At 52.7% G+C, this 57671-nt stretch carries 49 protein-coding genes (2 of these 49 cut by a window edge); 41 read left to right on the top strand and 8 right to left on the bottom strand.

The features are described from left to right. From Pla144_RS12290 to Pla144_RS12350, 13 genes are all read left to right on the top strand, one after another. On the top strand, positions 1-891 hold the 3' portion of the coding sequence (locus Pla144_RS12290) for a flagellar hook-length control protein FliK (RefSeq protein ID WP_146450961.1). 510 nt of this gene lie to the left of the window's left edge; 891 of the gene's 1401 nt are visible here — the last part of the coding sequence; its start codon lies off the left edge, out of view; it ends in the stop codon at positions 889-891. 41 nt (positions 892-932) lie between these two features. Then, a complete protein-coding gene (locus Pla144_RS12295) occupies positions 933-1691 on the top strand; it encodes a flagellar hook assembly protein FlgD (protein WP_146450962.1) in 759 nt (252 codons plus the stop codon). 81 nt (positions 1692-1772) lie between these two features. Next, positions 1773-4211: a flagellar hook-basal body complex protein gene (locus Pla144_RS12300; protein ID WP_146450963.1), complete on the top strand. Its 2439-nt coding sequence runs from the start codon at positions 1773-1775 to the stop codon at positions 4209-4211. A gap of 155 nt (positions 4212-4366) precedes the next feature. Then, on the top strand, positions 4367-4570 hold the full coding sequence (locus Pla144_RS12305; protein ID WP_146450964.1) for a flagellar FlbD family protein: 204 nt from the start codon (positions 4367-4369) through the stop codon (positions 4568-4570). Between the two features lie 178 nt (positions 4571-4748). Further along, positions 4749-5522 (top strand): motility protein A, encoded by a 774-nt coding sequence (locus Pla144_RS12310; RefSeq protein WP_146450965.1) that lies wholly within the window; start codon positions 4749-4751, stop codon positions 5520-5522. Positions 5523-5538: 16 nt separating this feature from the next. Next, entirely contained in the window at positions 5539-6294 is a 756-nt protein-coding gene (locus Pla144_RS24600) for an OmpA/MotB family protein (RefSeq protein WP_197530631.1), read from the top strand. Positions 6295-6351: 57 nt separating this feature from the next. After that, positions 6352-6936, top strand: a complete 585-nt coding sequence (locus tag Pla144_RS12320) for a hypothetical protein (protein ID WP_146450966.1) — start codon at positions 6352-6354, stop codon at positions 6934-6936. A gap of 65 nt (positions 6937-7001) precedes the next feature. After that, positions 7002-7523 carry a flagellar motor switch protein FliN gene (gene fliN, locus Pla144_RS12325; protein ID WP_146450967.1) on the top strand — a complete coding sequence of 174 codons (522 nt, stop codon included), beginning with the start codon at positions 7002-7004 and terminating at the stop codon, positions 7521-7523. Between the two features lie 144 nt (positions 7524-7667). Further along, the gene (locus Pla144_RS12330) at positions 7668-8456 is read left to right on the top strand and encodes a FliO/MopB family protein (protein ID WP_146450968.1); all 789 of its coding nucleotides are present in this window, start codon (positions 7668-7670) and stop codon (positions 8454-8456) included. 3 nt (positions 8457-8459) lie between these two features. Further along, a complete protein-coding gene (gene fliP / locus Pla144_RS12335) occupies positions 8460-9308 on the top strand; it encodes a flagellar type III secretion system pore protein FliP (RefSeq protein WP_146450969.1) in 849 nt (282 codons plus the stop codon). Positions 9309-9330: 22 nt separating this feature from the next. Next, on the top strand, positions 9331-9597 hold the full coding sequence (gene fliQ, locus Pla144_RS12340) for a flagellar biosynthesis protein FliQ (RefSeq protein WP_146450970.1): 267 nt from the start codon (positions 9331-9333) through the stop codon (positions 9595-9597). 20 nt (positions 9598-9617) lie between these two features. Continuing rightward, the gene (fliR, locus tag Pla144_RS12345; protein WP_146450971.1) at positions 9618-10421 is read left to right on the top strand and encodes a flagellar biosynthetic protein FliR; all 804 of its coding nucleotides are present in this window, start codon (positions 9618-9620) and stop codon (positions 10419-10421) included. A gap of 61 nt (positions 10422-10482) precedes the next feature. Beyond that, positions 10483-11568: an EscU/YscU/HrcU family type III secretion system export apparatus switch protein gene (locus Pla144_RS12350; RefSeq protein WP_146450972.1), complete on the top strand. Its 1086-nt coding sequence runs from the start codon at positions 10483-10485 to the stop codon at positions 11566-11568. Here Pla144_RS12350 and Pla144_RS12355 read toward each other — a convergent pair whose 3' ends face one another. Then, positions 11569-12717 carry a sulfotransferase family protein gene (locus tag Pla144_RS12355; RefSeq protein ID WP_146450973.1) on the bottom strand — a complete coding sequence of 383 codons (1149 nt, stop codon included), beginning with the start codon at positions 12715-12717 and terminating at the stop codon, positions 11569-11571. It lies immediately after the preceding gene. A gap of 53 nt (positions 12718-12770) precedes the next feature. After that, complete coding sequence (locus tag Pla144_RS12360; protein ID WP_146450974.1) at positions 12771-14885, bottom strand: hypothetical protein; 2115 nt, start codon at positions 14883-14885, stop codon at positions 12771-12773. Positions 14886-15063: 178 nt separating this feature from the next. Here Pla144_RS12360 and Pla144_RS12365 point away from each other — a divergent pair, with 178 nt between their 5' ends. The 15 genes from Pla144_RS12365 to Pla144_RS12435 all read left to right on the top strand — a co-directional run bounded on the left by Pla144_RS12365 (position 15064) and on the right by Pla144_RS12435 (position 31927). Further along, the gene (locus Pla144_RS12365) at positions 15064-18105 is read left to right on the top strand and encodes a tetratricopeptide repeat protein (RefSeq protein ID WP_146450975.1); all 3042 of its coding nucleotides are present in this window, start codon (positions 15064-15066) and stop codon (positions 18103-18105) included. After that, positions 18102-19151 carry a tetratricopeptide repeat protein gene (locus tag Pla144_RS12370; RefSeq protein WP_146450976.1) on the top strand — a complete coding sequence of 350 codons (1050 nt, stop codon included), beginning with the start codon at positions 18102-18104 and terminating at the stop codon, positions 19149-19151. The genes Pla144_RS12365 and Pla144_RS12370 overlap by 4 nt, the downstream gene beginning before the upstream one ends. Positions 19152-19363: 212 nt before the next feature. Next, positions 19364-20101, top strand: a complete 738-nt coding sequence (locus tag Pla144_RS12375) for a MotA/TolQ/ExbB proton channel family protein (protein ID WP_391580968.1) — start codon at positions 19364-19366, stop codon at positions 20099-20101. 22 nt (positions 20102-20123) lie between these two features. Continuing rightward, positions 20124-20606, top strand: coding sequence for an ExbD/TolR family protein (locus Pla144_RS12380; protein ID WP_146450978.1), 483 nt, complete (start codon positions 20124-20126; stop codon positions 20604-20606). A 44-nt stretch (positions 20607-20650) separates the two neighbouring features. After that, complete coding sequence (locus Pla144_RS12385) at positions 20651-21133, top strand: ExbD/TolR family protein (protein ID WP_146450979.1); 483 nt, start codon at positions 20651-20653, stop codon at positions 21131-21133. A gap of 21 nt (positions 21134-21154) precedes the next feature. Then, a complete protein-coding gene (locus tag Pla144_RS12390; protein ID WP_146450980.1) occupies positions 21155-22195 on the top strand; it encodes a 3'-5' exoribonuclease YhaM family protein in 1041 nt (346 codons plus the stop codon). A gap of 266 nt (positions 22196-22461) precedes the next feature. Continuing rightward, on the top strand, positions 22462-23595 hold the full coding sequence (locus Pla144_RS12395; RefSeq protein ID WP_146450981.1) for a redoxin domain-containing protein: 1134 nt from the start codon (positions 22462-22464) through the stop codon (positions 23593-23595). A gap of 130 nt (positions 23596-23725) precedes the next feature. Next, complete coding sequence (locus tag Pla144_RS12400) at positions 23726-24325, top strand: hypothetical protein (protein ID WP_146450982.1); 600 nt, start codon at positions 23726-23728, stop codon at positions 24323-24325. Between the two features lie 433 nt (positions 24326-24758). Then, positions 24759-26009, top strand: coding sequence for a reverse transcriptase family protein (locus Pla144_RS12405; RefSeq protein WP_197530632.1), 1251 nt, complete (start codon positions 24759-24761; stop codon positions 26007-26009). A gap of 147 nt (positions 26010-26156) precedes the next feature. Beyond that, positions 26157-26741 carry a hypothetical protein gene (locus tag Pla144_RS12410; RefSeq protein ID WP_146450984.1) on the top strand — a complete coding sequence of 195 codons (585 nt, stop codon included), beginning with the start codon at positions 26157-26159 and terminating at the stop codon, positions 26739-26741. Positions 26742-27386: 645 nt separating this feature from the next. Then, positions 27387-28244 carry a hypothetical protein gene (locus Pla144_RS12415; protein WP_146450985.1) on the top strand — a complete coding sequence of 286 codons (858 nt, stop codon included), beginning with the start codon at positions 27387-27389 and terminating at the stop codon, positions 28242-28244. 29 nt (positions 28245-28273) lie between these two features. Further along, positions 28274-29320, top strand: a complete 1047-nt coding sequence (locus Pla144_RS12420; protein WP_146450986.1) for a CpsD/CapB family tyrosine-protein kinase — start codon at positions 28274-28276, stop codon at positions 29318-29320. 9 nt (positions 29321-29329) lie between these two features. Then, positions 29330-30151, top strand: a complete 822-nt coding sequence (locus Pla144_RS12425) for an ExeA family protein (RefSeq protein WP_146450987.1) — start codon at positions 29330-29332, stop codon at positions 30149-30151. Positions 30152-30285: 134 nt separating this feature from the next. Next, positions 30286-31041: a nickel pincer cofactor biosynthesis protein LarB gene (gene larB / locus Pla144_RS12430; RefSeq protein WP_146450988.1), complete on the top strand. Its 756-nt coding sequence runs from the start codon at positions 30286-30288 to the stop codon at positions 31039-31041. A 1-nt stretch (position 31042) separates the two neighbouring features. After that, positions 31043-31927, top strand: coding sequence for an NAD(P)H-hydrate dehydratase (locus Pla144_RS12435; RefSeq protein WP_146450989.1), 885 nt, complete (start codon positions 31043-31045; stop codon positions 31925-31927). Between the two features lie 12 nt (positions 31928-31939). Here the strand turns inward: Pla144_RS12435 and Pla144_RS12440 are convergent, their stop codons facing one another. Then, complete coding sequence (locus Pla144_RS12440; protein ID WP_146450990.1) at positions 31940-33520, bottom strand: Ppx/GppA phosphatase family protein; 1581 nt, start codon at positions 33518-33520, stop codon at positions 31940-31942. Between the two features lie 272 nt (positions 33521-33792). Between Pla144_RS12440 and Pla144_RS12445 the strand changes: the two genes are divergently transcribed. From Pla144_RS12445 to Pla144_RS12455, 3 genes are all read left to right on the top strand, one after another. After that, positions 33793-34713, top strand: a complete 921-nt coding sequence (locus Pla144_RS12445; RefSeq protein ID WP_146450991.1) for a bifunctional riboflavin kinase/FAD synthetase — start codon at positions 33793-33795, stop codon at positions 34711-34713. A gap of 149 nt (positions 34714-34862) precedes the next feature. Next, positions 34863-36122, top strand: a complete 1260-nt coding sequence (locus Pla144_RS12450; protein ID WP_146450992.1) for an efflux RND transporter periplasmic adaptor subunit — start codon at positions 34863-34865, stop codon at positions 36120-36122. 23 nt (positions 36123-36145) lie between these two features. Then, complete coding sequence (locus Pla144_RS12455) at positions 36146-37390, top strand: ABC transporter permease (RefSeq protein ID WP_146450993.1); 1245 nt, start codon at positions 36146-36148, stop codon at positions 37388-37390. A gap of 3186 nt (positions 37391-40576) precedes the next feature. Here Pla144_RS12455 and Pla144_RS12460 read toward each other — a convergent pair. Then, entirely contained in the window at positions 40577-41953 is a 1377-nt protein-coding gene (locus Pla144_RS12460) for an IS607 family transposase (protein ID WP_146450994.1), read from the bottom strand. 281 nt (positions 41954-42234) lie between these two features. Between Pla144_RS12460 and Pla144_RS12465 the strand changes: the two genes are divergently transcribed. Beyond that, positions 42235-42924 (top strand): transposase, encoded by a 690-nt coding sequence (locus Pla144_RS12465; protein WP_197530633.1) that lies wholly within the window; start codon positions 42235-42237, stop codon positions 42922-42924. Between the two features lie 311 nt (positions 42925-43235). On the opposite strand, the gene Pla144_RS12470 is transcribed toward Pla144_RS12465, so the two are convergent. Together Pla144_RS12470 and Pla144_RS12475 are read right to left on the bottom strand one after the other, a co-directional pair. Beyond that, positions 43236-45143: a TolC family protein gene (locus tag Pla144_RS12470; protein ID WP_146450995.1), complete on the bottom strand. Its 1908-nt coding sequence runs from the start codon at positions 45141-45143 to the stop codon at positions 43236-43238. Between the two features lie 62 nt (positions 45144-45205). After that, positions 45206-45958 (bottom strand): ABC transporter ATP-binding protein, encoded by a 753-nt coding sequence (locus Pla144_RS12475; RefSeq protein WP_146450996.1) that lies wholly within the window; start codon positions 45956-45958, stop codon positions 45206-45208. A gap of 266 nt (positions 45959-46224) precedes the next feature. Here Pla144_RS12475 and Pla144_RS12480 point away from each other — a divergent pair, with 266 nt between their 5' ends. From Pla144_RS12480 to Pla144_RS12495, 4 genes are all read left to right on the top strand, one after another. Then, positions 46225-47205: a DHH family phosphoesterase gene (locus Pla144_RS12480; RefSeq protein WP_146450997.1), complete on the top strand. Its 981-nt coding sequence runs from the start codon at positions 46225-46227 to the stop codon at positions 47203-47205. Next, the gene (locus tag Pla144_RS12485) at positions 47202-47795 is read left to right on the top strand and encodes a QcrA and Rieske domain-containing protein (protein WP_146450998.1); all 594 of its coding nucleotides are present in this window, start codon (positions 47202-47204) and stop codon (positions 47793-47795) included. The genes Pla144_RS12480 and Pla144_RS12485 overlap by 4 nt, the downstream gene beginning before the upstream one ends. Continuing rightward, complete coding sequence (locus Pla144_RS12490; protein WP_146450999.1) at positions 47792-49639, top strand: cytochrome b; 1848 nt, start codon at positions 47792-47794, stop codon at positions 49637-49639. Before Pla144_RS12485 ends, Pla144_RS12490 begins: the two co-directional genes overlap by 4 nt. 173 nt (positions 49640-49812) lie before the next feature. Continuing rightward, positions 49813-50601, top strand: coding sequence for a hypothetical protein (locus Pla144_RS12495; protein ID WP_146451000.1), 789 nt, complete (start codon positions 49813-49815; stop codon positions 50599-50601). Between the two features lie 11 nt (positions 50602-50612). Here the strand turns inward: Pla144_RS12495 and Pla144_RS12500 are convergent, their stop codons facing one another. Both Pla144_RS12500 and Pla144_RS12505 read right to left on the bottom strand, forming a co-directional pair. Continuing rightward, positions 50613-52283 (bottom strand): glycine--tRNA ligase, encoded by a 1671-nt coding sequence (locus Pla144_RS12500; RefSeq protein ID WP_146451082.1) that lies wholly within the window; start codon positions 52281-52283, stop codon positions 50613-50615. 83 nt (positions 52284-52366) lie between these two features. Next, complete coding sequence (locus tag Pla144_RS12505) at positions 52367-53128, bottom strand: 2-phosphosulfolactate phosphatase (RefSeq protein ID WP_197530634.1); 762 nt, start codon at positions 53126-53128, stop codon at positions 52367-52369. Positions 53129-53309: 181 nt separating this feature from the next. Between Pla144_RS12505 and ubiE the strand changes: the two genes are divergently transcribed. The 5 genes from ubiE to Pla144_RS12530 all read left to right on the top strand — a co-directional run. Then, positions 53310-54035 carry a bifunctional demethylmenaquinone methyltransferase/2-methoxy-6-polyprenyl-1,4-benzoquinol methylase UbiE gene (gene ubiE / locus Pla144_RS12510; RefSeq protein ID WP_231936326.1) on the top strand — a complete coding sequence of 242 codons (726 nt, stop codon included), beginning with the start codon at positions 53310-53312 and terminating at the stop codon, positions 54033-54035. 23 nt (positions 54036-54058) lie between these two features. Beyond that, the gene (locus tag Pla144_RS12515; protein ID WP_146451003.1) at positions 54059-54757 is read left to right on the top strand and encodes a UbiX family flavin prenyltransferase; all 699 of its coding nucleotides are present in this window, start codon (positions 54059-54061) and stop codon (positions 54755-54757) included. Between the two features lie 37 nt (positions 54758-54794). Continuing rightward, a complete protein-coding gene (locus tag Pla144_RS12520) occupies positions 54795-55709 on the top strand; it encodes a UbiA-like polyprenyltransferase (protein ID WP_146451004.1) in 915 nt (304 codons plus the stop codon). A 77-nt stretch (positions 55710-55786) separates the two neighbouring features. After that, the gene (gene mqnE / locus Pla144_RS12525) at positions 55787-56920 is read left to right on the top strand and encodes an aminofutalosine synthase MqnE (RefSeq protein ID WP_146451083.1); all 1134 of its coding nucleotides are present in this window, start codon (positions 55787-55789) and stop codon (positions 56918-56920) included. A 158-nt stretch (positions 56921-57078) separates the two neighbouring features. Continuing rightward, positions 57079-57671 carry the 5' portion of a zinc metallopeptidase gene (locus Pla144_RS12530; RefSeq protein WP_146451005.1) on the top strand. Its footprint extends 85 nt past the window's final position, so only the first 593 of its 678 coding nucleotides appear in the window; its start codon is at positions 57079-57081; its stop codon lies off the right edge, out of view.

Here is a 57671-nt window from a genome sequence, read left to right on the forward strand (position 1 = left end):
TCTGAAGACCAACAGGCCGAGGCAGGATCTGCCTTGGCCGACGCGGAGGTCGAAACACATGAGAACGAGGGACTAGCCTCCACTGCAAAGCTTCCCAATCAAGCATCGCAATCGGCGGTGAAATCACAAGCAGAAAACCCACAACCGGCTGCAAAGCAGGAAACTCGCCTGCGGAGTGAATCCAATGATACGTCTTCGAATCAGCTAGAGGCTAATCCATCTAGCGAGACGGGCGAGCCAAAGGTCAGCACCGCGGCTCAACGACCGACGCCCGTTGTTGATGCAGCGACGGACCTCGGACAACTGGCGACGGACAACTCGTCTCCAGGTCCAGCTTCCAGCGGCGGACCGAGTTCCTCCAGCGCGACCGCCGTACAAATCACAAGCTCGGCAACACAAGCTCGCACCGAGGCTTCACAGTCACATTCTCGTACTGAACCGGCTGTAACTACAGTCGATCGGGGCCGGTTCGTCCAGCGTGTGGCGAATGCCTTTCGAACGGCGCAGCAAGACAATGGCGAAATCCAGTTGAGGTTGAGTCCTCCAGAATTAGGCTCACTGAAAATTGAAATCGCAGTCCGGAGCGGTGTCCTTACGGCCAAATTGGAGGCGGAAACCGCTGATGCCCGACGCGTGTTGCTGGACAACTTGCCTGCCCTACGACAGCGCCTGGCAGAACAGGAAATCCGCATCGAGAAGTTTGAAGTGGATATCCGCCGCGATGGGGGGCAGGGTCAGTCGGGCACGGAAGACCGTCAATCGCGCGATGAATCAAGCCGCGGCAATACAGCACAACGCAACCGCATGTCCGCTCAGCCAGAAGTAACGACCTCGCGAGTTTCGCGATCCCTATTGAATCCCTCCCCAGATAGCCTCGACGTAAGAATCTAAAACCAACCAGGGGTCCCCTTCCCTACACAGAGACCAAAGTCATGTCCCAAGTAACCAATCTCAGCAATTTGACCAACCCGAGCAAAGCCTCGACAGCTAACGCGATCAACGATGTTGATCTCGATGATTTCTTGAAACTCATGATTTCTGAGTTGCAGAACCAGGATCCACTCAACCCGCTCGAAAACGACCAATTGCTGGCTCAGATCAGTCAGATTCGTGAAGTTGGTGCAACTGAGAAACTCACATCAACACTCGATGCTGTTCTGCTGGGCCAAAACATCACGAGCGCCACGAGTTTGATCGGTGCCGAGATCGAAGCCATCTCTGACGACAATCAGCGTGTCTCAGGACTCGTGAATCGTATCACGATTTCCAATGGCCAGCCGAAACTTCATTTGGAAGAAGGCTCAAAAGTGGCTATCTCTGATGAGCCAGGCGACCTCGAATCGGGCCAGTATAGCTATCGCATTGTGTGGGAAAACGAGGATGGAATACTGTTTGGCGTGGAGACCGACGCGCCTGTCGACGTCACTGAAGACGAACAATCGATTCAGATTAGCAATTTGCCTGTCACGGACCGCGCAAAACAAGTCTACCGCACGAAGTCCGGTGGCAATGGTCCGTATTACTTCGTCGGCTCGCTCGCCGATGGCAAGACTTCAAGCTATCTGGATACCACAAAGGATGATGCCCTCTCTGGAACAACTCTGACTCGAACCCCACAGCTTATCGATCAGCCGAATCGCAGCTTTGAGGTAAGCCTAAATAATGTGGGAGAGATACGACCACCACGTTAGGGTCGAGAGTCAAAAGTTCAAATGACCACGGACAACGAACAACTAATAAATCACCGAACTCCATAACTGGGAGACAATAAAATGGGCCTTCAATCCGCACTCAGTACAGCATTAACAGGTCTGACCGCCGCCGAGACTTCCATCGACGTGGTAGGCAACAATGTGGCCAACTCACAGACGGTCGGCTTCAAGGAATCGAGCGTCAACTTTGCAACGCAATTCTTACAGACACAAAGCATCGGCTCGGCACCCACTACCGGCCGGGGTGGTACGAATCCCCGTCAGATTGGTCTGGGTGTGAAGGTCGCCGAGATTACTCCTAAATTTACTCAGGGTACGGTAGAAATCAGTTCCAGTCCGCTTGACCTGGCGATCCAGGGAGATGGTTTCTATATCGTCGAAGGGTCTGGTGGATCGCAACTTTACACGCGCAACGGTCAGTTCAAGACTAATGCCAACAATGAGATCGTCACCAGCACGGGACAACGCGTGCTAGGCTTTGGCGTCGATTCCAACTTTGAGATTCAGCCAACCGTTCTCAAGCCGATCAGCATACCGCTGGGTGCGGCGGCAGTCGCCCAGCCAACGGAAAATGTATTCCTAGAAGGCTCGCTCGATCCAAGCAGTGAAGTCGGCTCGGTGCCTGGCATCATCCAGTCGGATGTCCTCAGCGACGGCACCAAGGAGGTGCCTGCGAATACATCGTCGGCTGGTGCATTGTCGAAGCCCAATGAAACGACCACGCTTTCGGCTACTCTCGGTGGGAGCATTGGCAATGGAAACTACCGCTATCGTGTGACGTTTGTCGATGGAGACGGAAATGAGGGCCCGCCTTCGAATGTCACCAGCACGATCAATCTCTCCGCAGGAGGAACGGGACAAATCGACCTCAGCTCAATCCCTCAGCCAGCAGGAACGAGTGAATTCACTGACATTCGGATCTATCGTGATCTCAACGGTGACGACGATTTTAGGTTTGTAGATTCGGTTTCCGCAGGCACGACTTCATACAGTGACATAACAGACACCGGTTCCCTGGGGGCTTCGCTCGTCTCGGGGGGACTGAACAATGGCAGCTACAGCTACTATGTGACCTACTACAACTCCACAAGCGGGACCGAAACGCGTCCCTCTGCTCGCTTTGGGCCTGTGTCGGCGGATGCCACCACAAGTCCTTATATTCGCTTGGATAACATTCCCTCTCCTACCAACGATCCGAACTCAGGCAGTTTCGACGGGGTACGTATTTATCGAAATCAGGCAAACAGTCAAAACGAGTTCCGTCTGGTAGGAGAAATCAATCCTACGCAAGTGGCGACGTTTGCACCGGACAACATTTCGTTCATGGATAGTTCGCCCGATTCTGCGATCGCTTCTGCGCCTCAGATTAATTTGGATGGCCCAGAGATTTCTTTCGCATTGCCTTTGATTGAGGTAATTTCTCGCGATGGATCAAACTATACGAATCTCTTTAAGGAAGGAGTGTTGGATTTTACCGGGGCCAAGGGTGGTCGTGATCTTGCCACGAAGCAATTTACAATCACGAGTACCACTACCGTGGGCGACCTGATTACCTTTATGGAACAATCGATGGGCGTGCTTAAGACTGCCAATGAGGACTCCTTCGATGGATCGATCAACTACGGGGGAACCATCCAAGATAGTCGCCTTCAGTTCACCTCAAATCTGGGTATTCAGAATGCCCTCGACATCAATCTGTCGGCTTTTCAGTTGACCGATCTAACTGGATCGAAATCATCGCTGCCTCTAGATTTTACATCTACCAATTCTGATTCGACCCCCGTTAATGGCGAGGGAGGTTCCGCAGAGTTCATCGTTTATGACAGCCTGGGAATTCCCCTGAGTGTTCGGGTAACAACTGTTCTCGAACGAAAAACGAGTAATGGGGCGGAATTCCGCTACATTGCCACCTCACCCGACAACGAACCAGAAACCGGCAATAGCACGGTTGTCGGTACCGGGGTTATCAAGACGGATGGCAACGGAAACATTGTTTCTGTAACGGAGGACTCGGTCGCGATTGATCGCCGGCAATCTCCCTCGGCATCCCCCCTGCTCTTCCAGCTTGATTTCTCCCAGGTGACCGGCTTGAGTACGGGCGCCAATGAACTTAGCGCTAGTCGGCAGGATGGCTTTGCCGCCGGCACGTTGTCCAGTTTTATCATCACCGAAACGGGGTTGATCCAAGGCGTGTTCAGCAACGGTAGCGCACGTGATTTGGGTCAACTGCGAATGGCTCGGTTTGCCAATAATGGTGGTCTTGAACAAGTGGGCGACAACATGTTTGCCGCAGGGGTGAACTCGGGGCTGCCCATCCAAGGCGACCCGGGTGCCAATGGCCTGGGCAATATTACTGCCGGAGCCGTGGAGCTTTCCAATACTGACATTGGTCAGAACTTGATCGAATTGATCTTGGCCTCCACCCAATATCGAGGGGGAGCCCGCGTGATCACGGCCGTCCAGCAACTGCTCGACGAACTGCTGGCCCTGCGCAGGTAGTAGGGTTCAGACGGATTAGTAGGGCCTGAAGGTTTTTAAGTCGCCTTTCGCTCCGCGAAAGTAGCGTTACTTTCGCGGAGCGAAAGGCGACTATGTTGGGAATTCGCAACCTAGAATTGGGCAGAAAATGGTTTTCCTAACCCGAGGCATGATCCATGATCAAACTCACTCGACTCGATGGAGAGGCTTTCATCCTCAACGCCGAGTTAATTAAGTATATCGAACAGCGCCCTGACACATTTATCACACTCATGTCCAACGATCGCATTGTGGTCGCTGAGACACCCGAGGAAGTGATGCGCCGAACCCTTGAGTACCATCGCAACAAGCGAGTACTTCCGGTCGATTGTGTCGGATAAGCGGATTAAGACAGGGAGTTCCTGTACGATTCGCGCAGGTGCTGCTAGCCAATATCAGTAAATCGAGCGACTTCCAACCGCTCCCGCCAGTAACGAAAAGCTATGTTTTCCCAGGCTCTAAGCCGGGACTGCCCACCCCCCAGGACAAATTAAAGACCCTTTCTAGCCGCTCCAACCTATGGACATCGCCACAGTATTTGGAATTATCATCGCCTTCACATTGATCCTGGGATCAATTGTGGTCGGTGGCGGTTCGTTTGAAGCGTTTTACGATCTCCCCTCGGTTTGTGTCGTGGTCGGGGGATCGATCGCCGCGGCGCTGATTTCCTTTCCCCTCAAAAACTTCTTCGGCGTATTCAAAGTTTCTCTTAAAACGGTTTTTTATAAGCTCGATTCGATTCCCAACTTGATCGAAGAGCTCGTGAGTCTGGCAGAAACGGCACGCCGCGATGGACTGCTGGCTCTCGAAAGTCGTCTGGCTGATATCAGTAATCCTTTCGTCGTACTCGGTATCCAGATGGCCGTTGATGGCACAAGACCAGAGGTGATGGAAGACATCATGCGAACCGAATTGGATGCGGTAGCCACTCGGCATCGCGATGGCAAATCGGTGCTGGATTGTATGGGGCGTTTTGCTCCGGCGTTTGGCATGATAGGCACATTGATGGGGCTGGTCATTATGCTGGGTGACATGAGCGATCCCTCGAAAATCGGTGCGGGTATGGCAGTAGCATTGCTAACGACACTTTACGGGGCAATCATGTCGAATGTAGTGTTTCTTCCCCTCGCAGAAAAACTTGGGTTTACCAACAAGCAAGAACTCCTTGCGATGGAGATCATCGTGCGCGGCATCATGGCGATCCAATCCGGTGAAAATCCTCGCGTAATCGAGCAAAAACTCAATACATTTATTCCTCCGAAGTTGAGAGCCAAGGAAAGCCAAGCGGCTTAGTCGATTCGAGTAAAACATGGCAGTTGAAGAAGAACCAGCACCGGGGATCCCAGAATGGGTAGTCACCTTTGGCGACATGATGTCGCTGTTGCTGACGTTCTTTATCATGCTCGTCTCGATGAGCGAGATGAAGGAGGACGAGAAGTTTCAGGCCATGGTCGAGTCGTTTCGGCAACAATTCGGAGCCCATGAATTTGGCAAAGAAATGGTGCCCGGCGAGAGCCGATCTCGCGGTGCCCAGATGCCCAATCCGATTTACTCGATGGGTCGTTCACAGAAAAAAGACATCAAGAATGGTGGGCAAGAAGTGAAGGCCGTCGTCGGAGACCATGAGAAAGTGCAGATCGTCCGACCTGGCGACGATTCTTCGATCGGCGGCGTGATCTACTTCGACGAAAACGCAACAGATCTCACCGAAGACAATAAGCGCGATTTGATACGGATTATCGAACAATTAGCCGGCAAACCACAAAAAATCGAAATTCGTGGACACACCTCGCGAAAGCCAGTAGATCCGAAAAGCGGGATCCAAGACCTCTGGGATCTGGCAGATCGACGCGTGCATAGCACGATGAAATTCCTGATTGAACAGGGAATCGAGCCAAATCGAATTCGCCTTGGAAACGCCGAAGCGCATGAACCCTTGTACAACGGAGTCGATCCCGATCGACTGAAAAAGAACTCGCGAGTCCAAATCCTGATGTGGGACGAACGTGTGTCCGATCTGGATGGCTCGCTGAGACCGGCCGTTATGAACTCACCTACACTCTGAAGTTTGTTTGGCTCCCATCGGAAAACATTAATCCTACCAACACCTCAAAGTCTAATCATGGCCGCACCAATCCCAACGGAAGAAGCTCCCAGCACGGAAGCAGCTAAGATCAAGAAATCAGGGATCATGACCCTGGTCAAGGCTCTCGCTCTGCTGTCAGTCTTGGTAATACTGCAGGTAGTTGGTGTATCCATGTTGATGCCCACTTCCGCAGAGACGTCCAAGATAGCGGAGAAATTGGTCACCGCTGAAAGCACTGCCGACACAGATGATGGCTCTTCGGCTGCACCTGCTAAAGAGTCTGCCGAGATTGCTATTTACAACATGCGTGAGGTGAGTCTGGGAACTTTCCATGTGGTAACCTACGATGCTGACACCGGTAGCAGTCTCAATGTCGATTTCGATCTATTTGGCACCGTGCTAGCAAGCGAAGAGGGGGAATTCCTGCAACTCTACACCGAAAACGAGCGCAGACTTCGGGAGCAAATCCTCGTAACTGTGCGTGGAGCCGACATCTCCGACCTCAGCGATCCTGACTTGGACTTGATCAAACGTAAGATATTGGAGAAAGTCAATCGTACGCTCGGCAAGGCACTCGTTCATGAAGCGATTTTCAGTAAGTTCTCGTTCATTGAACGCTAGGGATGCCGATACGGATAAAGGCGACCAACTTGGGTGCTAGCAAACCGCATTCGAAAGGGATTTTCATGGCGGACGAATCAGGACCAATTGCACAGGACAAGGCAGACGAGCTTACCCCTCCAGCTGGCAGTGGTGTTCAGCCAGATTCCTCCGCCGGGCAACATCCTGCCACGGCAGCAGGCGTCGATTCACCGGCCAACGACATCGAGCTCTTGCTCAACAAAGCAGAGCAGGCATTAGCCTCGATCGACGGCGCCCCGAGTGATCCACTGCAAGCACTCCCTGCCGGCATCAGGTCCTTCGAGTTCGAAAAATTCCGAGGATCGGTGGCCAATGCCGAGGTTGCCACGCTCGAACTCATGCGGGATGTGCAGCTCGATATGACGATCGAGCTAGGTCGTACCCACATGCATCTGGAAGATGTGCTCCAGCTTCGCAAAGGAGCCGTCGTGCCCCTGGATAAGCTCGCCGGGGATCCGGCCGACATCTTCGTCAATGGCCGACTCGTCGCCCGAGGCGAAGTGCTAGTCCTCAACGACAATTTCTGTATTCGCGTAGCAGAACTGATCGTCGGCGAAGCGGCTTAAGGGACTGCTAGCTAAGCTAGTCCCCTGGCATGCAACAATTGATCTGGCCTCAATACCGGGCGAAATCTATAAGCGCCCCTGCGCCGGAAAGCAGGAACTCCCCTGCCAGACATTGCCGGTGCTCTCCCAGCTCGAGGCCGGTCGATGGTTCTACGACATTCTACTTTTCTGCAACTTGCCGCGGCACTAGTCTCATGCTTTGTGGCCGCGGAACTTGCCTCTGCACAACAGACGCTTCCGCCGGAAGCTGGGTCTCAAGTCTTGTTTTCCTACGATCGGGAGAACGTGGCAGAGTCACCTGCCCCTGCGATCTATACAGCCGCGGCGACTCCGGAACCTGTCTACCAAATTGCTCCTCAAACTCTCCCCCCAGCACCTCTGCCTGGCCCAGAGGTACACTATGATCCTGCAATTGCTCCGACGTCCCATGTAGAGGTCGAAGAAGTAACTGCAAGGCCGGACAAACGTCGATTGGCTCCCCCCTCAAAGTATGTGGATGTCCCCACTGAAGGTGGAAATCCAGAGACTCGTCCTGGCACATTGCCTTTCAAAGTGCCGAACTTGGAATCACTTGGAACGGCGGGAACTGGACTCGCATTGGTTGTGGGGCTGTTTCTGCTATGTGTCGCCCTGGTTCGCAAAGGCAAGCCGAACGCTTCGACTCCCCTCCCCTCCAATGCTGTGGCCGTGTTGGGCCGAGTCCCTCTGGCCGGACGTCACTTTGCAAATCTGATCCAGGTCGGATCCAAGCTGGTGCTCGTCGCTGTTACTCCGGATAGCATCCAGACCATCACCGAAGTCACCGAGCAAGCGGAAGTGGAGCGGCTCACGGCGCTCTGCATGAAATCAAACTCTCGAAGCTCATCGGCTGAATTCCAGAAAATTCTCCAACAGATGTCCAAGGAGCCAGCGCACGGCTTCCTTGGCAAGTAATCTATGAACTTGCGATCGCCAATTCGACTGCTGCTTTTCACCGGAGCCCTCTTGGGGGTTTTCGCGGTCGGAGAGACTGTAGCGCAGACGACTGCAGGACCGGCTGGCTTGCTCCCCAGTGTTCTTGGGGGTGGCCCCCAGGAATGGACCAGCCCCGAGGGACTCACATCATCGATTCAGATCATGCTGCTGCTGACGGTAGTCAGCCTGGCACCTGCGCTGTTGCTGATGACCACCAGCTTCGTGCGGATCCTCGTGGTTCTGGGACTGTTGCGGCAGGCCATTGGCACCCAGCAATTGCCTCCCAGCCAAGTGATCACATCGATCGCGCTCTTCATGACCATGCTGTTGATGACACCCGTGTGGACTGCGGTCTACGACGAAGGGATCAAACCATACACAGAAAAAGAGATTGGCCTTGAAACCGCTTGGGAGCGGGGCACTGAACCCGTGCGGCGATTCATGGCTGCCCAAATCGAAAGAACCGAAAACGATGATGATGTCTATCTCTTCCTGAAGTATATGCCGGGGGAGATCGATCCGACGACGGGCGAGTATCCCGACTACGTCTACTACGGCGCGACTAGCGGGGAGAAAAACGTTCCCCTGCAAGCACTCTTGCCGGCCTACATGCTGAGTGAACTGAAGACGGCATTTTTGATCGGCTTTCAGGTGTACCTTCCTTTTGTGATTCTCGACATTGTGGTGGCCAGTATCACGATCTCGATGGGGATGTTGATGTTGCCGCCCGTGTTGATATCTCTGCCGTTCAAATTGCTGCTGTTTGTCCTGGTAGACGGCTGGACGCTGGTCGTTCAGATGCTGCTCGAAAGCTTTTATATTCCCATCTAGTTAAGTGTGGAAGAAACGCACCGTGGATCCGCAAGAAGCAATCGATCTAGCTCGCCAAGCACTCTTGATAGCCTCCTTGGTCGCTGCGCCGATTCTCCTCGCCGGCATGGTGGTGGGTTTGCTTATCGGCCTACTGCAAGCATTGACTCAGATCCAGGAGCAAACCGTTGCATTCGTGCCCAAGCTTGTCGCGATGGTCGTCGCTCTGGCGCTGGCGTTACCCTGGATTCTCAATCAACTGTTAAGCTACTCGACCGAGTTGATCTCGAACATTCCCAACACTCTGTAGCAATAAGAAACGGCAACTGAATGACCGTGATAGAAAATCTGCTACTCGTGCATCTGGGGACCTTTACGCTGGTGCTGGGCCGCGTGGGAGCCCTCGTGATGACGGCTCCGATCTTCGGCAGCAAAGCAATTCCCGTTGTCGGCCGCGCGCTGATTACGGTGATGATCTCGCTGTTGGTGACACCGCTGCTGGCAAGACACGCGCCTGTCGATATTACGAAACTCTTGGTCTTCTCCAAGCTCCTGTTGAGCGAAGTGCTGATCGGCTTGCTACTGGGCTTCGGCATCACAATCCTCTTGAGTGGGATTCAACTGACCGGACAGATCATCAGCCAACTGGGAGGTACCGCGCTGGCCGACGTATTCGATCCCAACGTGGACGAGAATGTCTCTGTATTCTCTCAGTTCTTTTACTTTCTCACACTCGCCATGTTTGTCTTGCTTGATGGACACCGAGTGACAATGGACGCCCTCCTTGATACGTTCTCGCATCTCCCGCCGGGAGAGGCTTCGCTGGGGGTTAGCTACGTCGAAACATTGACCACCCTTTTAGGGCAAAGCTTCGTGTTGGGAATTCGCGCCGCAGCTCCGGCCATGACGGCGCTCTTGCTGGCGACGTTGGTATTGGGACTTATAGGGCGAACCCTGCCCCAAATCAACATCCTGGCGGTCGGTTTTAGCGTGAATGCACTCTTGTCTCTGGGATGTCTGTTTACCTCGATCGGAGTAGTCGCCTGGGCTTTTCCGCAACAAACCTCCACGGCACTCGATCTCTTAACCAATACGCTGCAATCAACGAATGAAGCATCAGCCGCGTCTCGTTAGCGGTTAGGATCAAGTCATTCACCACTCACCAGTCCCCCGTCCCCTCAACTAACACAATCAAATGGCTGAACAAGCGGGCGAAAAAACACAAGACGCGACTCAGCATCGCCGCGACGAAGCCCGTAAACAGGGACAAGTGGCATACAGCCAGGATTTGGGAAGCGCAGCACTGTTGATAGTCGGGGTGCTCCTGATCCGCTACTGGGGAGTTGGCTTGGCTGAAATGGCCGGCAACTTCATGCGTCACCAGCTAGGAACCGTCGGCCCACTCGCGATGCAGCCGGCGGATTCCATCGCCCATTCTCAACAAGTCGTCGACTCCTGGGGAGAAAGCCTCTTGCCAATCCTGGGTCTGCTAGCTGCCGCCGGGGTCCTCTCGAGCATCTTTCAAACAGGATTATTGTTTGTGCCCGACCGTTTGGCTCCGGACATTGGCCGACTCAATCCACTTAGCGGGCTCAAGCGGATCCTTTCGCTCACCGGAGCCGTGAAACTTGGATTTGGCATGTTCAAGATTACGATCGTCTCGATCGTCGCCGCAACCGTTGTCTATCAACGTCATGCCCAGGTACTTTTCAGCAGCGGGTTTGACACGGGAGAATTGGCCTTCTTCTTAATTGACATCTTGCTATCCACCGCTTTGTGGGTTGGTGTGGCTCTGTTCGTGCTGGCCATGTTTGATTATGCCTACCAGAAATGGAAACACGAACAAGATTTGAAGATGACCCACCGTGAAGTCCTCGACGAAATGAAAAACCTGCAGGGGGACCCTCAAATCATCGCCCGCCGCCGCGCCGTCCAAAGACAAATGGCATTGAACCGCATCGGCGACAAGGTCCCCAAGGCCGACGTCGTGGTGACTAACCCTACGGAGTTAGCTGTAGCGATTCAATACGATCCCGCAGAAATGCGTGCCCCGATCGTGGTGGCCAAAGGTGCCGGCGTGATCGCCCAGCGGATTCGCCGTCTGGCTCTGGAGAATAATGTCCCCGTGGTCGAACGCAAACCACTGGCCCAGTTGCTTTACAAAGAAGTAGACATCAACCACCCGATCCCCGATCAGAGCTACGCAGCCGTGGCCGAAGTGCTGGCGTATGTCTACCAACTCAAAGGCAAGAAAATGCCGACCATGCCGCAAGCGGCGTAATCAATAACCATACTTCTCAAAATAACCTGCCCAACGTTCACGAACCATGGCACGTTTCTCATCGGCTATCTCGTAGTGGTTCGGATGATAATTCTTGACCGCTGCCAGGTGCTCATTCAACGCGGGCTCAACACTGGCGAATTCTCCCAGCTCAAGTTCTGCATATAGTTTGCGGACACAAGTGTGCGGATCCTGGACCAGATCTTCGTAGCGTAGTTCGACGATCTGGTTCTCAGCTAAGCGCTGGCGATCTTCCTCGTAGGCAGCGTACATGCGTTCCAAGGAGCCCAGCACATACTCTTCCACCCACTCTTGGTCTCCCAAGACTTGGATGCGTTGCACTTCGTTTAGCGACTTCCACAGTCCCATCGTCGACACAAAAAGATCATAGGGATCGCGGACAATGTGAACGAACTTCGCGTCGGGATAGAGTTCCAAGAGCGTGCGTACCCGGGCCGTGTGGGGGGGCGATTTGACGATGATCCGGCGGGAATCACGGAACGTCACCCGCTTGAAAAATTCATGCAGGGCGGTGCCCCACAACTGTCGCTGCGCGGGTTCCAGCGCGCGCAGGTCCAGATACTCTGGATAGGCCTCACCTCGCCGGGGAAACAACATCGACAGATAAGGAGTCGGCACACCTAGATTGCTCAGCGCAAACTCATCTTCCTGAGGACGTCGCCAACCTGCTGCCATGTTGTCCATCGGTCGGCGGCTTGGGATAAGTTTGCTTGTCAGCGGCGCGAGCCATGTTTCAGTCAGCACGAAGTGATGCGGCACAAAGCATTGATAGGTGTTGGGATAGGTGTGCTCCGGATCGCAAATCAATAGCTCATGCAAGAACGTGGTTCCAGCCCGCCAATGCCCCAGGATGAAGAGCGGAGAGTGTGGGATCTCAACTTCTTCAACTTTCCGAGAATAAACGAGTCGGTCAAGCAAAGCGAGAAAGCTATTGAGCCCAGAAACGAGCGTGATGCTGGCAGCCGTGTGTGACTTCGTGAAGGACACGTCGAAATGATTGTGAGCCAGTGTGCCGATCCATGTGGAGAACCGCATACCATGCCAGAAGCGCGGCGTGTACCATGGAACCGGATTTTTCACGACCCGCTTTCGGTGTGGGGCAGCCAGTCGTTCGTCGAGAACACTCATAGGGAAATCGTCAGTGGTCCGTAGCCCGTTGTCAATTGCCACTGGAAAGTAGGTTAAAGATTCGGTAAATCGATTAGATCGTCTTTCGCCCTTGGGCTTCGGTCATTTCGCCAATGAGCGAAAAAACTTGCCCAAGCAACAGCCAAGATTATGAGAAACCCTATGCCCGCGATGGGTCCCCACCAACTTGACCGGTCAGAGACGGACTGAATCCATGTCACATTTCCTGCCAGCACTACAGGAGTATAGCGTTGCTGCTGGCGACTTGTCTCCCCGTTGCTATCGACGAGCTTTCGCGACCGATATCGCCAGCTCTTGAAGAATACCCCCTCGAGGCGGACTTGCTCCCGGATTTCGTCCCCCAGAGGAAAACCGGCTGGCAATTGCGTGACACAACCTATCACGGGCAAGTTCTGCGAGTCGCGCGTGAATAGCTCCAATTCATAGTAGTCGAATCTTTCATTAAGATTGCCATCTTCCAATTCGGCCTGCTCCACAATCCGCACTGCTCGACGGGCGATTCCTTCCAGACGGACCAATTCGCCAACTTGCCCCTCCGGAGCGAGAAACAGTGGTACGACAGACGACAACCCATGCTGGGCCTGCTCGGCAATCGTGGCGGCGATTTTTTTCTCGGTTATTTCATCCGCAACCGGTGGCGTTTTCGCCAGGCAATCGAAATGTGCCGAGACTTGTGCTGACAGCTGGTCAGCAGCAACAGCGTCCAATGCGGCTAGGGCCGAGAAGAAGGCTTCTGCTTCGCGACTGGACTCGGGGGAAGCAAACTCTCCGCGTTGCGCGACGGCATCCCACAGCGAGGCGTCCATCCCGTGTTGCGAGAGGAGCAGCTTTCCGCTGCCAACACCACTCTCCGGGAACCAACTCAGGCGGTTAGTGGCCATGATTTTGGATTGATCGATGTCTCGCAACAAAACCGCTCGACATACTACCGGTTCCAACATCTTGGATTTCCCCAGCCAACTCTTGGGGATTTCTGGAGTAAACAAAGTTACGCTTTGCGAATTTTTCGCTTGCAATCGACAGCGATAAATTTCGGAAACGCCGAGCAATGGCGCAAACTCAACGGGAATCGGGATAGATTCGCACTCAAGCGCCGTTCCGGAAACCTTAAACAGGTCGCCGACGGATGCGGAAGCCAAGTCTGCCGCCGGCAAAGTCCAGCGGGCAAGGTCTGCTGCCTTGTGCTGTGTCAAGCGGGCAAAGAGTGGTGCCAGAATGTGCCAATCGGCATCAGTCAAATCCGCTTTCGCTGAAATCGTTTGTAGCACTGCGGGTCCTAAGCCGATCAGTTCCAGGACATCACGAAAACTACCTTTTTCTTCGACGACAGTTTTACTTGGCCTCTGAACGGTAGACTCGCGCGAATCATAACCAGCCTTTTTGTCTGAAGAACCAGGAGCAGTGTCAACCGTTTTAGCCAGCAGCACAGGTGCCAATCCTAAGCCTTCCTCCCACGCGTACGACCAATTTTTGAAGAACACTCCTTGCACCAACACTTCAACGTTGAGGCTGTCGCCGCGGGGAAAACTTTCAGGCAGTTCGAGACTGTAAACAATAATCGGCCAAACTCCGCCGCCAGCAGGACGGATCACCAAGCGATGGTAAGAATTGATATCGAAGTCGTTTGCGGGAGCATCCAATGTTTCTTCACGAAGCACCCTCCCCGCCATAGTCACGACCTTGCCACGGTAGACATTCGGCTGGGAAATCAACTGGGCATAGGTCAACTCTCCCACAGATTGAGAGCGAATTTGCTGCGAACTTTTCTTGCACAGTCCATCCAGGATCGCAAACCAGGCCTCATTCTCTTCGGAACGAAAATACGTATTGTCTTCGATGTCTGAGAAATCAACGGAAGACTCAGTGGACTTACTTTTAACTGATGGTGCATTCCGAGGCGCCGATTCTTGTGGCGAATCGCCGGCAGCTATCGCCAAGATAGGCCCAGTGGGCATTGTGGGCCGATCATCACTACTCGCAACGGGCCGGAAGAGGGAGTCGATTCGTTCGACCGTCGTCGGTTGTTCGAGGGCCTGCATCGAAACGATCACGATCCCCAGCAGACCCACTAGTAGCCAAACTCGCCAACCTGCTTTGCTCAGCAGGCGGGAACGGTTGGTTGATGGGACAGAAGTGAATCGCAGCATAGGAGTAGTTCAATCTTAATGTCTATTAGGCTTCAGTGTCCCACACGACGGAGATCAGGGTGAAAACCCACGCTATCCCCTACAGTTTATCATATTTCATCGAGACCTTTCCCTGCTGGTTTAACCATAGAGATTGTGTAAAATAAAGCTGGCTTCAGGAACAGATGAATATTCTCACATGAACAATAGACACATGGCATGTCGATCTCTGGACGCTGCGATGTTCTGGCTGTTACTTTTCGCCGCCGGTCTATGTGGCACGACTCTGGCAGACGATCGATCGGGTGATTTTCTCGACAAATTGCGCGAGAAGGGTTGGCATGACGTCGCCCTGGAATATCTAGAGCAGGCCAGTGACGATCCCCTGGCCACGCCCGAGTTTCTCGGTCGCGTGGAATTCGAAATGGCTGTCACTCGCAGTGATCTCGCCCGCAGGACAGTCAACGCCAATCAACGGCAAGCCATGCTCTCCGAGGCAGCAGAAGGTTTGCGCAACTTTGCCGCCAAAAATCCGAATTCACCTTATTCTCTTACGGCGCTGGGCAAACTCGGCAATCTACTCGCTGACCAGGGACTTTCGGTGCTGAAAAAGGCAGAGCAGTTATCTCCGCAGGGTGCTTCGGATCAACTTCGCGAGCAGGCCCGAACTATGCTTGTAGAGGCTGCTACGACCTTAGAACAAGTCGATCGATCGATTGCCGAGCAATTGGGCACCCTCTCTCAAGTCCAACCGGGGCAATCGAATAAAGAGGTACTCAAACAGCGGCAAGAGCTGGAAGACAAGCAAGCGGAAGTGCGATTCTTGCTGGCCAACTTGAACTATGAAAAAGCGCGGACCTATGCCCCCGACTCTGCTGAGCGCCACGAAGTCTTGGAAGATGCTGCCGATGGTTTTGCGAGACTTCAAAAAGAATATGAGAACAAACTGGTAGGATTCTACGCCCAGCTCTATGAGGGGCGCTGCTATCAGGACATGGGTAATTGCAAGAAGGCTTTGAAAATTTACGAATCACTTGTGGGTCATCCAGTTGGCCATGCTGATTTTCGCAAGCTACTTGCACGGGCCGTACGCTATCGGGCCGAATGCCATCTTGCTTCTAATGAGCCCGACAAAGCCATCGAAGAGTGCAGCGAGTGGCTCGATCGCTCACGCGGTGAAGAACTCGAACAGCCAGAGTGGCTTGCCGTTACTTTTCGCTTGGCGAATGCCTACAACCACAAGATCGATAGCGATGAAGTAAGTGGAAACGTAAGCCGCATGCGAACCGAGGTCCGCAAACTTCTCCGTGAGGTCGCGCGCCAGTCGGGCGAGTTTCAAAATGAAGCCCGGGCTGCCCTAGCTCTCTCTGGGGAAAATGGCTCTAAACCCGTAGAGGTGAAAGGCTTTAAAGACGCTTTTGAAGCTGGCAAGGCGGCGATAGAACAAATGGGATCCTCGCAGCTTGCCGCGAAATTGGCAGTCAAGAACAATCCCGATGCAGTTTCCGATCTTCAACAGCAAGCCCGCGAAAACCGTGAGGCCGCAATTCGATATTTCGAATCGGCTCTCAAATTGGGCGGTTCAGAGGTTTCCAAGGACCAATTGGTGGAAGCCCGCTATTTTCTCAGTCGCCTTTATTGGGAACAAGGTCGCACCAGTGAAGCCGCTGCACTGGGCCTTGAGATTGCCCAAGAACATCCCGATAGCCCCTTCGCTTCCACAGCCGCCCAAGTCACCCTGGCTGTTTACGAAGGACTCTTCCTCGAAGCGCAAGCAGCCAACAAAAAAGACGCTCTTGTTGAGGCTAGCCAGAAACTCCGCGAGATTGCCGAACTGATCGTGGCAAACTGGAATGATTCCCCCGCCGCAGTGACGGCCACCAATTTGTTGATCTCGATCGCGATGCGTGAAAATAATCTCGACGAAGCAGACCAATTGCTGGCCAAGTTGCCTGCCGAGTCTCGTAGCTCGGCAAGTCTGAGTTTGGGAGGTTCGTTGTGGGCTCGATATTTGCAACTCGCTGCGGAGAGTAACCCAGCTTCTGACCCAACCTCGAAGGAATTCAAGTCTCGAGCCGCGAAAAATTTGGCCGAGGGTTATCAGTCGCTTTCAAACGATGCGAAGCTCAACCTCGCTCAAGCCGCGAGTGTGCTGTATTACGTGCAGTATCTGCTCGGCGAAGGAGATGCCAAACAGGCGCTTGCGGTCTTGGAAAATCCCACGGTTGGGCCACTCGCACAACTCGATCACCCAGAGTTTGGTGGCAATTCGGCCTTCGCCCTCGAAACATTCAAGGCTGCTTTACAGGTGTATTTGTCAGTCGATCCCCCGCAAGAGAAGAAGGCCATCGCCATGATGGAACGATTGGATCGAGTTACCGGCTCCTCTCCCCAGGCCCAGAAACAACTCACCAGCATTTATGTCAATCTTGGCCTGCAATTGCAGAAAGAGATCAAGGCTCTCACCGCCAGTGGCAACCAAGCCAAGGCTCGCAGTGTGGCCGCCGCCTTTGCCGGTCTTTTACGAAGAGTAGCCGAGCGAGGCGATTCCCAGAGTTGGTCGGTACAAACTTGGCTCGCCGAGACAAGTATGCAACTAGGGGGAAGCCTTCGCGGATCCGACGCTGAACGCTACCTCGAACAAGCTGAAAAAGCATATCGCGATCTCATTGCTGCCGCCGAAAAAGATCCCTCAACTGCCCCGAGTGAACTGGCAGTGCTGGCGGTCCGCAAGAAACTGGGCGAAAGCCTGCTCGCTCAGGGGAAATTTGAGCCAGCCATCGAGCAATTCACAGCAGTCTTGACTGACAAGCCGAATATTTTGGAACTCCAGCAAGCCGCTGCCGAGGCTTTGCAGCAATGGGGAGCCACCCAGTCCGATCCTGAAAAGATCGAAGCATCAATCCAAGGCGCTCAACCACAGGTGAATGGTAAGAACCTGATATGGGGTTGGCTGAAGATGGCAAAGTTCGCTGACTTGGCCAAGCGAAATGCCGCTCTCAAGACCGATCCTGCTTCGGTTGCATTAGCAGCCAAATACTACGACCTGTTTTTCAATGCCCGCTATCATGCCGCCGAGGCAAGGTTGGCAGCCGCAAACATGGCCAATGGCACGCAACGCACCGAGCAAAAGGCGACCGTTCGTCAGAGCATCGAAACACTTAAGCAACTTTATCCCGATCTGGGGGGACCAAACTGGCAACAGAAGTTCGACTCGTTGTTGAAGGAGTCACAAAAATGAATCAATTTCGTTGTCTTCTCAATCTTGCTTGCGTTGCTTGGCTTGCAATTTTATTTATTTGCTTGCCAGCCCAAGCTCAAACGGGGATCGACCGTGTGCAGCGACGCAATGGCTCCGATTCGGGGCAAGTTACTGAGACCACTCCCCTCGGTGTGACCATCTCCAAGAGTGGTGTCACCAGCCAGATACCCGCCGAAGAAATCCGCAGCATCACGTTTGATGGGGAACCGCCTCAATTCAATTCCATTCGCAGGGCGCTCAACCGAAGCCGATTTGACTCCGCGCAGGAAGCATTAGGGAATCTGGATCCAACCGAGATGGATCGCCCCGAAGTCCGGCAAGAGTTCGAATTCCTTTCGGCCACCGTTCAGGGAGATCTGGCATTGGCCGGCAAAGGAGACATGAAGGAAGCCATTGCCGCCGCGGGAGGTTTTCTCTCAACGAATCGCACCAGCTACCATGTCCCGGAAGTGATCGAACTTCAAGGTAATTTGTATCTTGCTGCGGGAGACGCTGCTTCTGCTCGCAAGAAATACGAAACTCTGGCGAAAGCTCCCGCCGCTTATTACAAGGCTCGTTCGGCGCTGTTAGTTGGCCAATTGCTGCAACGTGAAGGAATCCCCAACGGGGCTATCGAACAGTTTGACGCTGCAATCAAACTGGCCAGTGGCAACACCGGTGCAGAAGAGATGCTTACGACGGCCAAACTGCAGCGGGCCGTCAGCATGTCGGCTGCCGGTAAAAGCGAAGAAGGAATCGAAGCGATTAAACTAATGATCGTCGCCGCCCCCAGCGATGAGGAGCAGCTATTGGCACAAGGATACAACGCTCTGGGGGATAGTTATTTGGCGGCAGGCAATCTCAAGTCAGCCAGAAATGCCTACCTGCACGTTGACTTGCTCTTTGCCACCGCGCCTGATGAGCATGCCGAAGCATTGTATAAGCTGGCTCGGATCTGGGAGGACTTGAAACAGCCCACCCGTGCAAAGGATGCCCAGCAGCGCCTCAGCGAGCAATACCCATTGAGTCCCTGGTCAGGGCGTTAAGATGAAGCGATTGGGCGAAAAATGGGGGACGATTTGATCGTGGCAAGAAATGAGTTAGTACGTTAGATTAGAACATCTGAATAGTAACCTCGCGTCAGCCAATTTGAGGTTCGCGAAATTCCTCTGCACTTGGAGCATTCTAAACCATGCAACTGGCCACACCACTTTTTCCTAATACACAGCGCGTCTGGCGGTTGACAGTTTATGTCCTAATGTCATTGCCGCTGTTGGTCTGTTGTTTTCAACTTCAACTAGTTTCTGCACAGGACCCGACTGCCTCGGGAGATGTAGCTGCTACTGAATCCGCTGTCGAACAGGTGAGCTATTTGCAGTGGGCTGCCGGCTCTTTGGGGTGGTTTTACGGCCTCGTGTTTCTCGGCCTCTCTTTTTCGCTGGTGGCGCTGTTTGTGATGAACCTCCTCACAGCGCGCAGGGAGAATGTCATCCCCAGCACGCTTGTCGAAGGTTTTGAGAAACAACTCGATGCCAAGCAATATCAGCAGGCCTACGATCTGGCCAAGAGTGATGAATCCTTCTTGGGCCATGTCTTGTCGGCGGGCTTGTCAAAAGTTTCTGCCGGCTACAACCAGGCCATCGAAGCGATGCAAGAAGTGGGCGAAGAAGAAAATATGCGATTGGAACATCGGCTTAGCTATCTGGCCTTGATCGGATCGCTGAGTCCCATGATTGGTCTGTTGGGTACGGTGAGTGGTATGATCAGCTCTTTCAAAACGATCGCCAACACAGCCACGGGTGCTCCCGATCCCCAGTCGCTCGCTCAGGGTATTTCGACGGCCCTCTTCACTACTCTCGTGGGTCTAGCGCTCGCAATCCCCGCTCTGGCGGCCTATAACCTGCTTCGCAATCGCGTGGCACGACTGGTGCTGGAGGTCGGCATCGTCAGCGAAGGCCTGATGAACCGTTTCCAGAAACAACCCACGCAGCCGTAACGAGAGTCGGAGTTTTTCAGCCATGCGTATTCGGCCACGGGGACCACAGGGAATTGTCGAAGGGGATTTGACCCCCATGATCGATATGGCGTTCCAGTTGATCGCCTTTTTCATGTTCGTGATCAATTTCTCGGAAGTCGAACAGGACCAACGTGTTACGCTGCCCGCCAGCGAATTGGCCCGACCTCCCGAGGCCCCTTACGAACAGCCGCTGACAATTCATCTGACTGATGATGACCATTTCATCTACGGCGGCAAGGAACTCACCTCCATTGGAGCTTTGCGGTCGGATCTCTTGCAAGAGACACAGATAATCAAGCGATTGACGAATAAGGATATTGCCGACGTCACGGTGATCATTCGTGGTGACGAGGATGCCAAGACGGGCATGGTGCAGCGAGTGATCCAGATCGCTCAGGAACTAGGCTTCGAAGCCTTTGCCCTGCGCGGCAAACAAAGCGACATCCCCACCCTCGGCGGCGAACGACAAATGCAACCTGAATAGTATTACAACTCGCGCCTCGTAACTCACAACTCGCGACTTCCAAAATGAAATTTCGCAATACCGATCACCGCGAACACATCGTCTTGCAGATGACGCCGATGATTGACATCGTATTTCAATTGATGGTGTTTTTTGTGTTCACGTTTAAGATTGTGTTGCCCGAGGGGGATTTTAATATCCGCATGCCCTCGGCCCAGACAAGTACGGCCAGCGCGATGAGCGAGTCCCCCTTGCTGAGGGTCCGGTTGAGGGCAACTCCTCAGGGGGAATTGGCCCGCGTGCAATTTGGTGATGTGGTCCTCGATGGGGATGCTCCATTCTACCACCTGCAAACAAGAATTCGTGATCTCATCGGCGATGAAGCAGGTCCCGGTTCCTCGGACCAGGAAGTGGAGATCGATGCCGACTATAATCTCAAATATCGATTTGCGATGAACGCGATCACAGCAATCACAGGTTATGTTGACGATAATGGAGAGCAACACAAGCTCGTGGATCGGGTGCGGTTCGCACCACTGAACGAGTAACTGCTTAAGAAGGGTACGATCATGTCCAAAGCCCAAACTTCTCTCTTTGATGGTGGTGACGTATCGTCTTCGCTCACAACCCTGTCAGCACTCACCAACGGCCAGGAGGCAGATTTCTTTGCCCTGCTCTCTGCCAAGGAAGAACTTACCACCAAGAATGGCAAGCCCTACCATAAAGTGACTTTTCGTGATGCCCAGCGCGAGGTGAGCTTTCCCATCTGGAACGACACGAGTTGGTCGACCGTCTGTCGGGACCAATGGACGGTGGGCGAGTTCTATAAGTTGCGAGCCCTTTACCGAGAGACCGACTACGGCCCGCAACTGGAAATCCGCAAGATTCGACCCGTCGTCGAAGCGGATACCGCCGAGGGCTTTCGCCCAGAGATGTGCTTGCCTAGTTCGCGATTCGATCCGCATGAGATGTACGAAGAACTGATTTCGCTCACCAAGGATTTCATCGAAGACACGGAGATTTCGACCTTTGTACAGTCAATTCTCGAAGAGTATCAGATTATTCTGCTCACACTCCCGGCAGCCAAGTACAATCACCACGCTCACGTCGGAGGATTCCTGGAACACGTACTCAGTGTCGCCAAAACGTGTGCTTACTTTGCCGACAAGTATGCCGAGTTGTATCCCGAGATGCAGTTAGACAAAGACTTGGTGATCGCCGGCGGCATCCTGCACGACATCGGCAAGGTCCGCGAACTAACCGCCACTCCCGCCGGGGCAGAGTACACACCCGCGGGGACCCTCATCGGACACATCCTGCAGGGCCGCGACATCATCCGCGAGACGGCTGAAGAGAATACCATCTCCGACGAGAAACTTCTGCGGCTCGAACACATCATCGTGGCCCACCAACGGCTCCCTGAATGGGGCTCTCCCAAAGCCCCGATGACCCCCGAGGCCCTGATCGTCCACCACGCCGACGACCTCGACGCCAAACTGCAAATGATGGCGATGGCCCTGGAAGATGACCCGGCCGAGGGCCCATTCACGAGCAATCGCAACCCGCTCAGGCAGAAGATCTATCGCGGCGGTGAAGGGGAAGAAGCGTAATAAGGCGCTTCCGGGAACCTTTTCCATTCGCGGTTAGGATCATCGATGCCCGCGGAATTGAATGGTCAAGATTGTGAGTGTGGAGTAATTTTTTGCAAACCGAAAAGGTTTGTGCCAAAATATTTTATCCCCAAGGGATACCAAAGTTGCGTGCGGATGCTAAATCCGCTCAAAGACTCAAAAGATTTTCACAATGGCCATTAAATTCCCTGACGAACTGAAAAAGTAAATCATTCCTAACACTGAACTCAAAGCGAGCACATCCGATGACACGATGCACCTACCTTGCTCACTGGTTAGTTTTAGCAATCCTCTTGTTTGCAAATCCGCCAAGCTCAATTGCCCTGGAGGTGGAAACTCTCAAGATCGGAGCAGCGGCCCCCGATTTCGAACTCCCCGGCGTCGACGGCAAAACCTACTCCCTGTCGGACTTCGCCGATGCCAAGCTCTTGATGGTGATCTTCACCTGCAATCACTGTCCGACCGCCCAGGCCTACGAAGCACGAATCAAGCAGCTCAATGACCAGTACCAGGATCGTGGCGTGGCACTCGTGGCTATATCACCCAACGACCCGCTGGCTGTGCGACTCGACGAACTTGGTTATTCGGATTTGAATGACTCCTTCGAAGACATGAAAACTCGAGCCCAGGACGAGGGATTTGAGTTCCCTTATCTCTACGATGGCGAAACCCAAGAAACCTCGCGGGCCTACGGAGTACGGGCGACTCCGCACGTCTACCTCTTCGATGCGGAGCGCAAACTCCGCTATGTGGGGCGAATCGACGACAACGACGTCAAGCCACCCGCATCGCACGACGCCCGCAACGCTCTCGAAGAGTTGCTCTCTGGCAAAGAGGTCACCGTCCCGACTACCAGAGTCTTCGGCTGTTCCACCAAATGGTCCGACAAACGCGAGTCGGCCCAGGAGTCCTTGGCACAGTGGAACCAGGAAGAAGCCGAGCTTAAAACGATCACGCCCGAAGAACTGCACACGCGACTCACCCAGAAATCGGACAAGTACCGCCTGGTCAATGTCTGGGCCACCTGGTGTGCCCCCTGTGTGGGAGAGCTTGAAGAATTGGTAACCATGCACCGCATGTACCGCAAGCGGCCTTTTGAGTTGATCACCGTCTCAGCCGACGAATTATCCAATGCCAAAGCCGCCGAGAAAGTACTCGATGAAAAACACTGCTCGGCCACGAACTACCTCCTGGACGCCCAAACCCGCGACGACCTATTCGAAGCCGTCGATCCCGCATGGCAAGGGGCCCTCCCCTACACGGTCCTGATTGACCCCGATGGCACAGTCGTCCACCGCATCCACGATTCGTTTGATGCAGCCAAACTCAAAAGGGTCATTGTAGAGCACCTGGGCCGGACCTACGCCGAGCAAAACTAGTGGCGCAGGCTTCCAAGCCTGTCGAGTCGGGTAGACTCGCCCAAAATAGAGAATGTTCACTCCGCAAGCAGCCTGCCAACTGCCGCCGGTCTGCTAGTCGAGCACTCGGCATCTATGTAGGCTGGAGGGCATGCTAGACGAGATACGAGACTGGTTCGCAACACACGAACTCGATGGCGGTGACTTCTTCGCTTGTCCGAGTGGCTATCCATTTACTGTCGTTCCTCCGAAACCCGGCACAGAGACAATCCTCTACAGTACTAAGACGGACAGCATACGCAGATTAGTTCACGACCTAGAAGGGAACCAGACCTTTGCTGCAATTCTGCGGGGTGGGTTGCCTTCAGACGATGATTTATACTGGTTTCGTTCGCAAGTCGGGTCGCGCCAGCTGCTTTTTTGGGGCGATGCCGATCCTGCTGACTTGCTCACCTTTGCCTGGCTTCGCGAGTCCCTTCCGATCCAATACTGCGGTCTCTCGGACAATATTTTACAGCAATGTGGCGTCGAACTGCGCGACAACCTGACAATACAACTTGCTGAGTCAGAAGTTGCGGCTTTGCCCTTGGTGACCAAGTGTCTCGGTGACTTGCAGAGCCATCTTGGCTCGTGGTGCTCTGGCTTATTGTCGTCAGGTCGCAAGATCGAAGTGGAAGCCCTTTTTAGTTTCGCTAAGTGCACGCCATCCGAATTGGAGACCGTACTGTTGGAGAGCGGCAAGGAGGTCTAGTGTGATGCCAGCCAGCCGCGGCAGCCGCGTTTCGCTGGTAGCTGGGCGGTGGTGTTGCCCTCGAAATCCGCGATTCGCACTGAAATGTATGTGCTTGTCTGGACTTGCTTCCGGCCATCTCTCGTCAGCTGTATGATAGGTTTCTTGACGACATGCGGATTACTGTTCACTCCAATACTTTTGGGGCGACAGAGTATCCCAAGCTGGTTACGCTCGAACTTAAAGTTCGACTAACCTCTCTGGGGCTACCCCAGGGAATCGTGAATGGTTGAATTTCCGGCGCGTGAGCTGCGACGCGTTCCACGCATGATAGCTCACGCTGGACCAGACTCGTTGGGGTATTCTGTCGCCCATTTTGAATATGAGCACTCGCAATCATACAGCAAATGCACTTGCTAGGATTTTCCTTGCGGGGAAATTTGAGTCGGACGAGATGGTTGAACGTGCTAGTCACCTCTTAGCAAAGCGATGGCGTTGGCTACGCCCACTAGCACGACGAGTCGTGGCGGCTTATGACGGGAAGCCACTTCCTCGAAGTATTGCTCTGACCAAGTTCATACTGTCAGATCTTGGCTTCTCACGAGCACTAGAAAAACACGAGGTGCATGTTGTACATCCGCTCATCAACGTACCGACCATGAATCCAATTGCGGTAGCCAATACTTGGCGACTTCCGTCGATTTGTACTATCAAAGAATTAGCTGATTTGCTCAGCATAACGGTAAGCGAACTCAACTGGTTTGCCGACTTAAAACTGTTTGAATACAAGCGAAATCGGGGAGCGTTAAGGCACTACCGATATAGACCCGTGACAAAACGCTTTGGACGGATTCGACTGATCGAAGCGCCAAAGCCTCGCCTCAAAGTAATACAAACACTAATCCTATCCACCATTCTAAATAACGTCCCACCTCACACTGCAGCACATGGATTTCGTCGGGGTCGCTCGATCAAGACATTCGCCGAACCTCATACTGATAAAATGGCAGTGTTGAAGATCGACCTAAGTGACTTTTTTCCGTCTATTTCGATCGCGCGGGTGCAGTCGTTATTTCGCGCTCTTGGCTATCCAGAGTTAGTTGCCGATACGCTCGCAGGTTTGTGCAGTAATGCAACACCACTTGACGTTTGGGACAGCCCAAAGGTCGATTCACCGGCCAAAAACATACGCCAAGTGCGATGGCTATACGCTAATCCACACTTGCCACAGGGAGCACCAACGTCACCTACACTGGCGAACCTCTGCGCGTACCGACTCGATTGTCGTCTATCTGCATTGGCTGAGTCGGTAGGAGCCGTATACACAAGGTACGCGGACGACTTGGCGTTTTCTGGCGATGACAGCTTTGCAAGAGTAGCCAAGAGATTTCAGATACATGTTTGCGCAACTGCCATGGAGGAGGGATTTCGAGTACATCACCGAAAGACTCGCATTATGCGCCGCGGAGTTCGTCAAAGAATCGCCGGGCTAGTCGTAAACAAGCACCTTAATCTAGCCAGAAACGACATTGATCGCCTTAAAGCCATCCTGACGAACTGTATACGGTTCGGAGCACATACTCAGAACCGTAGCGAACAGGACGACTTTCGCGCACACCTTTATGGTCGAGTTGCTTTTGTAGAGTCGATAAACCCACGTAAGGGAAGCAAGTTACGACAGCTGTTGGAGCAGGTAGAGTGGTAGCTGGCGTCCCAACGACACAGACACCATTGACCCGACCCTCCCCAATATCTTGGGATTTGGACTTCAAATGGCAGGCAACGCTTACTTCCCATCACTTCATGAGCCTCCACTTTGGAACTCGCTGTAGATTCAGTCGAGAGCCCTTCAATGATTGACCGTTCCCAAAGAGACAAACTGTCGCAAGATCTTCGACGCCTGGTGACAGGACGGATGTCGAATGATGATTTTGACGACGTGTATTATGAGGAATACGAATCGTCATACGATGTAGCGGTCCGAGAAATTGGTGGGTTCGGCTACGGCTTGTATAGCAGTGATGTCTTATTTCCGTACCGACTCAAAGGGCGACATCGTGTGAGCGTCGACGTTCGGCAAATGGCTTGTCGATGCGTGCTGTTTTTGCGCTCTGATCGAGAGTATAAGTGGCCCCCAATGCCAACTGAATCAGGTCGGCGGTTCCTTTGGGCATTGTGTTTCAATTTGGGTCTTCCCGGTTCCATCGCTATGTTGCTCATCTGTACACCGCTGCTTGCAACCAAAGATAAGACTTTTGCCGCATCGCTCGTAATCCCCAGTGTGATCGTCTTAGCCTATAGCATTTGGGTGATCTTTGGTTCAAGGCGGCGCGAATCTCCTGAATGGCAATCCTGGAAGAACACGGTTGTCTACGATGCGTGGCCCTTTTATCGCCTTGATGACCTTAACAGGGCTAGGACGAGAGGTACGACCTAGCGTCGATCGTTGATCCGTGTGCCAGCACGTTGATAGAGGATTGGCCTCGCGCCTATTCCCCAACTGGCCTAAAAATAGTTGTGGAAATTGGCCACCCGATTTCAGATAATGGGAATCGCGAACCACTAGGCGCGATCCATGTCGACTTCCCTGTTGTAACCAAGCGACAACGATCGTTGTCCGCGATCGTTCCCCGCCTCGCCGAGGCGGGCTTTGCTGGATTGGAAAAATCTCGACTCGGAGAGTCGGGCAACGAGTTTCGGGACAAAGCACCCAGGGGAGTTTTGTTTTACAAAACTCACAAAAATCGATCCTGCCATGATAGATGTAAGTACTGACCCAACAACGAGTTGAAGCATTCCAAACCCGAAGAAAGAAGGCGAGTTTTGTTTTTGAAAAAAAGATTCTTGAGAGAATAGGGCCACCTTACGGGCAGTTACCAGCCGCCCCGAGCAGTGGCGTCACGTTTGTGGGCCTCCATTGCTAGCACCGTGAGCGCCACAATCTCTCGCTAATCGGAACGACCTTCAAGGTCGTTAGTGTGAGCACCGATAGATAGGATTAGGCTGTGCCGTCGAGAATCCGGTGGTGCTAGCTATTGGTGATATTTCTCGCAAGCGTTCCTGTCGAACAAGGATGATCGACGTGGCAATTCCTCGACGAGCCCAAGCTCCAACCGTACCTCTGACTAGAACAGCGGAAACTCCTCTGTTCCTGGCAGATTTGCCCCATGTGGGTGATAAGCCCGCTGTAATTCGACAGCAGCCTGCTTCATCGACTGCCACCAGCATGCCAGGCCAACCTGCCGCATCGACACATCCAGCGTTTGCTGAGATTGCCGCAACGACTGGTCGCACTGAGAAAACCGTCTCCCGTCGTGAGCAACTTGAACAACGCTTTGTGGACGAGGCCCACCTCGAGGCCAAAACGCTCCTCGAAGAACAAGAAGCGATAGCCTATCAGCAAGTGCAACAGAAGAGCAAATCGCGGCCGGGACTATTCGGATGGCGAAAGGTTTTCTCGCAGGCCCATCACCAGTTGGCGCCGTTTGCAGGGCTGATCGTCACATTGGCTCTGCTCTCGTCGGCGGGGTTGTTGTACTGGCTCATCGCGCGGGGACAACCGACAAGCTTCGACCTGCGGGATTTTGATCTCAATGATGGGTCACTAAGTGTCCAAGTGAGTGAATCCGAACCACCGGCATCGGCGATCCCACTAATCGAGACGCAGAGGCCAGCCGAAGTCGCCCAAGAATCGACCGACGCCAAACGAGCGGCGTCCCCTGCCCCTTCACCGGAAAAGCCTGAAGTCGAGTCGCAGGTACCAGAAACGAAATCAACGGCGGCGATGCCTTTGGGTTCCATCCATTTCCCGACTACTAACTTCCCGATGGCGCTCGACTGGAGCAAGGCATTTAACGACGTTGCTCAGCCCCAGGTTGAAATCAATGGCTTGCCGGAAGTGGCGGAAGTTTCCTCTCCAGAGAGTCCCATGGCTCGTTAATTACCTTGTCGCATTAGGATTAGACTTCCATGAGCAATATCGACCAGGCGTTTATCAACGCGTATGCAGATCAACATTTGCCGGCGGTCCCAGCGAGCAGACCGTCGTCCTATACAATTCGCAAGCAACAACCTGCTTCGGCGGCCTCGGTACGCCTGTTTGCACATGAGACCCCTGAAGGTGTGAGTGCATTGCGTTTCGATCCACCTGACCATTTGGTGCATCCCGCCATACAGCCAGAGACTTCCAAACAGAAACTGCACTCGGCAGTCGCTGCAGCGCAGCGAGCCAGTTTCACAAGTGTTGACCAAAACGAAGAAACGATACTGCTACCACCTCTGGGAAATGATCGACGCCCTTTGTCGGCCTTTGCAATCCCGCCCAAGCCAGTCGAAAATGTGTTCAGCCCGGCGTTTGAGGTCGATGGTTTCCAGTGGCCTGCGATCACTGAACAATTGCTTCTGTCGACCAGAGATTTACTCGAACCTGTTGTGAATCTGTTGCTCGAAAGGGCTCAGGAAGGTCATGCCTTAGTTGGACTGGTGGGTACACAGTCCAAAGTCGGTTGTTCGACGGTGACAATGTGCCTGGCAAAAATGATTGCCCAGGCGGGTACCCCTCTGACGGTGGTTGACGCAAATTTCTCCCAGGGTGACTTGGCGACGAGACTTGGACTGGAATTCGATCAGGGCTGGGAGGACGTGCTCGCCGGGGAAATTCCGCTGGCTGAGTGTGCCGTGCATTCGCTTGCAGATTGCATGACGCTCATTCCGCTTGGCGGGCCTGTTTTATCGATCAACGAAAGCCTGGCGAGTATTCAAACCGCCGTGATCGCTGGGGTACTCCGCTACCACCACGACATTGTGCTGGTAGACCTGGGTACTCCCCAGACTCCGGAAGAATATTCGGCTGTACAAGGCATGGTCGAGCATTGCCGACTTGATACGACGATTATCGTAGCCCCCAGTGGATCCAGCGATCCAACGACATTGCATATCATTGATTCACTGCGTCAACTGCTGGGATCGACCTGCCTGGGAGTGATTGGTAATCGCTCCGATCAAGTGAGCAACTAGGAAATCAGCATGTACGAAGAATATTGGCAGCTAGAGACGAAGCCGTTTGAGCCCACCAGCGATCGGCGTTTTTTGTTCCCCTGCCCTGCTCATACTTCCGCTTTGCACAAGCTACGTTACGCAGTCGAGAATCGGCGTCCTGCCGCCCTGCTTGCTGGTACTGCCGGCATTGGCAAAACACTGCTCTGGCACACACTGGAAGTTCAACTCGGTGAGAGCCTTGGCAAACGAGCCCACTTGGTGTTCCCCTTGATGTCTTCCCGGGAGATGCTCGCCTTCCTGGCTGAGCAGTTGGGCGCACCTCTACATGACACTCGCCCAACCGTGGAAGAGAGCCTAAACGCCTTACAAACCGTCTTGGTCGAGAATCGTGAACGTGGCAAACTGGCGATCTTCGCCGTCGATGAGGCCCATCTACTCGAAGACGCGGGACTGCTAGAACCTCTGCGTCTCTTGATGAATCTACGTGATGGGTATGAACCGCTCTTTACGCTGCTGCTGATTGGTCAGGTCGCCGCCCTGTCGACCATGGAGCGCGCAAACGACCTCGACGAGCGTCTGGAGATGAAAGTCTTGCTGAAACCCTTTAGCAGCGAAGAGACAGCCGGCTACATCGAGCATCGCCTTGTGGCGGCGGGCGCAACGCGGCCCTTGTTCACATCCCAGGCATTGGAATTGGCCCATCAACTGACAGGCGGTATCCCGCGTAGAATCAATCGTCTCTGCGATTTGGCGCTCCTGGTAAGTTTCGCGGCCCAAGAGAGCCAGATCGATGGTGCCCAACTTCGCGCTGTCCAATCTGAACTGCTAACACTCGCCCCCGCGGCGTAATTTGAAAACACGTCATTCCCGCGCAGGCGGGTATCCAGAAAGCAATGTCGAAGATCTAGATTCCCGCCTGCGCGGGAAAGACGTAATTAGGTGCAGGCTCCCGCTCCTATCCTCTTTGCGGTAGACTGAGCTAGATGGAAGCACAACAGTTAGTCTTGCTCGCTGGTCGATTGGCGGCGGCGGAAATCTCTGCTGAGGAATTCTTGACTCAAGCAGCGAAGTTGACCGATCAATCGGAAATTGCCACGGTTGATCTGGACCGCGCCGAGCGCTGCGGATTTCCTGAGGTCATTTTCGGCACGGGCAAATCAGCCGAGACAGTCATCGAGATTGCAGGTCGACTCCTTGCGCATGACCAGCATGTCTTGGCAACGCGGATCGAAGCCGAAAAGGCCAAGCAAGTTTTGGAGCGCCTATCAGATGCTCGTTACAACCCTGTGGCCCGTACAATCCGCATCGACGCAAATCCGCGCGGACCGGAGGTCGGGCATGTGGCTGTCATTACTGCCGGCACAAGCGACCTGCCCGTGGCCGAAGAGGCCCGCGAGACGCTTGCTTGGATGGGAGTCCGTGCAACAATGGTTCACGACGTGGGTGTGGCCGGTCCGCATCGCTTGCCGGAACGTCTCGCCGAGTTCCGTGATACAGATGCCATCGTGGTAGTAGCGGGTATGGAAGGAGCCTTGCCGAGTGTGGTAGGTGGCTATGTCCCCTGCCCTGTATTTGCGGTCCCCACAAGTGTTGGCTACGGGGCCAATCTAGGAGGACTTTCGGCGCTTCTGGCGATGCTCAATAGTTGCGCAAGCAATGTGGCGGTCGTGAATATCGATGCTGGTTTCAAGGCGGGTTATCTGGCGGGGTTGGTGGCGACCCGACGGGGGACGGTGTGAAATGGCTTTGAAAGATGTCACTTCTGAACCCTTGCCGGTACTTCCTGCTCGTGAGGATGAAAGCCACAAGGGGACGTACGGCCGCGCGCTGGTTGTCGGCGGTTCGCGCGGCAAAGCAGGCGCCGCAGCGCTTGCCGGGAAAGCAGCCTTGCGGAGCGGGGCAGGTCTGGTGACGGTGTTGGTGCCTCGTGCGATCCAAGAGACCGTCGCCAGCTTTGAACCGGCAATGATGACTGTCGGCCTGGGAGCTTCCAACTGCGACGAATTGTTGCAAGAGTTCGCTCCCGAGATAAAGGAACTCGCCAAGGACAAGAATTGCCTTGCATTAGGTCCAGGACTGGGAACCAGCGCGAGTACCTTTCGGCTGGTTCATTCGCTCTATCACCACGTCGAACAGACGATGGTCGTGGATGCCGACGCTCTTAACGCCATGGCCGCGTGGTCAGAGGGCCTGAAGCATCCGAGTGGATCGAGAATACTCACGCCACATCCGGGCGAGTTCGAGCGGCTCACGGGCGAGCCATGTGCAGATGAAGCCAGAGTGAGAGCGGAACAAGCCGCTGCATTGTGCCGCCGCGACATGACAGATCAGACGGTTGTTGTGCTCAAAGGGCACCACACGATCGTAACCGATGGGAGTCGCGTCTCATTCAACCAGACCGGCAACCCCGGCATGGCGACGGGCGGGACTGGCGACGTGCTGACTGGAATTATCACGGCCTTGGTGGCTCAAGGACTGGAAACGTGGGAGGCGGCCCGGTTGGCAGTGCATGTCCACGGTCTCGCGGGAGACTTGGCTGCTGAAAAGCTTGGACAGGTTTCCCTGATTGCCAGTGATTTGTTGAATTTTCTGCCGGAGGTTTTTTTGAAGATGGGAAATCGCTAAGCCACACATTGGCTATGACTTGACTGGGATATGACCTGCCCACTCTATGGCGAGTTCCGAGTCGAAGACCTTCTCGAACATTCCCAGCCGGCGGCGGGCGGCCCAGAGGTCGGTTTCGGGATATTCTTTGGCCTCGACGATCAGTTCCAACAAGTCGTCGGACATACGAACTTCCACTTCTTCTACAGTTTGATTGTGGCTACGATCCAAGCCTCCTGCCAGGCGCAGTACGGCCGCCATGCGCAGCACGCGCAGTTGGTCGTTCTCGCTGAGTCGGCGGAAATTCTCATGCTTTCGCTTGGGTATCGCACCGCGGTGATAGCGGGACACATTGGCGATAATCTCGATCTCCTCCGGGCGAAAACCTTCGAGGTGGCTATGCAAGATCAAGTGGTACGAATGTTTGTGGTGGCCGTCGTAGTTGATTAGATATCCCACGTCTTGCAGTCGGGCCGCCGCCTCAAGCAGACGGCCATCTTCGCAGTCGATTTCAAAATGCTCGCACAACCCTGCATAGATCTCACTCGCCAGGCGAGCCACCTGCCGGGCATGAGCGAGTTCCACCCCGCAGGCCGAGGCAAACCGTTCCAGTTGGGCATTGTCGTCGGCGGGGATTTCTTGCCGGGTGCGCCCCTGCATCTCTTCAATCATCGAGAGCAGCAGTCCATCACGCACCCCAAACGGATGCACCTGGAGCAGGTTCAATTTGAACCTCCGCATAATGCAATCGATCACCGCCATTCCCGGCACGATAATGTCCGCACGATCGGGATTCAAGCCTGGGACTTCGCGGCGCTCCTTGAGCGACATCTTACGGAGCCGATCGATGAGATGTCGCAACTCGGCACGTGGGATTTGGCAACCTCCCATGGGGAGTCGAGACTGCCCCTTGGCCGCCATCACCATGCCAGCCAAGCTTGTAAAGGTTCCTCCCGAGCCTATCAAAAGATGCAAAGGGGCTGAAGGCTTCTCGGTGGTTTTGTTCAACTCACGATTGATCCAACGGATCATGCGTTTGAAGTCATCTCCCGCCAATGCCTGTCCACCACCAAACTTTTCATTGAGCCGAACGGCACCCAACTTGGTACCATAGATTGCCTCGATTAGTTCACCACTAGCGAGGACCAACTCAGTGCTGCCTCCACCAATGTCTGCCAGCAAAGTGTTCTTGCCTGTCAGATCAAATCGTCGCCGCACGCTATGAAATGCCAGGTGTGCTTCCTTTTGGGAGCTGATGACTTCTAGTTTCAGATCCAGCTGTTTCTTAACCATAGCGCAAAACTCCGCGCCGTTGCTCGCTTCACGCACAGCGCAGGTGGCGATCGCACGCAGGCTTTCCACACCCAGACCCTGGACGATCGAAAGAAACCGTCGCAGTGCAGCCAGCGAGTCGGCAATCGAGGCGTCGTCGAGTTTACCCGTCGATGCCAACGACCTGCCGAGTCGAGGGGTCTCCCGTTCTTCATCCAGTACACGATATCGACCATCGGCCAGGGCCTCGGCTACCACGAGGCGAATGCTGTTGCTGCCGACATCGATCGCAGCCAAACGAGGGACAATGTCGGGGGTGAGATAAGTCTGTTGTTCAGGCATTGGTTGCGTGACTTCCTTGTAAGCCAGTTTTCAGATTGTAATTCAATTACTGTCAAATCGAACGAGCCTTCAGGACCATCCATGGCTTCTCTTCAGCATAACATGTAATCCATAGCAAGTTGAGACTCGCGAACCAAGAAAAGCAGTAATTCATTATCAAGTTGTTGACCCAACACGTTGACCGATCCTCTGCATGGCAGAATAATCGAATCTTCACTGCTGAGCAAAATAGTTCCCGAACAATCCCTCTTTCTTCATGTTGAGCGAACCTCGTGCCAATCATTCGCGATCTCAGTCATTTCCCGCCATCTGCCTGCCACGGAGCGGTGGCCATTGGTAACTTTGACGGAGTGCATCGAGGTCATTTGGAAATCATCCGCCGATTGATTCAACGTGCACTAGAAGTAAACGGTCCGGCAATAGTTTTTACCTTTGACCCTCATCCGGTGCGCCTACTTAGGCCCGAGCAGTGTCCCCCGCCACTCACCTGGACTGAGCGCAAAGCCCAGTTATTGGCCGAGCATGGGGTGAACAAGATCGTGGCCTATCCGACCGATGAGCATCTACTCGGGTTGTCGGCCCATGATTTCTTTGACTCGATCGTGCGTGATCTACTCCAGGCCAAAGCGATGGTGGAAGGACCCAATTTCTATTTTGGCCACAATCGCGAGGGAAATGTTGAGCTACTCTCCCAGCTTACTGCCTCCGTGGGGATGTCGCTTGATGTGGTGCCTCCTGTAGAAATCGATGGTGCATTGGTCTCCAGTTCGCGAATTCGTGGGCTTATCGCCGCAGGAGAAGTCGCTACCGCAAAAGAGTTGCTCTCCGCACCGTATCGAATTCGGGGTATGGTGACGCACGGTGCAGGACGCGGGGCGAAATTGGGTTTCCCCACTGCCAACCTCGAAGCGGTTGATACCCTACTCCCCTCGATAGGGGTCTATGCCGGTAGGGCTTGGCTAGATACCATCTCATATCCTGCAGCAATACATATCGGACCGAATCCCACTTTTGGTGAAGCAGCCTTCAAAGTGGAAATCCATTTGCTCGATTTCGAAGACACTTTGTACGGCCAGCCTTTGGAAGTTGAGTTTCTTGCCCGTCTGCGCGATGTGACGAACTTCCGAAATGAAGAGTCGCTCGTGAATCAATTACAAGACGATGTCGCACGCACGAGAGAGATAGTCGGCTGAGCGGATAACAAGGTTCTCGCTGGAATTCTCTAATCGAGGGCGTCCTGTTTTCAATCCTCTTGCTTGTTGAGAGTTCCCGTTCTGCCTACGATAGATATTCCTGCAAATCTCCCTCCACTGGCCGATGTCTATTTGTACCTTTCTGCACGATGAAGAAGCTGTTGCTAATTTTGGTAGTAGTTGCCCTGTTGGGGGGGCTGCTTACGGCTGCCTGGTGGCCAATGTCGAGATATTTGGCCGAGCGAAGTCGTCCCCAATGGCGGACTGCGAAGGTTTCTCGCGGCAAAATTGTTGCCGACGTTAAGTCAACAGGGACTGTAAAGCCAGTCTTGACGGTTTCTATTGGATCCTTTGTTTCAGGACCAATCACCGAATTGCACGCTAATTTCAATCAAATCGTGAAGAAAGGGGATCTGCTCGCACGCATCGATCCTCGTCTCTATCAGGCGAATGTTGATCGCGATCGTGCCGTGCTTGCTTCACGCAAGGCGGATGTAGATCGAGTCTCGGCCCTCCTCCTCCAGGCAACGCGCAACGAACAACGAGCCATTGCCCTGCGGAAAGGCGATGAGGATTTTATCTCGGCAAAGGAGATGGACGCCTTTCATTTCGATCGGCTATCTCTGGCCGCACAACTTAAATTGGCTGAGGCAGCGGTCGAACAAGCCCAGGGGGGATTAGAGACGTCGCTGGCAAATCTGGAATACACTCGTATTGTCTCACCGGTAGATGGTATGGTGATCGACCGATTGATCGATGAAGGACAAACCCTGGCGGCCCAGTTTACGACGCCGGAATTATTCAAAGTCGCACCTGAGATGGATCGAAAGATGCATATCTTCGCGTCGGTGGACGAAGCTGATATCGGGCTTATCATCCAGGCTCAGACCAAGGGACTCCCGGTTGAATTCACTGTCGATGCCTATCCTGACGAAACTTTCTACGGCGAGATCGAGCAAATTCGCAAAAACTCGACGACGGTTGAAAATGTCGTGACTTATCCTGTTGTAGTTGCCACCAAGAACCCCGACTTGAAGCTGTTTCCTGGCATGACCGCCAGCCTTTCGTTCCAAGTGGATGAACGCTCAGACGTGTTGCGAATCCCTAACTCTGCACTTCGTTTTTATCCGTTGGCGGAACATGTCCGCGCTGAGGATCGTGATCTCTTGTTGGGCGATACTGATAAAGAATCGGAAGAGGATGCCGAAAGAGAAATCAACAATGATGAAGAAAAGACCAAGAATAAGAAACGCCTCCGCCATGTATGGGTCGAAAATGGCAATTTCTTGAAAGCCGTCGAGATCGAAACTGGAATAACCGACTTGAAATACAGTGAATCTCTGTCGGGGGATCTCACAGACGGTCAGAAGCTCGTCATTGGTCTCAAGACGGCCGGTGCTTCGGATTAGACTTGGTGATTTGAGCACATTGAATGTTTAATCTCTTCACGACGATACGGATTGCCCTGCGAGCCTTGGCAAAGAACAAAATGCGTGCTGGGCTCACGGTCCTCGGTGTCGTAATCGGCATTGCAGCCGTGACCACCATGGTGTCAGTCGGACAGAGCGCCGGCGAATTGGTGCAGCGGCAGTTTGAAGCACTCGGCACCAACGTTTTGCTCGTTTTCCCTGGTTCCCGAAGGCGGGAAGGCGTACAACAGTCTGGCAGCCCAACGCTCACCGCCGCAGACGCTCAGGCGATCGCTCAAGAATGTCCTGCCGTGTTGGCGGCAAGCCCCGTCGTGTGGTCAGGTGGGCAAGTGATCTTCGGCAACGTCAATTGGAGCCCCAATGAGATGATTGGCGTGGGCACAGACTATCTTACAGTCCGCAATTGGCAGTTGCGCGTGGGCGACTTCTTCACAGAACGCGAAATCAGTTCTGCCGAAAAGGTGTGTGTGATTGGTCACACCTTGCTTGCCAAGCTTTTTCAGACCTCTAATCCGTTGGGGCAAACAATACGGGTTAAGAATATTCCCTTTCGAGTGATCGGTGTCCTTGAGGCCAAAGGGGCAAATATGGTGGGACAAGATCAGGACAACATCTTACTGATGCCCTACACGACAGCGCGAAAAAGGCTTCAAGGCTCGAATTTCAACACCGTCAATGCGATCATGATTTCGGCCAAGAGTCTTGAGCTTATGTCCCAGGCAGAATACGAAGTTGCCCAAATACTCTTTGAGCGGCATCGCATCCGCCCTGATGAGGACCCCGATTTCCAAATTCGTAACACGACGGAAATTGCCAACGTGCTAGGCACCATTACAGGCACGATGACGCTACTGCTCTCGGCGATTGCCGCGATATCACTGTTGGTAGGGGGCGTGGGAGTCATGAATATCATGCTCGTATCAGTGACAGAACGGACCCGAGAAATCGGCATCCGTATGGCCGTCGGTGCGCGAGGTAAAGACATCATGCGTCAATTCCTCGTCGAGGCGGTGCTACTCTCTTCCTTGGGGGGGCTGGTGGGGGTCAGCTTAGGTATCTCGGCCTCTGTCGGAATTACCATGGCAATCAACTCGATCTCAAGTGGTTCCGATTGGCCGGTAGTTGTGTCATTCCGAGCGGCAGTGATCGCTATGCTGTTTGCCGCAGCAGTTGGAATCTTCTTCGGCTACTACCCCGCTCGACGTGCCAGTCGGCTCGATCCGATTGAAGCGCTTCGCTACGAGTAGGTGAGTGCAAATGCAATAGATAGTCATTGCAAACCTTCGATACCCTCGAACAAGAGAATTGCAAAGTCGAAGGCGAAACTGCGGCGATCTACGGCTAAAAGCTAATAGCTAACGGCTAACAGCTTTCACTTTGAGCCTGCATGATGGTGTTTACCCTAACGGATGAAAATTCGGTTGTAGCCGTAGTATGAACATTCCTCCATTCCCCAATTCCTCCTATTCCTTCTATTTCCGTAGGAGTTATTCGTACATAGGTTCAGTGCCTTTCCGAAACTAGCGCTCGCTTACGCTTCGGGTTAGTTTCTTCGGCGCGCAGCTCGAGCGCGGAGGGTGGATTGGTTTGTGATTATTTGGCGGAACTTTTTTAAATATCAAAAAAACCCCCTGCTTTTCCACGGCAACAGTTCGCTTCAACTCGTTTGCAGATCAAGACTTACAGAGCAGCCGCGTTCCAAGTTCTAAGTGAGTTTTTGAAAAAGAACCTTAACATTCCACGAGGAATCCCAGCTGCTGTGAGCCAGGAGAATGGCAGATTGAGAAGCCGAAACTTATCAGGCGAGAGTGCGTCAGCAGCCAGTTCACTGCGCAGCGCCGAACGAACCGGTTGCTAACGCCACGCGGCTGATAAAGTGGCCCGCCTCTGGGAGTTGTGGCAGTTCAATTGTCAAAGAGCCCGCCTAGTAGTTGGCGAGCCTCATTGTATTAAAAGTAGTGGCCCCTGTTTTTCTTACTAAAACTACCGATTTTGGCTTCTCAAAAAAAATATAAAAAAAAGAAGAATCCAGTCTCTTTGAATGGTTGTATGGGGGGTTTTATTGATGGAATGGGGCAAGATGAGGCCTAAGAAGAGAGATAAGCCAATGAAGATTTGGAGCTAATCTGAGGGCTAACAGCGGGGGCCTAGATCAGACCAGAAGATCGCCGACAATCGCCTAAGATATAGCAGTAAGAATATAGGCCTTTGGGGGGGGCCTTTCGATAATTGGCGGGGGAGTCAAAAAAATAAAAAAATATAATATTCCTCTATCTCTTTCTTCTTTCTGTTGTTGTTTTTGGGTTGAAGATTAATTAGGGGGGGATAAGAAGATTTGGGGCCTAAGAATCAAAGATGAGTTGAGCGGCTAAGATCAGAACTAATAGCGGGGCCTAAGATGAGGTCAGAGAAGATCGCCGACAAGCGGCAAGATATAGCAGTAAGAATATTAGGTCTTTGGGGGCCTTTCGCCGAGAATTGGCGGGGCAATCAAAAAAATAAAATAAAATAATATAATATTCTTTGCCATTTATTCTCTCTCTTGTTTTGGTATTTGGTGGGGGGGGTGAAGATTAATTAGGGGGGAATAAGAAGATTTGGGGCCTAAGAATCAAAGATGAGTTGAGCGGCTAAGATTAGAACTAATAGTGGGGCCTAAGATGAGGTCAGAGAAGATCGCCGCAAGCGGCCCAATGATATCAATGCCGAAATCGAGTCAATAAAGAATTCTTTAGCAGCTGGTTAGATTCTTAATCCCCCATCTAATATTTTTTTCTTTGTTATTATTCTTTTCCGGTTTTCGGGGCTAAGAATATATAGCAAGTAAGAATATAGGTCTTTGGGGGGCCTTTCCGAGAATCGGCGGGCAATCAAAAAAAATAAAAAAATAAAATCTATATTCTGGATTGAATTTCTTTCTTTGTTATATGGTTTTTGGACAAGATTAGAGAAGAGTTTAGGGCTAAGACTCAAAGATGAGTTGAGAGCTAATCTGAGAGCCAACATCGGGGCTAAGATCAGACCAGAGAAGAGAGCCGACAAGATATAGCAATAAAAAAAGAATGTTATTAAATCCTTTCGGGGCGGTCAGAAAGAATAAAAAAAATGATTACTTTGATTATTGTAGAGGGTTTTTTGGGGGTGATGTTTCGAGGGCATGATTGAGTCGAGTTTGGCCCGGGTTATTCCAGACCGCCGTTTTTTAAGCGTGTAAATAAACCAGAGCGGCCAATGGGCGATGTTTGTCTTTCGGAGTGGCCCCCATCCTGAATAGAATTTCTTGTTTGTCATATGGTTGTTTTGATTTTTGAACAAGTTAGAGAAGAGTTTAGGGCCAATAATGTATAGCAAGATCAGAATATTATTTAGGCCTTTCGGGGGATTCGGCGAAAGAGTGTGAGAAGAAAGAATAAAAAAATAATTCTTAGAAGAATCAATAGATTGTGGAGGGATTCTTAGAGTGATATTTAAGATTTTTTAGATTATTGATGAGTCGCAAGACAATAATCTTTCTGACTTGTCATACCAAATGCATCTTACCTAGTCCGGTTAGAGTGGCTATCCCTATGTGATATTACATTCACAAAGGAGAAAAAACCCACAAGATATCAATAATTTGGTGAACCCGTGGGATTGAGCAGTACTTGAGCAGCTAATACGATCTTTTTTTGCATCACATTTTCGGACCAGGACGTCAGCCACATACCGTTGGATCAACTACCAACCCGTTGCCTGGAAAAACCCTTGCGGGAAAATCTTTACTGTCTTTCTTACTCACTTAGCCGCAAGAATATGCTTGGCGGCCCTTTTATATTCCGATCACTTTTTAAGGGAGAAAGAACCGGCACAACGTAACCCACAAGATTATACCCCAACATGGATTTATTTTTCTTGTTCATCATTATATCTATGACCTCTAAGCCGACTTAAACTTTCTCATGACATTTTTTTATTGTTATATTTTTTTTGATGCCGTTTTTGGTGCCGCAATTAAATTGCAATCGCATCGCTAGAAACAACTGTTGAAATTTCTGGCAGTCTTTCCCAAAAATAACAGTTGATAATTCCACTTAGGGGCGTTCTTTAAGAGTTTCCCCGAAAAGAACAGTTGATAATTCCCCAGAGAGGTCTTTGAGAGTTTGCCCGAAAAGAACAATAGATTCCCCCCCAAATCAACAATAGATAATTCCCCTAAGAAGTCTCCTAAGAACTCTTCTAATAATCCCCCCCAATAATAAAAAAAAATTTCTATAACAGTAAGAATAAGAATCGGGTGAGAGAATATTATTTTTTTCTTTGTTATATCTTTTTTGAAAATGCCCTTTTAAAGAGTCGAGATTCCATCGGGCATGATTGAGTCGGGTTTAGCCCGGGTGATTCCAGACCGCCGTTTTTTAAGCCTGTAATAAACAATGCGGGGCAATTTTCCCCCATCATTTTCCTTTTGCTATATCTAAAAAATTGTACCGCATTCCAAATTTTTCTTTCTGGCCATGTTGGTTTGAAATCATGCGAATAAGTTTTGGAATCTTGTTTCTGTTTATGGGTTTAAATCCTTTTTCTTTGCACCACTGCTTATATTTCTCGTCGAGTTCTCTTCTAAATCCATTAAACCGCCCCTTCAATACCTCATCATAAAACACCACGAAGTTTTCTGCGGGCTGTTCTTCTTGCTTAACATGCTTCTTATGAGGTTTAGACTTAACTTGGAAGTGTAGCTTTTTGTTCTTCACGCGAATTCCCATCCATCCCGCATGGATTTTGTAATTACCTTGCTTCTTTAATTCGGGGTCAATGACTCCTGTTTTTCTGAATTGCTTGATGAGAACTCTTCCAAGAGACATTATGGGAAGAACATCTTTACCCTTGGATTTGCACCATTCTGAGTAGTCCAAATAGATATCATGACTTTTGATTCTGGTATCATTAGTTGTCACCTCAATACATTCATCGAGATATTCTTGGACGTTATTCTTTGTTTGTTTTGGTAAGATTAAATCAAGTGGTTTCTTGGTATATTTATTTACAATTGCCATACTAACAGGCGAACCATCGCTCAGCTCAAAACCTTCTTCGTTCATTATGGCTACCACTTTTGTGGTCGAGACACCTTGCTGCTTCAACTCAGTAGCCCTCTCAATCGCCTCCTGACTCATAGTCTTTGTGCTTAGCTTGGCAGCTCTGGCACCATGTATGCGGGCACTGAAACTCGTGCACACCGCGATGATATCATCTGATAACTCTTTTTCTTCACTCTCATTCAATTCCTTTTCTGTATATATGATTTTTATGCCATGATTTTTTGCCAGAAGTTCTATTATCTCGACTCCAAACCGAGCTAATCTGTCGCGAAATGTGAGAAGCAAAATTCCACCATCATGTTTGTGTTGCATTATCTGCTCTAACATGCGGATTAGCCCCGCTCTTTTGAACGATAATCCGGACCCTATGTCTGTAAAAACAGTGGGGGCTAATCCGTATTGGTTTTGACAATGGAGTTTTAATCTTTCGACCTGCCGTGAAAGTGATGACTCTTCGTTCTTCTTAAAACCCTTTGCTTGCCCACCAGATGACACACGGCAATATAGGAGGATGGAAGGGTGTTCGCTTTCGACCTCCAGGCCTAAGAACTCTTCAACATCTTCGCGCTTAAATCGGCGATGACCGCCATTTCCCGAACGGTACGTGGGCAGCTGGTTTAGCGACCAACGCCGAACTGTGTTTGGATGCGCACCTGATAGCCGACAAACATCGCCCACAGATAGAAGTTGATGGGATGAGGCCCCGCAGATACCATTTTGAGTAGGCATTTCTAGCTCCTTGGTTAGCTAGTGATTGCTTAGAGGCCCCGTTGTGTTAGTCGCACAGCGGGGTCTCGTTTTGTTAATGCCTTAATATAGCAAGAATCAATGATTATATCTATTCGTAAGGCTTAAGAATTAGCCTAGAAAAATAGAGAGCATAGTAGCTTTTAGTTATATTTTTTTAAGCTGCCCAATTTCTACAGAAAAGTTGAGAGTTGAGGGGGATAAGGAAGAAAACGGGACAGGTCTAATATTGACAAAATAGGCTTCCATGTTATTTTCCATTCATGCCCCGAACTGCTCGTATTACTCCTGGTGGTATGGTGTTTCATGTGCTCAACCGTGGTGTGGGACGTATGCGATTGTTCAAGAAGGATCGCGATTATGAAGCGTTTGAGGAAATTATCGCGAAGACCCTCCTCACCTGCCCCATGCGAATTTGCTCCTATTGTTTGATGCCTAATCATTGGCATTTGGTGTTATGGCCAGAAGCAAGCGACGACCTGGCGGTCTTCATGCAAAAACTTACCATCACCCATGTCCGTAACTTGCAAGAGCACCATCGTCGTGTGGGAATGGGGCACGTCTACCAAGGGCGTTACAAATCTTTTCCTGTGGAAGCAGATGACCACTACTACCAGTTGGTCCGTTATGTCGAACGTAATGCTCTGCGTGCCAAGTTGGTCACGACCGCTGACGCGTGGCGCTGGTCGAGTCTCTGGAGACGCGAACATGGCACAGCCGAGGAGCGAAGGCTCTTGAGCAGTTGGCCGCTGCCGCGCTCACGAGGTTGGCTTGATTTTGTGAACGAGCCACAGACCGATGCCGAATTGAAAGCTATTCGCCGGGCGATCAGTCGTGGCCAACCCTTCGGGAACGACCACTGGATTCACCAAACGGCGAAGCAACTCGGCTTGGAGTCCACGATGAGGCGTCGTGGTCGCCCCAGTAAAATGGAGCAGGCTATCAGAAATTAGACCTGTCCCGTTTTCTCTTCCCGGATGGAAATCGATACCACTCGGCTGCGTGAAGAGCAGGATCGAATCACTTACGCGATCTGCTAGGAACCTAGGATGTTCACAATCAATCCCAATCCAGAATAGGGGATTGGGCCACCAGTGTGGGAAGTGCTTTCCAAACCGCTAGGTTAAGGGCCGAAAAGGACATGCATTATTCGGAGTCTTTCAACAACACCCGTTTCTACGATCCCTGCAGGGGAAATTCAAAGGGGTCGGGCGTCATTTTTAGAAAAGACTCCCGAGCCCTCAACCGCTATCATTCAGCCGCTTCATTGCCCGATGTAATCGGTTTCTGGCAGGATTGGCTCGGGTAGTTGCAACGGGGGCAATTCTTCGGCGTCTGCTCGTTGACGTTTGCGGAGTCGAGAAAGCGGATCATCGAGGTCGAAGAAGTCTTCGGCGGGTTCATCTCCCACAGGATAGACATTCTCATTATCCGTCGGACGCATGTCGCGTGGATAGCATTCATACGCACAGAGTCGCCCCTTGGGACCGATCGAGCCGTAGCGTTCCTGAAAGAAATAGACTCCATGGGTTTCGAGAATCGTGCCGGTTTCCAGTTGCAATTGAGCCAGCTCGGTATTGTATTGGGTGACCGCCTGTGCCTCGTTGCTGACCGAATTGCCCCAATCGACGATTGCCTGAAGCACATTGATATAGGGATTTAGACCGCTCTGATAGCGCCCCATCTGAAGCTCAAGGTTATCTCGCGCGGCGGACTTGGTTTCCTGGTATGCCAGATACTGTTCAAAAAACTGATCGAGATTCCGCACACTCAAGGCTACGTCATGCACCGCGCTGTGCAGACCTTGTGTAAGATTCGCACGATCACGGGCGATGATCAACTCGCGTTGCCGCAGTTGAGCACGCGATTGACGCAGGCCCAATGGCACGGAGAAATTTACCCCTAACGTCCAATCGGTGTTTTGACTAAATGGTGAAGAGACCGGATCCCCTATCGGCATGACCCCTTCAAGGCCGTTCCAACGATAGACCCCTACTGCATCGACCCTCGGGAGGGCTTGATTTTGAGCCTGCATCAAGAACTGCTGGTCTGCTTCAAGAACAAGTTTCAGTTCAATCAGATCGGGACGGTACTGTTCGGCAAGACTCACTAGGAGCCCCCAATCAAGCTCCAGCCGCTCGTCTGTGGGAGGAGAAGTTGGAGTGATGCGATCTTCGCCATAAGGCGGAAGACCCAAGAGATTGCGCAGAGCTGCTTCGCGTTGGAGAACATTGGCCCGAGCGGTTATTAGAGTTGCCCGAAAGTTAGCCAGCGAGACCCTGGTTTGAGCAACTTCGGCTGGACTAATGTTTCCAGTACGTGCTCGGGCTTCTGCCTGGCGATAGGCAAAATCAGCCTGCTTTACCTGTTGCTCACGAGTCCAGAGATCCGTACGGGCGAAGACCAGGTTCCAATAGCCCTCGATCGCTCCTCTGACCAGACTTTGAACGCTCCCTTTCATTTGAAAGAAGGAACGTTCCGTGTCGATCTGGGCAATGACAATCGGAGCCAGATTGGCCCGTCGACCGCCACCCTGCAACAAGGGCTGTGTGTAGCTAAGCCCCAACGTGCTCGTCTCGCGAGGATTGAGCAGAAACACGCCGGGTCGAAATCGAGAGTGTGTGTCGACAATATCCAGTGCGGCAGTACCCCCTGTGATGTTCGTCTTGGAGAGTTGAAAATCCACGTTATAAGCATCCGTGCGGGTGCCATCGATTAGCGTTCGCAGAGGATCTCCCGGATCTTCAAACGCGAACGGAGTTTCAATGCGGTCCCAATTATTCCGAATGATGACTGATGGATCGAATCTAGCTCGCTCCTGATCGATAAAAGTGTTCGTAATCGCAGCATCGTAGATGGTTTGGCCACTCGAAACGGCAGTTACGCCAGCAAGCACACGAACCACCTCAGCGTTTTCTAGCGCAACACGAATTGCATCATCAAGTGACAGGTCACGCGGGGGCGCGTTAAATCTTGGCTCGCTCACAGTCGGTGGTGCAGGAGTTTCGGGTAAAGCAACATGTGGCAACTGATTCGGGTTGCGTATTCGAATACTCCGCTGCTCCGGCATGATGAAGCGCCATGGAGCGTCCGCGCGCGCAGGACCAATCAGCGCAGCTGCGGCGGTTGTTGCTGCTAGCAACAATACGAAGGCGATTGGGCGACTGGTCATAAGACTTGACTTCGTCGGCCCAGTTCCGTTTATGCCAGTATTTCAGTTCGTGTCGATTTATCTTAACGCTCTGCTTGCACCGGATCATACGAGTGTAGCGATTGTAGGGCTTCGGCAAAGTCCGTGGTGTCGGCAACGACTTGACCATCGCGGAGGACGATTTTGCGATTCGCGTAGCGAGCCACGTCTTGATCGTGAGTGACCAGGATCATCGTGATTTGTTCTTCTTCATTTAACCTGCGAAATAACGCGATCACCTCACTGCTGGTTTTCGTGTCCAAATTGCCAGTCGGCTCATCAGCCAGCAAGATCGAAGGTCGGTTTACTAGTGCCCGGGCAATCGCGACACGCTGTTGTTGTCCGCCAGAGAGTTGGCTAGTGGTATGGTCGATTCGATCGCCGAGGCCTACGCGGTTAAGCTCATCACGGGCTCGTTCATGTCTCTCACGTGCGGAGAGGTCTCGAGAATATAGGAGAGGCACTTCGACATTCTCTAGGGCCGACGTCCGGTTCAACAAGTTGAAGTTTTGAAACACAAAACCAATTTGTTGATTGCGAATTTGAGCTCGTTCGTCAAGGGACATTTCCACGACCTCAACGCCGTCGAGCAAATAGCTACCTCCGGTCGGGCGGTCGAGACATCCCAACGTGTTCATCAATGTCGACTTCCCAGAACCTGAAGGACCGATCAAAGCAACGTATTCACCACGATCAATAGTGAGACTCGTAGGCCGAAGTGCTTCAACTTTCACTTCCCCTAGATCGTAAACCCGACTTACATCGCGGAGCTGAATAAGGCGGTTAGTCTCTGGCATTGATTTGACTCGGCAAGGAGTTAATAGCAAAATTGATCACGATTGGAAAATCACAAACCCAGCAAGACTTGATGGGAGCACTATGGCACATTGTAGTCCGAAATCAATTCTGATTCCTCTAGAGGCCCATTCCACATACGGCTCGACTTAAGTACATTTCTCTCTCGTCCTCTTCTGAAAATCGCTTTCGGCTTCTTGTTTACCTCGAAATCTAGTATCATGAGAGTTTAGAGTAATGTCGAAGCCACTGAAGGAACTTTTCATTCATGACCATTGATTGGCTGCCGCTCCAGAAGATAATTGAACAACATCAGTCGTTTCTACTGACGTCGCATTGTCGGGCCGACTGTGATGCGCTCGGTAGCGAGTTGGCCATGGCTGCGATTCTAGAACAATTCGGCAAGAATGTCCGCATCGTCAATGGTGACGAGGTGCCGCGCCACATTAGCTTCATCGATCCAAGCGGTCGTGTCGAAACTTTGGGAAGCGGCGTAAGCGCTGATGATCTTTTGGACATTGATGTATTGATGGTGCTGGATACAAGCGCCTGGGTGCAACTAGGGCCCATGGCCGATGTGGTGAAACGATTTTCCGGTACGCGAGTTGTTGTTGATCACCATGTTAGCCAAGATGACATGCAGGCGACCGTGTTCAAAGACTCCGCAACAGAAGCAACCGGTCGATTGGTTCTAGAACTCTGTAATGCCATAAACGCCACAGTCACTCCATCGATAGCCCACCAATTATTCACAGCAATTGCGACCGATACGGGTTGGTTTCGTTTCGCTTCGGTCACCGAAGAGACCTTCCAAGCACTGGCCCAACTCGTGGCTGCAGGAGCCAATCCCCCCCAAATCTTCGCCTCCCTGTATGAACGACATACCCTAGCACGCCTCAAGCTGAGGGCCCGAATTTTGGAGAATATCGAGACGTTCTCTGGTGGAAGATTAATGGCCACCCAAGTTTATCAGCAGGATTTTGCAGAAACGGGGGCCGAACCGGCAGATACTGAGGACGTAATAAATACTCTACTTACTGTCGAAGGAAGCCAGGTTGCCGTGTTGTTTGTAGAATTGAAGCGTATCACCAAGGTAAGCCTGCGTAGCCGCACAGAGTTTGATGTACGGGCCGTTGCAGAGCAATTTGGGGGTGGAGGCCACAAGGCGGCAGCAGGAATTGCCTACGAAGGAAGTCTGGCCGAAGCCCGTGCCGCGGTTCTCAAAGTGTTGGAAGCGGAGATAAAGTGAAGGATAAATCAAAACCCGACCTCGTTAACAAGACTGTGTCCTGGAATCGTCGAACATTTTTTGAGATGCTTACAGCAGTTGTCGCTGGGACAGTGGCAATTGCTACTCCATTTGTAGTTGGCGTGGTTTCATTTCTTTCTCCCCTCTTTAAGAAGAACTCCAATCCACAAGTTCGCATTGCTTTGCTAAGTCAGATTCCTGACGATGGCATGCCTCGTAGCTTTCCGGTGGTGACTGACCATGTGGACGCCTGGACGAAATATCCCGAACAGCGAGTGGGCTCAGTTTATCTGGTTCGCAATCAGGGGGCAGCGAAGCCAATTGCATTTACTGCAAAATGTCCTCATGCAGGCTGCTTTATTGGCTACAAGCCAGGGGATGAATTGTTTCGTTGCCCATGTCATACTAGTGCATTCAATCTGGATGGAACCCGAGAGCGGGGCGACGCAGAGGTAGCCCCTCGCGATATGGATCGCCTGCCCGTCGAGTTGAGAACCGTAGAATCCACAGATGACAACGGACCAACCGAAGTCTGGATTGAATTCATTGATTTCCAAACCGGACACAAAGAAGCGATTTCGACTGTATGAGTTCTCCGCTACGTACTCTCGTTGATTGGCTAGATAATCGAACGGGAGTGCGTGGGCTGCTACACGAAGCCCTCTACGAACGTGTCCCCGGCGGCGCGCGGTGGCGTTACGTCTGGGGCAGTACTTTGGTGATCGCATTTGTCTCTCAGATGATCACTGGCACTTTTCTCTGGATGGCCTACAGCCCGAGTACTCAGACCGCTTGGGAAAGTGTGTTCTATATTCAATATGAGATGACAGGGGGCTGGCTACTGCGCGGACTGCACCACTACATGGCCCACGCAATGGTCGTGCTACTGGCAATTCATTTTGCTCAGGTCGTCTGGGATGGAGCATATAGGGCTCCGCGAGAGTTGAATTTTGTCATTGGCGTAGCACTAATGCTTGTGGTGTTTGGCCTCTCACTCACGGGCTACTTACTACCCTGGGACCAAAAAGGCTACTGGGCTACTAGCGTCGGCACCAATCTGGCAAGCCAGGCACCAGTGGTTGGTCCCGAATTCAAAAAACTGGCCATCGGCGGAGTCGACTATGGACATCACACGCTCACTCGATTTCTGGCTCTCCACGCCGGAGTTCTGCCGGGACTTCTGATTGCGCTCTTGGTGCCGCACATCGCGCTGTTCCGCCGACATGGACTCCATGCTCGCGAGCCGCTGAAAGGTCCAGACGCCATGTTTTGGCCCGACCAACTGCTCAAAGACAGCATAGCGGCACTGGGAGTAGTTGCTGCTGTTTTCGTCTTAGCGATCTATGGTGGAGGTGCGGAACTTACCGCACCAGCCGACCCGGCAAATCCCTACAATGCCGCGCGCCCCGAATGGTATTTCTTGTTCCTGTTCCAGTTCCTGAAATGGTTCCCGGGTGAGCTTGAAGTCTGGGGAGCATTTGTCATTCCTGGTGTAATTGTGACAACTTTGTTCCTCATGCCTTGGATCGGTCGCACTCGCGGCGGGCACCTGTTCAACGTGGGTTTGCTCGTAATCCTGCTAGGGGGCGTCGTACTTCTGACGGCCCAGGCTGTACGGGATGACTATTTTGCCGCATGGTACGAACGTACCGAGGCGAACGCCCATAAATTTGATGCATCTCAGGCTTTCCTCGATGCGGAAAAAAATGCCGAGCGTGAAGCAGAGCGCGTAATCGAGTTAGCCCGCTCACCGGAGAAGATTCCTCCGACGGGTGCGCTGTCACTTATGGCACAAGACCCTTACCTGCAAGGGCCAAAGCTATTCGCTCAGAACTGTGCGGGTTGCCACACGCATGTGGACCGCTCTGATGGCGCCGATTCGACTCATAACATGGATGGGAAATCCGCAACCGCACCTAACCTTTTCGGCCTGGGGACACGTGAATGGGTGGCGGCGATTCTCGATCCTGATCAGGTCGCCGATGCTGATCACTTCGGTTATCAAGAATCACCGTTTGCCGAGGGTACTATGGTCGACTGGGTCCAATCGACGGTGCCCGACCTTGACCAGGAACATGTGGACCAAGTCGTAGCAGCACTAGCCGCCGAGAGTGCAAGTTCTGGAAACCGTGTCAACGAGCGTGGCGTCGACAAACAAAAGATCGCTGCTGGCTTCCAACTCATCAAAGAGGAAATTGGCTGCACCGACTGCCATAAGTTTCACGAGGTGAACAATGAAGGAGGTGCCCCCGACCTGACTGGATACATGTCCCGCGACTGGCTCATGGACTTTATCCGCAATCCCTCTTCTGAGCGATTCTACGGCGAATACAATGATCGCATGCCTGCCTTTGCCCCGCACGATAATCCACAACTCAACCAGCTCGATGACCAAACGCTAGGTTTGATCGTCGATTGGCTCCGGGGGGATTAGGTGGTACCAGAGATCAAATCAGATTCTCCCACCAAATAATGCTAGCAATGATAATTGCTTTCTACTCAAACGATAAAATCGTTACAGTTTAACAATCCCGATGGCCGATTCTTCCTCCATACGGCTCGCCAGAGTTTGCGCGAGCACTCCGCAAACCTTAGGACTCTGCCCGCATGTGGTGCAGCCAATGCCAGCAAGATGTGCCTGCCGTGGCACGCACTTCCCAGGGACCCTTGGTGTGTTCTTGTTGTGGACAAATCGTCAAGCTGAGTACGCTTGAGCGGATCGTCGATTCTGGCATAGAGCTGGAATCCTTTGAGGCAGCATCAACAACTTCTGGTTTACGCTCAAGCCCCATCGATTATGGTGCGCGGGAAGAAGCCCGCGAGAGACATCGTCGAATTGGTCGGCAATTACGATCTCCTTACCGGGAGGTTTTCGAAACCGGCGCGCCTGCGACGGTCGAGGGAAATCGCCGCTCTCTCCTTTGGAACTCAGAGCCAATCGCTCCCCCCCAACTTCGGCAAATAGCCAAACTGTCACAGCATGAAGCGGTAACCAGTGGCTCGCAAACGTCTTGGCTCTTGAGCAGCCTGCTGACACTTGGGTTGCTAGGTTTCGCGTTTGGCGTGGCAGCACTCGTCTGGTCGGCCTGCTTTGATCTCAGTGAAGTCTGGCACTGGGGAATGACCACCACAATCGCCGCAGAAGGTTTACTGATCGTAGGCCTCACCTGGATGGCCATTAGGCTCTGGCAAAACAGTCGCCGACTCAATCATGAGCTGCGCGGTGTTGACAAACAATTGGTAGAAATCCACGAAATGGCCGGTTCGCTCTCTGCCGGACAACTCTCTGCCAGCCAAAACTATTACCACCACTTCAGCCAGGTGGCAAATCCACACATGCTGGTCGCCAACCTCCGCGGGCAAATCGATCAGCTCGCGGAGCGGATAAGCGGTTAAAGTCCAATCAGTTAAGAGACTCGGTCCGAGACTTCTTCTACCACGTCGTCCACTTTTACCCGCCATTGTTCCAGCGTGTCGCGGTCGCGGATCGTAACGGTGTTGTCTGTGAGCGACTGTCCGTCGACCGTGATGCAATATGGGGTACCAGCCTCATCCTGGCGGCGATACCGGCGACCGACAGCACCCTTCTCGTCGTAAAACGCCGGGAAGCGTTTTTTTAGCGCCCTGTAAATTTCTTGGGCCACCTCAGGCATGCCATCTTTCTTCACTAGCGGGAACACAGCCGCCTTGATCGGAGCGATTCGCGGGTGGAACTTCATTACTACACGAGTCTGCATTTGCCCTTTGTCATCGGGGGCCGAGTCTTCCGTATACGCCTCGCACAGGAACGCCAACGCCCCACGATCAGCACCTGCCGAGGGTTCGATCACATGTGGCGTAAAGCGATCGTTTGTGACCTCATCTCGGTACTGCAAGTCGCGTCCACTTCCCCGATACTTCGGCTTGCCATCTTCACCAAGTTCAACTTCCAAACACCCTTTAGCGTTCTTAACGAGTTTACCTTCCATGTGGCTGCGGAGGTCGAAATCACCGCGGTGGGCGATTCCTTCCAATTCGCCGTACTCCCCTTCCGAGAGGAATGGAAATGCATACTCGATGTCAGCGGTACCGACTGAATAGTGGCTCAACTCGTCTTTGTCGTGCTCGCGAAGCCGCAGGCGTTCGCCAGCGAGTCCCAGGTCGGTGTACCACTGCATCCGCCGGTCGCGCCAGTATTCGTACCACTTGCGCGACTCTTCTGGATGGCAGAAAAATTCGATCTCCATCTGCTCAAATTCGCGACTGCGGAATGTGAAATTGCGAGGCGTGATTTCATTGCGGAAACTCTTGCCGATTTGGGCGATGCCAAAGGGAATTTTCACGCGGGTGCTGTCGAGAACATTCTTGAAATTAACGAATATGCCTTGAGCGGTCTCTGGGCGGAGGAACGCCCTTCCTTCTTCGCCAGCGAGTGCACCGATAGTGGTAGGAAACATTAACTTGAATTCCCGAGGGCCATTTAGGGTACCAACTGAATTAGCCTCGGGCGCAAAGACACATTCGAGCGAATCGAGTTTGTCAAGTGTCATAACACTTTCGTGCCATTCTAGTACCTCAGCATCTTTTGCTCGCAAATTGAATGCCTTCAATGCACGACGTTGCAGATCTCCGGCTTCCTCCTCGGCCTCTGCTAACGAGGTCACAAAAAGTCGCTCTATCTCATCACCTTGAATCTGTTGAACACCTTCACTAATGACCTTAGGCTGCAACCTAACTTTCTTACCCTGGGCAGATACCCAGCGTCCCCGGAGTTGATCAAAGCGATATAGCTTCTTCGTTTCTTTGCAATCCACCATCATGTCGCAGAATAAATCAAAATGTCCGCTACACTTCCACACCTGGGGGTGCATGATGATGGTGCAGTCGAGGCCGGTCATTTCATAGGTGGTGGGGGCACCTGCCGGGATGGCTAGTTCATCGTGCCCAGTGACCATATCTTGCCACCAAGCATTCTTGATATTCCGCTTTAATTCCACGCCCAACGGACCGTAATCCCAGAAGCCATTCAGGCCTCCATAAATTTCGCTTGACTGAAACAAGAATCCCCGCCGTTTACAGAGCGAGACTAGCTTTTCCATTTCCATGAGTGTAATCGCCTTCAAGATTAATGCCGCGGTAAGGATGCGAAACCGCAAGTGTAACTGGATCGGTTGCGAAACGTCTACCGCAGCGTGATATGCTCGGTCACGATGTCCCATTCGGGTACCACGGCCAGCGTATCTAGCTGGGCACATGTAGGCAGGTCGTCCGCATGACCGATGGCTAGAAGGTTCTTCCCTCCGGGAGTACTTTGTAATTCCCAGGCGAATTGATCACTCGGAGAGCGTCGGTTAGCCCTTGCTCCACTCAACAGTTCCTGCCATTCGCGATGGGCAGAGTCGGCCCACTCGTTCGAATGCCAATGACCGGCGTCGGTGTTTCGAATTAGCTCATCAACGATCGCTCCGGCGGCTAGAATGTCTTCGCGGGTAACGATTCCTCCCGTTCCCGCGCAAAGTATATCGACGCGCGGCGAAAATTGTGCCGCAGCGGCAATCGCAGCGCGATTGACTGCTGCCCCTACCAGTACTCGCTGGGCAATGCGCGCGTGCAGCAGAGCCCGCGTGCCATTGGTGGTGGTAAATAATACCGTGCGGCCAAACACCTGGTCGGGCGTGTACTCGATCGGTGAATTTCCTAGATCGAAACCCGCAATCAAATCCCCTCCCCTTTCGCCACCCAACACAACATTTGCTCGGCCCAGTTGCTGCACACGGTCCGCCACATCGCCAATCTCCAGCAAAGGCACAACAGCTGCTGCCCCGGAATTTAGTGCAAAGCAGATAGTTGTAGACGCCCGCAGAAGATCGACCACTATAACGGTGCTGTCAGCCAGATCGCTCTCGGCGACGAATTGCGGCAGATAATGGACGTTGAGGTTCAATGAAATAGGCAGTTCGTATAGCGGAATTGTGCCGAGTCGTCTCCGCCCTCGGTTGAATTGTTAACGACCCTTCAATCCGGGCGGTTTGCGCTAGCAGGCTAGCTATTCTACTGTGATACTGGTGTGCATGACAATCAATGTTTGCCCGCAACCTAAAACCTCAGTTTACTCGCCCCATTCAATGGCAACCGTCGACAAATCAGGTGAGCGCGTTCGCGAAATGTTCGGCGAGATCGCCGGGCGCTATGATTTCCTGAATCATCTGTTGTCGTTGAATATCGATCGCTACTGGCGGTGGCGCACTGTGCGTGCCGTTCCACCTCATCCAGGCGCCAAGATTCTCGATCTCTGTACAGGGACTGGAGATTTAGCCTTTGCCTACAATAAGGCAGCCCATGGCGAGGCTCAGATAATAGGGGCAGACTTCTGCTTGCCGATGCTTGTCATCGGGCGGGAAAAAGGGAAGAAAAGCGATGGTGCGGGGGTAACATTTCTCGAAGCCGACGCTCAACAGATCCCCCTCGAAGAAAACCAATTCGACATCGTCTCGGTGGCGTTCGGCCTAAGGAATGTGGCGGATACTGACCTCGGGCTCTCGGAAATGGTGCGTGTCTGCGCACCGGGGGGCAAAGTGACGGTGTTGGAATTCTCAACGCCACGCTGGCAACCCTTTGGCGCGATTTACGGCTGGTATTTTCGCTATGTCTTGCCAAAGATTGGCCAATTGTTCGCCAGGAATTCCCATGCGGCTTATAACTATCTTCCTACGAGTGTGAGTCAGTTTCCGCAGGGAGAGGAACTGGCCGAGCGAATGCGAGCTGCTGGGTTGGTTGACGTAGGTTTTCGGGGACTTACGCTAGGAGTTACGACGCTTTACGTCGGTACCAAACCTTCAATAGAGAAGTGAATTCATCGAGGGTCAATCGTTTCATGTCAAACCGAGTTAGAAGAGTATGTGTGGGGATTACTGGGGCCAGCGGTGCTGTTTATAGCGTGCGGCTAATTGAGGTATTGCTGGCCACAGGGCATGATGTGCATCTTTCGATCAGTCCTAGCGGAGCGCACGTCATTCGCGAAGAGATGGACCTGAGCGTCGATCTTGAAGATTTCAAGCCCGCACAATTGATGCTCGACGACGTGAAACATGCATCGGACAGCAAGATCCAGCTCCTCCAAGCCAGCGCTGGAATCGGCACGGCTGACAGCAATGTCCTCTCGGTTGAGTCGGGACGCGTTGGAGATGTCTTTTATCACCACTACCGGGATTTTCAGGCACCAATTGCCAGCGGCTCGTTTCTCACTCAGGGTATGATTGTATGTCCCTGTTCAGGGACATCACTCAGCGCTATTGCACACAGCTCCGCCGGTAATTTGATTCAGCGGGCAGCCGAGGTTCACCTCAAGGAACGCCGCAAGCTAATTCTCGTTCCGCGCGAAACACCGCTTTCTTTGCCACAAATCGAAAACATGCGACTCGCCACGCAGGCCGGCGCAGTCGTGATGCCTGCCTCGCCCGGTTGGTACCACGGCGTAACAACGCTTCGCGACCTGGTGGACTTCATGGTCGCACGGCTCTGCGACCAACTAGGGATCGATAACTGCCTGATCAATCGCTGGGGAGCCGAATGAGGTCCTCAGCCGCGACGCAACGCGTCACACGGCGCGCATGATAAACGCCTTCCACCACTTGCTGTCGCTGATCCGCTTCAGTCACACCTTGTTCGCCCTGCCTTTTGCGCTCTTGGCGGCTGTGATGGCATGGACTGAATGCGGAATGCAGAATACAGAATGCGGGTTCACTATTCCAATCTTGCTGGGCATCCTACTGTGCATGGTCACCGCCCGCAGTGCAGCGATGGCATTCAACCGCTTAGTAGACCGCCGCATCGACGCCGCAAACCCGCGCACTGCGGGACGGCATCTCCCCGCAGGAATCCTCAGCGTCCCCCAAGTGACCGCTTTCACTATCGCTTGCGGTTTTGCATTCATCGCCAGCACCCTGCTCTTTCTGCCCAACCCCCTGCCCCTCTATCTGAGTGTTCCTGTCCTGGCATTTCTCTGCGGCTACAGTTTCGCTAAACGTTTCACAGCGCTCGCACACCTCTGGTTGGGGACCGCGCTGGCACTTTCTCCTATTGCGGTTTGGATCGCTATCCGAGGAGAATCAGTGATGCAAAATCCCGCTGACTTACTGCCAGCCATCGTGCTCGGAGGAGCCGTGCTTGCTTGGGTGACCGGGTTCGACATCATCTACGCCTGCCAGGATTTTGAATTCGACCGTTCTCAAGGTCTGCGCAGTATCCCTACCAGACTGGGAATTGCCCGATCACTGAAACTCGCCGCTGCCTGTCACGCTGCAACGGTGGTTCTATTGGCTCTGCTGCCAACCGTGTACCCACAATTTGGCATCCTCTACTGGTTGGCGGTGGCTGCCGTAGCGGGACTACTGGTCTACGAACATGCTTTGGTGCGTCCCGATGATTTGGATCGAGTGAATGTCGCCTTTTTTCAGGTGAATGCGGTGATCAGCCTAGGAATCTTTGCGGTTGGAGCCCTGGACCTTTGGATAGGGAGTGGTTGATAATACAGCACTCTCTGCGACGCTTTGCATCGCGGCTCTCCCGCCACAAACCACCAGCCACAAACCCACTCACCTACATGCTCCGCACTTCCACTCCCATTTTGCAGCCAATCCGAGATAAGGTCGAATCCGGTGAGCGGCTCACGCTCGACGATGGCGTATCGCTGTACCAATGTGAAGTACCTCTTCCTGAATTAGGGGAATTGGCCAATCTGGTTCGCGAGCGCAAGAACGGCAACTTTGCCTATTACAACATCAACACGCATTTGAATCCCACCAACATCTGCGTGTATCGCTGTACATTCTGTGCGTTTCGAGCTGACCTGCGGGAGGCCAAAGGCTATTGGATGAACGACGAGCAAATCCTAGCCCGTGGGCAGGAAGCCGTTGATGCTGGTTCGACCGAGATGCACATCGTCGGCGGCCTCCATCATCAGGCCAAGTACGATTGGTATCGCCGAGTCATCAGTCTGCTGCATGATAATTTTCCCAGCCTGCACCTCAAAGCCTGGACCCCAGTAGAAATCGACTGGTTTGCCCGCCAAACCCAGAAGCCAATCCGCTGGGTGCTCGAAGACATGATCGACGCAGGGCTAGGGAGCCTCCCTGGCGGCGGGGCCGAGATTTTTCATCCTGAGGTCCGTCAACAAATCTGCGAACACAAGGCCGACTCGGCCCGCTGGTTTGAAACCCACCGCACTGCTCATGAGTTGGGTCTGCGTTCCAACTGCACGATGCTCTACGGCCACATCGAGCAACCCTACCACCGCATCGATCACTTGATTCGCTTACGCGATTTGCAGGACGAGACCGGAGGATTCCAGACTTTTATCCCGTTGGCATTTCATCCTGACAACACGGGCCTGAGCCACATTACCAAACCCTCGGGGCCGATGGATCTACGCACTATGGCGATCAGCAGGCTGATGCTCGACAATGTGCCTCACATGAAGGCGTACTGGATCATGCTCGGCGTCGGGACAGCCCAGGTGGCACTGGCCTATGGGGCAGACGACATCGACGGCACGGTCCGGCACGAATTGATATACCACGACGCTGGGGCCGAGACTCCCGAAATTCTGTCAGTCGAGGCAATCCGACGGCTGATCGAGGAAGCCGGTCGGGAACCTGTTGAACGGGACACTCTCTACCACCGGGTCGAACGGGAAGGCTCAGAGTGGCAGGCAGGTGAGAAAATCGCAGTAGGATGAGCAAGATAGCCCTCTCCGCTACGAATATTGTATAATCCATGAGTCTAGCTGCGATTTTTACTCTGTGAACCCTTTACATGGCTGCTGCGTAACAGACTACAATCTCGCTAACAAGCTGGATTTCGAACTCAATCATTGTATCGAGGCCAAACAAAGACATGTTTTTCGATCCCTATTATTTCTTGTACATAGCCCCTGCCCTGATCCTCGCGTTTTGGGCTCAGATGCGTGTGAAGAGTACGTTTGCCGAGGCCCAGAAGGTACCTACTCCGTTGAGTGGTGCTGCCGCTGCTCGGCATATCCTTGATTCAGCGGGGCTCCAGAATGTGGCCATCGAGCAAGTCGCGGGGCATTTGTCCGATCATTACGATCCCCGCAGCAAAGTTTTGCGACTCAGCCAGGATGTGTACGGAACAAGATCCGCGGCCGCAGTTGGTATCGCTGCCCATGAAGCAGGTCACGCCCTGCAGGATGCCCAGAATTACGTCCCCTTGGTACTTCGTAACGGGGCAGTTCCAGCGGCTACCTTTGGTGGCAATGCGAGTATGATCATGCTCATTGCTGGATTCCTATTGTCTTCCAAGCCACTCGTTTTATTCGGGATTGCCGCCTTTGCTTGTGTCGTGGTTTTCCAATTGATAAATCTCCCTGTGGAATTCAACGCAAGTTCCCGAGCCAAACGACTCCTGGTCGATCACGGCATCGTGGCCACCGACGACATGGTCTATGTGAATCGTGTATTGAATGCGGC

It is taken from the genome of Bythopirellula polymerisocia, assembly GCF_007860015.1.
GTDB classification, from domain to species: Bacteria; Planctomycetota; Planctomycetia; order Pirellulales; family Lacipirellulaceae; genus Bythopirellula; species Bythopirellula polymerisocia.

Coding starts and splice junctions, on each gene's coding strand:
- ubiE (WP_231936326.1), top strand. CDS start 53,310: ATGGCAACCGTCGACAAATCAGGTGAGCGCGTTCGCGAAATGTTCGGC.
- Pla144_RS12420 (WP_146450986.1), top strand. CDS start 28,274: ATGAGCAATATCGACCAGGCGTTTATCAACGCGTATGCAGATCAACAT.
- Pla144_RS12465 (WP_197530633.1), top strand. CDS start 42,235: ATGCCCCGAACTGCTCGTATTACTCCTGGTGGTATGGTGTTTCATGTG.
- Pla144_RS12470 (WP_146450995.1), bottom strand. CDS start 45,143: ATGACCAGTCGCCCAATCGCCTTCGTATTGTTGCTAGCAGCAACAACC.
- fliR (WP_146450971.1), top strand. CDS start 9,618: ATGACCGTGATAGAAAATCTGCTACTCGTGCATCTGGGGACCTTTACG.
- Pla144_RS12495 (WP_146451000.1), top strand. CDS start 49,813: ATGTGGTGCAGCCAATGCCAGCAAGATGTGCCTGCCGTGGCACGCACT.
- Pla144_RS12385 (WP_146450979.1), top strand. CDS start 20,651: ATGAAATTTCGCAATACCGATCACCGCGAACACATCGTCTTGCAGATG.
- Pla144_RS12365 (WP_146450975.1), top strand. CDS start 15,064: ATGAACAATAGACACATGGCATGTCGATCTCTGGACGCTGCGATGTTC.
- Pla144_RS12320 (WP_146450966.1), top strand. CDS start 6,352: ATGGCCGCACCAATCCCAACGGAAGAAGCTCCCAGCACGGAAGCAGCT.
- Pla144_RS12310 (WP_146450965.1), top strand. CDS start 4,749: ATGGACATCGCCACAGTATTTGGAATTATCATCGCCTTCACATTGATC.
- Pla144_RS12330 (WP_146450968.1), top strand. CDS start 7,668: ATGGTTCTACGACATTCTACTTTTCTGCAACTTGCCGCGGCACTAGTC.
- Pla144_RS12435 (WP_146450989.1), top strand. CDS start 31,043: ATGGCTTTGAAAGATGTCACTTCTGAACCCTTGCCGGTACTTCCTGCT.
- fliN (WP_146450967.1), top strand. CDS start 7,002: ATGGCGGACGAATCAGGACCAATTGCACAGGACAAGGCAGACGAGCTT.
- Pla144_RS12400 (WP_146450982.1), top strand. CDS start 23,726: ATGCTAGACGAGATACGAGACTGGTTCGCAACACACGAACTCGATGGC.
- Pla144_RS12355 (WP_146450973.1), bottom strand. CDS start 12,717: ATGAGTGTTCTCGACGAACGACTGGCTGCCCCACACCGAAAGCGGGTC.
- Pla144_RS12450 (WP_146450992.1), top strand. CDS start 34,863: ATGAAGAAGCTGTTGCTAATTTTGGTAGTAGTTGCCCTGTTGGGGGGG.
- Pla144_RS12390 (WP_146450980.1), top strand. CDS start 21,155: ATGTCCAAAGCCCAAACTTCTCTCTTTGATGGTGGTGACGTATCGTCT.
- Pla144_RS12410 (WP_146450984.1), top strand. CDS start 26,157: ATGATTGACCGTTCCCAAAGAGACAAACTGTCGCAAGATCTTCGACGC.
- Pla144_RS12520 (WP_146451004.1), top strand. CDS start 54,795: ATGATAAACGCCTTCCACCACTTGCTGTCGCTGATCCGCTTCAGTCAC.
- fliP (WP_146450969.1), top strand. CDS start 8,460: ATGAACTTGCGATCGCCAATTCGACTGCTGCTTTTCACCGGAGCCCTC.
- Pla144_RS12500 (WP_146451082.1), bottom strand. CDS start 52,283: ATGGAAAAGCTAGTCTCGCTCTGTAAACGGCGGGGATTCTTGTTTCAG.
- Pla144_RS12515 (WP_146451003.1), top strand. CDS start 54,059: ATGTCAAACCGAGTTAGAAGAGTATGTGTGGGGATTACTGGGGCCAGC.
- Pla144_RS12440 (WP_146450990.1), bottom strand. CDS start 33,520: ATGCCTGAACAACAGACTTATCTCACCCCCGACATTGTCCCTCGTTTG.
- Pla144_RS12305 (WP_146450964.1), top strand. CDS start 4,367: ATGATCAAACTCACTCGACTCGATGGAGAGGCTTTCATCCTCAACGCC.
- Pla144_RS12425 (WP_146450987.1), top strand. CDS start 29,330: ATGTACGAAGAATATTGGCAGCTAGAGACGAAGCCGTTTGAGCCCACC.
- Pla144_RS12480 (WP_146450997.1), top strand. CDS start 46,225: ATGACCATTGATTGGCTGCCGCTCCAGAAGATAATTGAACAACATCAG.
- Pla144_RS12370 (WP_146450976.1), top strand. CDS start 18,102: ATGAATCAATTTCGTTGTCTTCTCAATCTTGCTTGCGTTGCTTGGCTT.
- Pla144_RS12295 (WP_146450962.1), top strand. CDS start 933: ATGTCCCAAGTAACCAATCTCAGCAATTTGACCAACCCGAGCAAAGCC.
- Pla144_RS12360 (WP_146450974.1), bottom strand. CDS start 14,885: ATGCTGCGATTCACTTCTGTCCCATCAACCAACCGTTCCCGCCTGCTG.
- larB (WP_146450988.1), top strand. CDS start 30,286: ATGGAAGCACAACAGTTAGTCTTGCTCGCTGGTCGATTGGCGGCGGCG.
- mqnE (WP_146451083.1), top strand. CDS start 55,787: ATGCTCCGCACTTCCACTCCCATTTTGCAGCCAATCCGAGATAAGGTC.
- Pla144_RS24600 (WP_197530631.1), top strand. CDS start 5,539: ATGGCAGTTGAAGAAGAACCAGCACCGGGGATCCCAGAATGGGTAGTC.
- Pla144_RS12475 (WP_146450996.1), bottom strand. CDS start 45,958: ATGCCAGAGACTAACCGCCTTATTCAGCTCCGCGATGTAAGTCGGGTT.
- Pla144_RS12490 (WP_146450999.1), top strand. CDS start 47,792: ATGAGTTCTCCGCTACGTACTCTCGTTGATTGGCTAGATAATCGAACG.
- Pla144_RS12350 (WP_146450972.1), top strand. CDS start 10,483: ATGGCTGAACAAGCGGGCGAAAAAACACAAGACGCGACTCAGCATCGC.
- Pla144_RS12380 (WP_146450978.1), top strand. CDS start 20,124: ATGCGTATTCGGCCACGGGGACCACAGGGAATTGTCGAAGGGGATTTG.
- Pla144_RS12405 (WP_197530632.1), top strand. CDS start 24,759: ATGGTTGAACGTGCTAGTCACCTCTTAGCAAAGCGATGGCGTTGGCTA.
- Pla144_RS12395 (WP_146450981.1), top strand. CDS start 22,462: ATGACACGATGCACCTACCTTGCTCACTGGTTAGTTTTAGCAATCCTC.
- Pla144_RS12460 (WP_146450994.1), bottom strand. CDS start 41,953: ATGCCTACTCAAAATGGTATCTGCGGGGCCTCATCCCATCAACTTCTA.
- Pla144_RS12375 (WP_391580968.1), top strand. CDS start 19,364: ATGTCATTGCCGCTGTTGGTCTGTTGTTTTCAACTTCAACTAGTTTCT.
- Pla144_RS12455 (WP_146450993.1), top strand. CDS start 36,146: ATGTTTAATCTCTTCACGACGATACGGATTGCCCTGCGAGCCTTGGCA.
- Pla144_RS12300 (WP_146450963.1), top strand. CDS start 1,773: ATGGGCCTTCAATCCGCACTCAGTACAGCATTAACAGGTCTGACCGCC.